Source organism: Halalkalibacter suaedae (assembly GCF_017939705.1).
Lineage (GTDB): Bacteria > Bacillota > Bacilli > Bacillales > Bacillaceae_D > Halalkalibacter > Halalkalibacter suaedae.
On the sequence record NZ_JAGKSQ010000002.1, the window covers coordinates 112,331 to 170,001 of the forward strand.

The window sequence follows — 57,671 nt, forward strand, 5'->3', positions numbered from 1 at the left end:
TTATACGCAGGTATTGTTTCACTCCATTCGCTCAATCAAACGGTTGAAGTATTTATGCTGCCTAATACAAGAAGATGGATTGTGAGTCTCGTCTTTCTTTTGCCAACGACCTTAGCTCTATATTACGGAATTAGGACCATTACTCGATTTATTGTCATTTTAATTACATTAGAATTTGTAACGTTTGCAATCATTTTCTCTTTAGGTTTTTCTGATTATTTCCGATGGATTTATATTCCACCAATTCATGCGGTAGATCCAAGTATTTATCTCCATTCCTCTGTTGCAGATTTAGCAAGGTATGGTGGTTTAGTTAGTCTACTTGGTTTCTTACCGTTTGTAGGAAAGGGAGTTGCGAGATCCAAGTCAATGCATTTTGGCTTACTATTTGTTGTTGCACAGTATGTCGTTTTAAGCATTGTTGTGTTAGGTACATTCGGGTATGAAGAATCATTAACGTTAATTTCACCGCTCATCTCAATTACACAGTTATTTTTAGCGGGCAATGCATTATTCGAACGATTAGATTTGCTATTTTTAATGATTTGGATCTTAGTTATGTTCAAAATGTTCGTCATTCAACTCTGGTTTATCGGATACTTAGCTAACATTCTTCTACCTAAAGTGAAAAAAATGACTATTTACTTTTTTTATATCTTTATTCTCTTCTTTGGTATGATAAGTACTGCTGGTCACACCTATAATGGCTGGGGATACCATAACTATAATGCGTTTATTTACTCATGTCTTATTCCGAGTATTTTTCTTCTCTATTTACTAAAGAGGAGGTCAACTTGATGAGGAAATTGCTGTTACTGCTATGTTTCATCATTTTATTTGGATGTGCTCCAGATTCAAAAGAACTAGATCAACGTTCGACTATCTTAGGATTAGCGATCGATAAAGGAGAAGAAAAGCTTTTTTCGATTTCTATTCAATTACCTATCTTAACTGAAAGCGGGGGAGAAGGAAGTTCGAGTCCACAAGGAGGAAATTTTGAAACTTTTACAACAGAGGCAGATAGTGTGTGGGAAGGGTTAAGTAAGCTAGAAGCAATGACCCCATCTGTTTTGTTTTTCGGGCATTTGAAAGCAATATTAATTTCTGAATCAGTTGCCAAAACGCATTTAAAAAAAATATTTGATAGTTTGGAAAGAGAAGCGGCGATTGGGAATCAAATTTTTCTATTAATTGTTGAAGATCAAGCAGGTGAGTTCATGAAAAAGGAATCTCCTCTAGTGAGTTTGCCTTCACTTTATCTTGATCGTTTTTTTCAGGCTGACCAAAAGCTTTCACGTACCTCTGACGTTAAATTATTTGAATATCGTAGAGATAGTAACATGATTTCAGAAACAGCTTCGCTTCCAATCGCCAAACTAAGTAACGAACAAATATTAATAGAAGGTATGGCAATCATTAAGGATGACAAACTAGTCTCTAAATTAGATCCAAGAGAAGTCGGTTTTTCTGAACTATTAAAGAAAAATAAGCTTGATTTCATGAATTACGATGTTGTACTTGAAAATGATGTCAAAGTAACCTACTCACGAATTAGACTGAAACAAGTTGTCGATTATAAGCAAACGAATCCAGTTCAAATTTCATTGGAAATTAGTGGGACTGGTGAGATTGTTGAAGTAAATGATGTTGATCAAAGGGTTGATGCCTCATTTGTAAAAGAAGCTGATGAAGCGGTTGGTAAGAAAATGGAGGAGAATCTTCAAGATATCATTGTGAAAATGCAGGAAATAAATGCTGAGCCATGGCTTTTTGGTCACCGAATTTGGGCATTGTCACCTAAATATTATGAGACGCTCGACTGGGAGAGCGGTGGCTGGAGTAATGCGAAGGTTGATATTTCAGTTGATTTTAGAACAAGTAATACAGGTGAAAAGGGAGCAATGAATAAAACGAAAATAGGGCGTTAAATCCTCAAAAAAAATATTTTTGAGAGATTAGCCTGTTGATAAAGTTCCTATACCTAGAAAATCCGAACCTGAAAACGCCTTTGAGTCAATCTCAAGGCGTTTTTTGGTTTTGATTATTGGGCAGATCTTTTAACTGGAAGGGTGCAGCAGCGGAAAGACCCTCCAGATTTAATAATTTCTGTAATATCAACTTCAATAACTGTATAGCCACGTTTAGTCAGCTCTTTATTCACATTATTATTGACCGGTAAGCTAAATATTTTTTTATCGCCAATCGACAGTACATTTGTACCAAGAGTAAACTGTTCTTCTTCACTTACTTCGATTAAATCATAATGAGTGCGTAAAACGTCGAGCTCTTTTTTGGTAAATGCACCTGGAAAATACAATGCTTCTGTTGGTGAAATGATATTGAAGACACAGTCTAAATGTAAGTATTTTTCTGTGAATGGAATTGTAATGACTTCTTTTTCAGGCATGATCCTTTTTAGGTGGTCGATCGCATTTTGATTGGTACGGTTACTTAAACCAACGAATATTTTGTCACCGTCTATAACAACGTCTCCACCTTCAATCATGTCACCAATCAAATTGTAATAAGATAACTTTTCGTTTTTCAGCCAAGATTTTAATAAATCTTCCTCACCTTGACGGATCTTATGTGCCATTTCTGCAACAAAGATCGTATGACCAATCGTAAAACCAATATCTCTCGTAAATACCTGTTCTGGGAAAAGCTTCACTGGTGATAGTAGAACAACATCAACACCGTGTTTCTTTAACTGTTTAACAAATTCTTTATGCTGCCTCATTGCTAATTCAATATGAATGCCTTCATCCTTGAATTTCTTTTGTGTTTCATTAATAACATCACGTATCGTCATAAACTTAGGTTCACATAGGACTACTTGTTCAAGTGTTGCATATTCAGTTTGACTAAATGGTTTGAAACTAGACATTTGGATTATCCCCACCTTTTCATTCATCTTTTAAAGTATACCCATTATCAGAAATCAATAACAAAATGTTAGTAAATGTGTACAAAGAAAAAAAAGGATCCAAGAGAATTTCTCACAAATATTCAGAAAATTCGGTATAAAACCTTACAATATCCATATAAAACCATTTCGGAATGAGGTATAACTAATTTAGAGCAACAAACAAGATAAAAGGGGGAAAAGAAATGCGAAGAAAATGGATGTTGATGTTAGGACTTATTACGATTTGTACGTTTGGTTTTGTAGGGTGCTCTAATGAAGATGCTGGCACAACTGAAACAGATGGAACAGAGGTAGCGGAAGGGACCGGTGAAGAAGCCCCGCCAGCTTCAGCGGGAGCTAAGTTAGCTGAAGTCCTTGAAAGAGGCCATCTCGTTCTCGGAACAAATAATCAGTTACCTGGATTTGGTTATATGAATTCTGATGGTGAATATGAAGGATTTGATGTTGAGTTCGGTCAAGTTGTAGCTGCAGCAATCTTTGGTGATAAGGATGCAATTGAGTATCGTCCGTTATCTGCACAGGAACGCTTCACCGCTGTTCAAACCGGTGAAGTCGATATTCTCGTTCGTAACACAACTTGGACATTGACTCGTGATGTTGAAGTAGGGTTAGCATTTGGTCCGACAACCTTTTATGATGGCCAAGGGATGATGGTTCCGAAAGAAAGCGGAATTACTGATTTAGAAGGTCTTGCTGGTGCACGTATTGGTGTTGAACAAGGAACTACTACAGAATTGAATCTAGAAGATCAAATGAGAAAACGTGGAATTGAATTTGAACCAGTTCTCTATCCTGACCAAGATAGTCTTGTTGCCGCATACGAGTCTGGAACGATTGATGCATGGACAACTGATCAATCTGCACTTGCTTCAAGATTAACATTGATGCAAGATCCTTCTGCCCATATGGTTCTATCAGAAACAATGTCAAAGGAGCCTCTAGGACCAGCAGTACTTGATGGTGATTCTAATTTCTTTGATATTATGCAGTGGGCAACGTTTGCGACAATGCAAGCAGAAGAATATGGAATGACTTCCGCAAATGTGGATGAATTTCTAGATAGTGAGGATCCAGATATTATGAGATTCCTGGGTGTTGATGGTGGTTTAGGCTCACAACTAGGTATTCCAGATGACTTTGCTTATCAAATTATTAAACAAGTTGGTAACTATTCTGAGATCTTTGAAAGAAATTTAGGTAAAGATAGTGCATTTGGATTAGACCGTGGAATTAATGCTCTTTATACAGACGGAGGAATCATCTATTCACCGCCATTTAGATAATGGTAGAGAATTTCATAGAGGCTGGGACAAAAGTGTTTGAACTAACTAAAAACCGAACGAAGGGGTATGGCTTAAGACGCCGCTCCTGAAATATACTTCGCTTTCCGCGGGAAGCCGGTGAGCCTCCTCGGCTTCGCCTGCGGGGTCTCATCTTTGGCTTATAAATCCCGCAGGAGTCTACGTATATTTCATCCGCTAAAGGATTAATTTGTTCGAATTTTTAGTCAGGCACTTTAGTTATGTCCTAGTCTCTTTATTTTTAAAAAATGGGGTGATCACAATGGAAAAAAATCTGTCGGTGCCAAAAGTGCCATTCTGGAGAAATATTAAATTCATTCATTTGTTTCTACAAGTTACTTTTCTACTATGTATTATTGGTGTCTTCTATTATATGATTCAAAATGCAATTGCCGGACTTGAACGGGCTGGAATTAAATTTGGATTTGATTTTTTAACTAATAAAGCATCGTTCTCAATTGGAGAGAAGTTTCTAGCGTATTCCTCAACAGATAGCTATGGTCGAGCGATCATCATCGGAATTGCTAATACTTTAAAAGTAACCGTAATCGGTATTTTCTTTGCAACGATTATTGGTGTCATTATGGGCGTTCTAAGACTTTCTAAAAACTGGCTGGCACGTTCTGTTTCTGGTCTCTATGTTGAAATTTTTAGGAATACGCCTGTGCTTGTACAAATTTTCATTTGGTATTTTGCAGTTCTTTTACCGTTGCCGCGTATTCAAGAGGCTGTTCAATTCTTCGGGACTGTCATTAGTAATCGTGGCATTGTCTTTCCGTGGTTTGACCTAACAGCATCCTCATTCATTTGGTTTGGTGTCATGCTCGTTGCTTTTATTGTCTCATTTGCAGTAAGGAAGCTATTACTCAAAAAACAGCTGGAGACAGGGAAAAGAAAGTATCCTCTTGCAGTTGGACTACTACTTTTTGGTGGAATCGGAATCGTCTCTTTTTTGGTTCTAACCGAAATGCCTTTGTTAGTAAGCTTCCCTATAGTTGATGGGACTCAGGTAGTAGGAGGTTATCGTTTTACTCCTGAATTTTCGGCAATATTATTTGGCTTAGTGTTCTATACGGCTTCATATATTACTGAGATTGTTCGAGGTGGGATCCTAGCTGTGTCAAAAGGACAAATCGAGGCAGCACATGCATTAGGATTGAACGGTGGTAAAACATTACGTTTCGTTACATTCCCACAGGCGATTCGTTCGATTGTTCCACCAATTACTAGTCAGTATTTAAACTTAGCAAAGAATTCTAGTTTGGCGATTGCTGCTGGTTATCCTGACCTATGGAGCATTGGTAATACAATCATGAATCAAGCCGGCCGAGCAATTGAGATGATTTTGGTCATGTTATTGATCTATTTATGCATCAGTTTACTAACAGCACTATTTATGAATATCTATAATAATGCCACGAAATTAGTAGAGAGGTGATGAGAAGATGTCAAATACGAATAGTCACTTAGAGAATATTAAGTTAAAACCCACACCGATTATTCAATCATCGCCTTTAGTGTGGCTTCATAAGAATTTATTTAGTAGTTGGTTTAACACATTATTTACGATAGTGATTTCAATTGTACTCGTACTGGTAATTACATCGAGCTTGAGATGGGTTTTTGTTTCCGCAAATTGGTCTGTTGTTAGTGAAAATTATAAATTGTTTATTGTCGGACAATACCCAATAGAAGAATTATGGCGTGCTTGGTCTAGTCTAACTTTGGTCAGTATTCTTGTCGGATTATCAGCAGGATTATATAAAGGGTTAGCACGGGTAATGATGTTTGGCTTTCTCCTTTTGTATGGAGTCTCTCTTGTTCTCCCATTTATTGCGATGGATAGTCGCTTCTGGCTTTCTGCTAATATCACGATAATCATTGCCTTATACTTCCTAGTTATTAAGATGCCCTTCCTAAAAAAGTTCACATGGGTACTATGGATTCTTGCATTTCCAATAGCTGTCTTTCTATTGCATGGTTTTAATGTATTGCCAACAGTTAAAACAAATATTTGGGGAGGATTTTTACTCACAATTATTATTGCTTTATTTGCAATCGTTGTTTCCTTTCCGATAGGGGTTTTGTTAGCACTTGGAAGAACAAGTAAATTACCGATCATTAAATGGTTAAGTGTAATCTACATTGAGGTTATTCGTGGGGTACCGTTAATAACGGTTTTGTTCATGGCACAGATTATGATTCCGTTATTTCTACCTTCTGGAATCTCAGTCGATAATCTCATTCGAGTTATGATTGGGTTAACATTATTCAATGCAGCATATGTCGCTGAGAACATTCGTGGTGGGTTGCAATCTATTCCAAATAGTCAATATGAAGCATCTAAAGCACTTGGTCTGAGTACAGTTAAGATGACTTTTTTTATTATCCTACCACAGGCACTTAGAGTAACGGTTCCCTCGATGGTTGGGCAATCAATTTCTATTTTAAAAGACACGACATTAATTGCAATTGTTGGTCTTGTTGAACTGCTCGGAATTGCTCGTTCAATTATTGCGAATCCACAATTTCTAGGAACTCAAATGGAAGTGTTTCTATTTATCGCTTTTGTTTTTTGGGTGATCTGCTACTTTATGTCGTATATGAGTAGACAGATAGAAAAGCAGATTAGCATTGGTAGTAACTAAAATAGGGAGGTCGTTCAAATGGATCAAGCTTTTAATGCAGAAGTACCGCTAGAGGATCGAGAAATTCTGATTAAGTGTAGGGGAATTAATAAATGGTATAACAAAGACCTTCATGTCTTGAAGAATGTTGATATCGATATTAAACAAGGCGAAATTGTTGTTATTTTAGGACCATCTGGTTCCGGGAAATCGACGTTTATTCGGACAATTAATGCACTTGAAGACATTCAAGAAGGTGAGATTATTGTCGACGGTATCCCTATTTCCAACGATATTAAAAATATTGAGAGAATTCGAATGGAAACAGGGATGGTGTTTCAATCGTTTAATTTGTTTCCGCATCTATCAATTTTGAAAAATATTACCCTATCACCAATATGGGTAAGAAAATGGCCGAAGAAAAAAGCTGAGCAAATTGCAATGGAGTTGCTTGAACGGGTGGGTATTCCAGAACAAGCGGATAAATTTCCTGGACAGTTATCAGGAGGGCAGCAGCAGCGTGTAGCTATTGCAAGGGCACTTGCAATGCAACCTAAGATCATGCTCTTTGATGAACCGACTTCAGCCCTTGATCCAGAAATGGTTAAGGAAGTATTAGATGTCATGAAGGAGCTATGTCATACAGGTATGACGATGCTTGTTGTGACACATGAAATGAATTTTGCTAGAGAAGTTGCTGATCGGATTATTTTATTTGATCAAGGTGAAATTATTGAAATGGGAACACCAGAGCAGTTGTTTGATCATCCTAAACATGAACGTACAAAAATGTTTTTATCGAAGATTATTTAAACGAAAAGGGTGATGGAAAAGCAATAAATATGAAATACCCTTGTGAAATAACTAGAGAAAAGAGGTGTCTCTTAAGTCAAACTGACTTGAGGACACTTTTTCTTTTACATTCGTATGTTTAAAGAATAGATAGACGACAATAATAAAATTTACTATCTATATATTTTAGGAGGAATTGTGAACGAATTTTATACTATTCTCGGTGAACAACAGTGGATCGCTTTAATTGGCTTAGTTTTTGCTGGTTTTCTAATTATATCTGTTTTGAAAACAACAGTGAAAGTTGTGTTTATTAGTTTTGTCATCCTGATCGCGGCAAATCTCTTTTTTGATTTATCGATTACTGAGCTTATCGATTCCAGTGCAGAATCGATAAGTGAGGGTCAAGAGCTTCTGGAACATCCTCTTGTAAAAAAAGTGGGAGAAATAGACTTTCTAGAATGGTTTCAAAATAGACTTTCTGAATTGGATTTAGATGATTTTGAAAACGGCCCAAAGGTTGATGAGAAAATAATTGAGTGAACGTAAGGATTATACATGAGTCAGCCCCACCTCACATATATATGAATATCATATTAATTGTGAAAAAGGAGTGGCATTATGCAAATCCATGTTATACAGGCTGGAGAGTCGCTTTGGGGAATTGCTCAAGCCTATAGCACGTCGGTTGAGGATATCGTTGAAGCAAATCAAATACCCGAACCCTCGCGTTTAGTCGTTGGGCAAGCAGTCGTAATCCCGATTATCGGTCGTTTTTATTGGGTCCAACCTGGTGATAGTTTGTGGTCTATTGCAGAACGCTTTGGACTAAATTATTTAACCCTTGCAGAGATAAATCAGATTAATCCAAATCAACCACTAAGAATAGGGTTACGGGTGTATATACCTGAGCAACCAGAACGGCCTGCAGAAATCAATGCGTATATTGAACCAAGAGGAACTGTTAATCCTGCACTACTAACTGAAGCTAGAAATGTCGGAAGATTTTTAACGTACTTAGCTCCATTTAGCTATGAGGCTAGAAGAGATGGGACATTAGATCCTCAACCATTAGACGGTATCCCTGAGGTAGCTAACACAACTGGAGCCTCTTTGATGATGGTTGTGACTAATCTTGAGGAAGGGCAATTTAGTGGGGAACTTGGTAAGGATATTTTACAGAGCACTGCTGTTCAAGATCTACTTCTCGACAATATCCTTGCAGAAGCTGCAAGGGTTGGTTATACCGATATCCACTTTGATTTTGAATTTCTGCCTGCGGATCAAAAAGAGCCTTATAATCAATTTTTGAGAAAAGCGGCAGAACGCATTCGTGGCGAAGGATTATTGATTTCAAGTGCCCTTGCCCCTAAAACAAGAGCAGATCAACCAGGGCAATGGTATGCAGCCCATGATTATAGAGCACATGGAGAGATCGTTGATTTTGTTGTATTAATGACATATGAATGGGGTTATTCTGGTGGCCCGGCAATGGCTGTATCACCAATTGGTCCGGTCGAGGATGTTATTCAATATGCACTAACAGAAATGCCAGCATCTAAAATTATGATGGGGCAGAACTTATATGGATATGATTGGACATTGCCTTATGTAGCAGGTGGACAATATGCTGAAGCCCTTAGTCCGCAAGCGGCAATAGAGCGTGCAAAGCAATACAATGTTCCAATACAATATGATACAGAAGTGCAGGCCCCTCATTTTGACTATGTCGATGAAGAGGGAGCTAGACATAAAGTCTGGTTTGAGGATGCTCGTTCAATTCAAGCCAAGTTTGATCTAATAAAACAACTTAACTTACGTGGAATTAGCTATTGGAAGCTAGGGCTACCATTCCCACAAAATTGGTTGTTAATAAATGAAAATTTTGATGTTGTAAAACGTTAAGCCAAAGACATCTCCGATTGAATGACAATCGGAGGTGTCTTTTTTAAAAGTATGATAAAATTTTAGAATCTCTTGTTTGGAAAGGTGAATTAATAATGAAATATGTTTCTTGGAATGTAAATGGTTTAAGGGCTTGCTTGAAAAAAGGTTTTCTTTCGTTTTTTGAGAGAATGGATGCTGATGTTTTTTGTGTGCAGGAAACAAAATTACAACCTGGACAACTTGATTTAACATTGGAGGGCTATTATGACTTTTGGAACTTTTCAAAAATAAAAAAAGGATATTCTGGTACGGCTATCTTTACAAAGCAGAAGCCAATTTCGGTAAGCTATGGTTTGGACGAGACAGATGAAGACTTAGAAGGCCGACTCATTACACTAGAATTCGATTCCTATTATTTTGTCTGTGCATATGTTCCTAATTCTCAGAGAGACCTAGCACGTCTTACATATAGATTAGAATGGGAAGATCGTCTTAGAGACTATTTAGCTCGTTTGAAGATGGAAAAAGAAGTTATTTACTGTGGTGATTTGAACGTAGCACATGAAGCAATTGATTTAAGAAACCCAAAGAGTAACAAAGGAAATTCAGGCTTTACTGAAGAAGAGCGAGAGAAAATGTCAATTCTTTTAGGGGAAGGTTTTATCGATAGTTATCGTTTTCTGTATCCAGACAAGGAGTTTGCTTATACATGGTGGTCCTATATGAATACGGTAAGGGAGCGAAACATCGGCTGGCGTATTGATTATTTCATCGTTTCTAATGGACTTTCTGAAAATATTGCAGATTCCTATATGGAATGCGATGTGTTAGGTAGTGACCATTGTCCAATTGTCTTAGAGTTAAAATAGAGTGGAGGAAAACCGATGTCTAATATTAAGTCTTTAAATATTGGGACTATAAGCAATATTGCTAACAATAAAGATAAGGAAATCATGTCTGGCATTTTTAAATCATCTGTACAGATGCCAGTCTTTTTAACGTTTACTAATTTAAAGGGAGATCAGCAGGCAGATCTAGTTAATCATGGTGGTGTTGATAAGGCTGTTTGTTTGTACTCGGTCGAACATCTTTTATATTGGGAGCAACGATACAACCAACCGTTTGGCTACGGGGCATTTGGAGAAAATATTTCGATTCAAGGATTAACAGAGAAGGATGTCTGCATTGGAGATGTATTCAAATGGGGTGAGGCAATAGTACAAGTGAGTCAGCCTAGAAAACCTTGTTATAAACTAGCAGAAAGACATCAACTTAAACACCTTCCATTACATATAGTAGAAACGGGGTTTTCTGGATACTATGTTCGGGTGTTAGAAGAAGGACAAGTATCAGTTGAAGATTCTTTTAGTCGACTCGAGCGAGGGAGCGATTATTCGATTGCTGATGTGAATCGATTGACCTTTTCTGACGATGTTAAGCAAAGCGAGCTTGAGGACTTACTTTTACTGAATAGTCTATCAAGTGCTTGGAAGGAATCTCTCACAAAGAAAATCAGCAAACTTTCGAATTAAAGAATAAACAACAACCAATTACAAATGCTATAACATACACACGGTGAGAGAAAGGAACGGCTGATTATGAGCGAAATTCTACCGGTCTTGTTACGAACTGTTATTGTGTTTGTTATTGTACTTTTCTTTTTCCGAATCACTGGAAAGAAGGAAATTGGTGAATTAAGCGTTCTTGATGTAATCGTATCATTAATGATTGCTGAGCTAGCGGTTCTAGCTATTGAAGACCCAAAGGTATCTATGATAAGAGGGTTGTCGCCGATTTTCTTATTAATGTTTATTCAGATTGGTTTTTCTTTTGTTTCATTGAAAAGCCAACGTTTTAGAGATCTTATTGAAGGACGACCTGTTATGATTATTAATAACGGTGTCATCGATCAAAAGAATATGAGAAAGCAAGGATATCATCTCGATGATATTCTTCTTCAATTACGAGAAAAAGATATCCCCGATATTCGTGATGTTCGTTATGCGATGTTAGAACGCTCAGGAACGCTTTCGGTTTTTCCAAAACACGCACCCACAACATTTACCTTGCCATTCATTCAGGATGGTGTGATTCAAGAAGAACACCTGGCATTAATGGAAAAGTCGAGGAATTGGTTAGAAGAAGAATTAAAAAAACGTGGATATAATGAAATAGCTTCTATTTTTTATTGCAGTTACTGTAATTCAGAGTTTTATATCGTTTTGAAGGACTAAAGGTAAGTTTGTGGATTCGATTTATTTTTACAAATGATGCTAATATTTGTACAATTCTGTATAAAAGTGTGATAACATAAAAACAACAAAGCTTGTCTTTTTAGTGATTTGCATAATCAAGTGAAAAATGCTTCTCTAGGAGGATCTTTTACTATGGAAAATCATTCGAAATCAACATTCTGGGAAATTTCAAACGATGATTTGCTAGGGATTTATGAAAAAGCGATTTGTGTAGAAGAGATTAGTCCTCACTTTATTGATTTGCTTGTTGATGAACTAGAAAGAAGAAAGATAGCTATCCAAGTTAGCAAAAGCTCAATGCCCTGAAGTCTAAAGGCATTGAGCTTTTTTATTAAAAATATGTGGAAACTTTATTGCATTTTATACATTGTTCATAAAGTTGGTTGTTCTTGAAAACATGATCACACTCCTTTTGTTTCTGTTGAAGATAGGATTGCAAGGAAGCAATACGTGATTTCAAATGCTGTAGTTCTTTTTCAATTTCAGCTACTTCCATATAAATTCCTCCATTTCTCCTTTAGTTATATAGATTTCCTCCATTTTTCTTAAACTCTGCTGCCTTTGCACTTAAGCCTTGCTGAATCGCCTCAGCAGATTCAAGATTATGTTCTTTTGCATAACTGCGAATATCGTGTGAAATTCTCATACTACAGAATTTAGGACCACACATTGAGCAAAAATGTGCTGTTTTTGCTCCTTCTGCAGGTAGGGTTTCATCATGGTATTCAATGGCCCGTTCTGGGTCTAATGCTAAATTAAATTGATCTCTCCATCGAAATTCAAAGCGTGCCTTTGATAGAGCATTATCTCGTATTTGAGCTGCTGGATGTCCTTTAGCTAGATCAGCTGCATGGGCTGCAATTTTATATGTGATGACACCTTCACGAACATCATCTTTATTAGGTAACCCAAGATGTTCTTTTGGTGTCACGTAACAGAGCATTGCAGTACCGAACCAACCAATCATTGCGGCACCAATAGCAGAGGTAATATGGTCGTAACCTGGTGCGATATCAGTTGTTAAAGGTCCCAATGTATAAAAAGGAGCTTCTTTACAAATTTCTAATTGTTTCTCCATATTTTCTTTAATTAAATGCATTGGAACATGTCCTGGTCCTTCTACCATCACTTGCACATCATGCTTCCATGCGATTTCTGTTAATTCGCCAAGTGTTTCGAGTTCAGCAAATTGAGCTTCATCGTTTGCATCCGCTATAGATCCTGGACGAAGACCGTCACCAAGCGAGAAGGAGATATCGTACGTCTTCATAATTTCGCAAATCTCCTCAAAATGTGTATACAGAAAGTTCTCTTGATGATGATATAAACACCACTGAGCCATTATCGAACCACCCCGTGAAACAATACCTGTTAAACGCTTAGCGGTCATTGGTACATATCGCAGCAACACTCCTGCATGAATCGTAAAATAGTCAACACCTTGCTCAGCTTGCTCAATTAAAGTATCGCGGTAAATGTCCCATGTAAGATTTTCAGCAATGCCATTTACTTTTTCTAGTGCTTGATAGAGAGGAACTGTACCAACTGGAACAGGTGAATTACGAATAATCCATTCACGCGTTGTGTGGATCTGCTTTCCTGTAGATAAATCCATAATTGTATCAGCACCCCAGCGGGTAGCCCATGTCATTTTTTCCACTTCTTGTTCTATCGAAGAGGAAACAGCCGAATTACCAATATTCGCATTAATTTTAACATGAAAATTCCTACCGATAATCATTGGTTCACACTCTGGATGATTAATATTTGAAGGTATGATGGCTCGCCCGCAAGCTACTTCCTCACGTACGAATTCAGGAGTAAGCTGCTCTCTAATTGCGATAAATTCCATTTCAGGAGTGATGACCCCTTTTCTAGCATAATGGAGCTGTGTGACATTCATTCCTTTCTTTGCCCTTATTATAGGTCTTTTTGACGAAGGGAATGATTCATAAACGGCAGACTCTTTTAAACCATTATCTTCAGGTTTTATTTTACGACCTTCGTATTCCTCGACATCACTACGTTCTTTAATCCATTGTGATTTGATTGGTGATATTCCTTCGTGAATGTTAATGGTAGAGTCTGGATCGGTATAGGGTCCGCTCGTATCATAGACCCGAACTGGAGCATTTTCTTCTTTGCCGATTGTACCGGTTGTTGGTGTTAATTCAATTTCCCGCATCGGTACACGGATATCAGCCCTCGATCCTTTTATATAGATTTTTTTACTGCCTGAAAAACTGGACATAATGGAAATGTTCTTGTCATTTACTGATGTAGTCATCTAATCTCTCCCTTTAATTTAGTTTGTCGGGACCAGATTATAGACATACTGGTAGAGGAGTGTTTGCATAATAAAAACCGGAACCCAAATAAGGTTGGACCCCGGTTATCAATGCAGAAGTATGCTTACATTTATGTATAATCTAACTTCCCCACGCTGGTATGATCCAGATCAGGTCCCAAGGGTCAAAGAACTTCAAAGCGTTCCCCTCTCAGCCCAACTCATTGGACTCCCCTAGTTAAATGCTATTCAACTAATTAAAATTCTACCTTATTAGGATTAAAATGGAAACAGTAAATTTGAAAAAAGAAATAATTTTAGAAAGAAATTTGAAAAAAATGATTTAAAGCTGATTTTTTTTGGGAGAATAGGTAATGTGTTGCAATTAGGATAGGGAGGTTTGATGACCATGTCATTAGAATGGTTTGATCGAGTAAGTGCAGAGCTTCAGGATAGTTTGGAATCAATATGTGAAGAGTATGATCAAGTTGGACATTTGTCTATTGATAAGGCTGCGAAACACCCAAGAATAGAATTTTTTGTTGAAACGGAAGAAGAAAGAGAATATTTCTGTAGCTTGTTCTTTGACCCTCACAACAACGAATTCTATATTGAATCCTTTGATTTAGACCTTGATCTAACGTCAAGAACGATTCTAGAAGATATTGAAGATATTATTGATGTTGTTCATGAAAGCTTTCATGATTTCTTAGATGATGAAGATGAATACGACTATGAATTTGAAGATGAAGATGCGATTGAATATGATTTAGCAGATGATGAGGATGACATTGAAACATATGATGTAGAATGGGAAACTCCAGAGGTAACTGCATATATAGACGAAGATGAGGATATTGAGATATCTTATAAATTCGGAATTATTCAAGAAACTGGTGATGGAATACTACAACGGATTAACCGAATTAAAACAATCGACAATGAATTAATTAAGGATGAATTTAACTTTATTTTTAGTAAGGACGAGGCGAGTACAATCATTGCAATGATTGCCAGTCATATGGAGTCATTAAATAGTCTAGAGTAATCGAAAAAGAATTCCTCTCCTTGTCTTTGGTAGGGGGATTCTTTTTACTACCTGTTTCGATAGTACGAATGAAAAAACTAGATGAAACATATGGTAAAATGGTTTTTATAGCTTCACGAAAGGAGGACGATCGTGAGTACATTGCCTATGGTTCATGCACAAGCCATCGAACAAACGAAAAAGAAACTATTGGAAGATATTGATCGCTTTGTTGAGGTCAAACCGTCCTTGCCCTCACTTGAACATTATAAAGAAGAAAGACAGCATTATTATGAACAGCTATGGTTAAATGTTTGGTTAAATAAAGCGACAAATAGCATCCCTAGAAAAGAAAAAAAGGGGTTTCTAAAAGATAGAGGCTACGTTGTTGAGGGAATCGATCGTAAGATAATCAACAAACTATTTCGAAATGAATTGAGAACATATAAACCCTTTCATGTTGAGCGTTGGCTTAACCATGTTAATACGAACAATCAATGGACTCATATCTATGAGAAAGCCAAAGCTGCATATCAAATTCGTCAAAAGGAAGAACAAGAGGCGAATCGAAAAAGGATAATTCTTCATGAAATACAAAAGGCATATGATCAAGTTATTGAGAATGATGATGCGCTATTTTTCGTAGTTCGGCACGAAGTAAGCAAAAAAGTAGAAGTGGATTTAGCAAAGAGACAAAATCAATTGTCTTCACATACATATCAAAAAGATGAACAGATTGAGGAGCTATCTCAATCTATAAATTTTTCAACTTTTTTACAGAATTTAGCGAACGACACAACAGAGTATAAAAAAGCGTGGCAGTATGAGACGATGTTTGATCAGTATAATCAATTTATTGATCGATTATTAGAACGGAGATTATTAAACGATGTCCTGACACAATTACCGATTTATGTTAGTGAACAATATTTCAGCCTTTTTGGAAAAGAGTTAACTGATTTACGAGTTAGAGACATCCTTAAAGAGCCGATGGTAGCACTTCGAACTAAATATGTACAACAATTTCAGAAGGAACTGCTCCCGCATCTAGTCCGATTGGCTAAATTGCCATTTGATTTATATCAACACCAACAAATTTTTGAACATGACAAAAAAGAGCAAGAGCTGTTCAAGCTTGAAGAGAAAAAGCATAGAGAGAAAGAAATAGAAAAAGAAGCAAGGATGATTGATGATATTTTTGGAAGAGAGTATCGACTTCATGCTGGTCGGAATATTCGTTACGTTCTTCACATAGGTGAAACGAATACTGGAAAAACTCATTACGCCTTAGAAAAAATGAAGAAATCTGCAAGTGGAATTTATCTTGCGCCGCTTCGTTTACTAGCACTAGAAGTCTATGATAAGTTAAATAAAGAAGGTGTAAGCTGTTCATTAAAGACAGGTGAAGAAGAGAAAATAATTGAAGGTGCAACTCATTTCTCTAGCACTGTTGAAATGTTTTATGAAAAGGAATTTTTTGAAGTGATCGTCATTGATGAATCACAAATGATTGCTGATAAAGACCGTGGATTTTCCTGGTACAAGGCAATTACAAAAGCGAATGCTAATGAAGTGCACATAATTGGTAGCCGAAATGCCCAGTCGATGATCCTAGAATTATTAGGTGACTCAGATATTGAGATACGTGAATATAGGAGAGATATCCCTTTACAAGTAGAATCAAAGGAATTTTCGTTAAAGCAATCTAAAAAGGGAGATGCACTCGTTTGTTTTTCTCGTAAAAGGGTTTTGGAAACAGCTTCGCAGCTTCAAAAGAATGGCCATCAAGTAAGCATGATCTATGGCAGCATGCCACCAGAGACAAGGAAAAAACAGATGCAACGATTCATTGATGGAGAGACGACAATGATTGTAGCCACAGATGCAATCGGAATGGGATTGAATTTACCTATTAGGCGAATTGTCTTTCTTGAAAATGAGAAATTCGATGGGATGAGAAGAAGACGCTTAACTTCTCAGGAAATTAAGCAAATAGCAGGGCGTGCCGGAAGAAAAGGGATTTATAATATTGGAAAAGTTGCTTTTGTATCTGAGATTAATCTCATGCGTCGGCTATTAGAGCAAGAGGATGAACCGATTTATACATTTGCAATCGCACCGACAAATTCTGTGTTCGAAAGATTCCAAAAATACTATAGAGATTTAGGCACCTTTTTTGATCTGTGGGATCGTTTTGAAAGCCCCAAAGGAACAAAGAAGGCTTCACTAACTGAGGAAAAAGAACTGTATGAATCGATAAGAGATACTGAAATTGAAGGTCGTCTGCCAATGATGGATCTGTACGGATTTCTTCATTTACCTTTTTCCACGAGAGAACCCGAGCTCATCAGACAGTGGCAAGAAAATTTAATGGCTGTCGTTAATGGTAAGGAATTACCTGAGCCGACTTTGAAACGCGGAACCCTTGAGGAATTAGAGTTATCTTACAAAGCAATAGGCTTGCATTTGTTGTTTTTGTACCGATTAGGACGAAGAACTGAAGCGATGTACTGGGAACGTTTACGAGGCGAGCTGAGCGACCGAGTACATGATTATTTAAGATATGATAGTAAGAATTTAAAGAAAACTTGCAAATTTTGCGGGAAATCATTGTCATGGGAATTTGCTTATACGATGTGTAACTCCTGTCATAAAAAGAAGTATGTGAGAAATTCTCGTTTTAGTTAGTTATACGGGTAAATATAAAAAAGGCCACTGAAAAAGGTATAGTATATATCACCAATTTCAGTGGCCTTTATAGTACTGAGTCCTTACTTCTTCTTTTTATTAGCTTTTCTTCATTATAATAATAAATGCGTTAATAAATTCAACTACCTGGTAGAAGAAAATACTAAGTGCACTCATTGTCAAAAAGCTTACGAAAATATAGAGCCAGTACATATTCGTTTCCTCCTCTCCACGTATTGTTAGTGGGGTGAGTGGACACGAATCGAGCTGAAATTATTAGATTGATAGAACACGGCTAGTAGAAAAAAGGGCAATATACTGTTTTTTTCGATAAAGGAAGTAGGAGCTATCTGATACGTTCGCTCGCTACTAACACCGAATATTGACCAAGATTCAATCAAGGCCCATTTGTCATTGTTTGAATTAGGGTGAGGTGTAGGTATTGTTTCTAGGACCCTTTCATCTGTGATCATTGTTTGTTGATCAATGCTCTGTTCTGTCAAAAAACTAAAGGATGAAAGTATAATCAACAAAGATATGATGAGTTTCAATTGTTTCCTTCACTTCCTTCCTTTCGAAAATATATCGGAAGAAATACAAAAATAGAACATAAATACAAGTCCTAAATGGTTTGAAGGCTTTTGAAAATTTACCTCTTATGCAGAAAATACTGCAGTTTTGTAAAAAAAATGTCGAAAGATGTAGAGTAATCTCTAATTATAGTAGCAAAATATTAATTTATTAGGTATGATTAGACGAGAATAATAAGAGGAGGAATTACTTTGCAACAATCGAAACAACTTAGGATCATTATATGGATTACAGGGATTGTTGTAACTGTCTTTTTAATCATTCTTTTCTTTAGTGTTAGCGGTATTATGAAAGATGCAAAGGTAACTTCAGAGATTGAAGAAACAAATGTTGTTATTATTACGTCTGATGTTATTGCTGATCAAAGCTGGGGGAGCTTAGCATATAAAGGCCAACTGAAGATACAAGAACAATTTCCGATAGCTGTCGAGTTATTCAGTGAAATTGATACCACAAACAAAACACAATTAGAAAAGATTGTTGACGATGCGGTTAATTCTGGAACAGATGTTATTATAGGACATGGACGTGAATTTTCAGATTTATTTATTGAAATTGCTCCAAGTTACCAAGAAGTTCATTTTGTCACTGTTCATGGTTGGTTAAAACATTCCAATCAAGCTGTATATACTTTTGATCATGCCGAACTTGAGTATTTTGCTTCACTTGCAGCGAGTTTAAAAACAAAAACAAACAAAATTGGAATCATTGATGTTCACGAAAGTAACGAAAATCCGGAATTCGAACAAGCTTTAAAGTACTATTCAGAGGAATCGGAAATTTATTATCGTTATGTGGAAGATAGAGACGATAGTCAAGGGGCTTTAAAGCAATTGGATGAGTTAATTGAATTAGGTGTAGATGTCGTATATCCAAAAGGCAATGCCTTTAATCGTGATGTCATTGATGCAGCAAAAAAAGAAGGCATTTATGTTATTGGTTATGTCGATGATCAATCTTATATGGCTCCGAATTATGTATTGACAAGTGTACTGAACGATGTAACGGAGATATATGTATCGATTATTGAAGATTATTTCAGTGAAGAGGGAATTCCTTCAGGCAAGGTGATGCTAACTGAGGAAGATGGCGTCTACATGCTCGCACCGTTTGGTCCAATGTTTTCAGATTCAGAAGTGGAATTCATTGAAAATGAAATACTGAAGTTTGAAAAGGGCGAATTACGTTTTTAAAAAAGAAAGGGGAAGGTCTGGAGTGATTTCATTTCTTAAGCAATTGTCTATTCGAAGTAAAATCCTTTCCGTCCTTCTCCTTATTACTCTTTTATTGAGTGGTTTTTCTCTCATCCTTGTCCAATCAATTAGTGATGTTAATCAAGTTAGTCTAACAATAAGAGATGAACATGTCCCTTCAATTGTTTGGTTAACCCATACAGAAACTGAGTTAATAGAAAAAGAGCAATTTGTTCGAAATGGAATTGTAAGCGATTTTTGTTGTCAATTTATTGATGGGTATAATGAGCTCGAGGAACAAATCGATATATCGGTTCCTTCGAGTTTAAATGCGATTACACGCGAAGTTGAACTTTTGGATTTCTTTATAAATAATGAAGTACAAGGGTTTCTTAGCCTTGGAGATATTGAAGCAGCGAAACGAATCCTAGATAAATATTACTTGCCTAGATTATTGTCTCTTAAAGAAGACCTTAATAACGAAAAGCAACTCGCATATACCTCTATTCAGGAAAACACCCATGAATTTACGAATATTATTGAAAGCTCATTATCTTTACTCGTGATCTTAACGATTGGTGCAATAATCTTATCTATTTATTTTTCTTATCGAACTAGTGCGGGATTAACATTGCCAATTGAAAATCTTATTCACAAAGTAAACCGAATAGCAAAAGGCGAATATGGCCTAACCATTTCTGACTCAGAAAAGCAGTTTGAGCTTAAGCAGCTTACGACGTCAATTAATCAAATGTCTCTTCGTTTAAAGGAATCCTTTGAGACAATCTTAATTGACAAAACCTATCGTGAACAAATCCTAAATTCACTCCCTGTTGGTATTATAACGATTGATGATAAGACGGATGAATTATTCTTAAATCATTCGGCTAAATACTTATTGCATGGGTCAGAGGAACAAATACGATCGATTGATACGATACCTGTCCCTTGTGTCAATAAAGATTTCTGGTCCATTCTTTCCTCAAAGAAAATTTGTGAAAATGTCAGGGTTACCTATCAATCTGATCTCGAAAACCATAAACTACTAGTTTCGCAGTCTAAGCTACGTGATCAACATAATGAAGTTATTGGTAGAACCTTTTATTTTGTTGATATTACAGAAACTGAAAAGTTAGAAAATCGGATACACCAAACTGAAAAGTTGGCATTGGTAGGAGAAATGGCTGCTGGTGCTGCTCACGAAATAAGAAATCCGTTAGCGGTCATTCAAGGGTTTCTTATGCTAATGAATCAAAATATTGATTCTGATCAGCAGGAGATGTACCGCATGCCGTTATTAATGAAGGAATTGGAGCGAATTAATTTCATTATTGAGGAAATGCTTCTTCTCGCCAAACCTGGTGCACCATTGCTGAAATTGACGTATTTGGAAGACGTTATGAAGGATATTCTTCCATTAATACGGGAATCCTCAGAAGGGGAAAATGTTAATATCACTGTTGATCTAAAAAGGGTTCCTCTTTTACTTGATGCTAAGCAAATGAAACAGGTGCTATATAATCTTGTACGAAATAGTAGTGAATCAATGAATTTTCAAGGTGATATTCAGATTTATGCTAAAGTAGGGACTGATTATGAAATTTATATTGAGGACCAAGGAAGCGGAATTTCAGCTGACAAACAAGCAACGATATTTGAACCATTTTCAACAACGAAGGAATCAGGGACTGGCTTAGGTTTAACGATCGTAAAGCGAATTATAGAAAACCATAATGGTCAGATAGACCTAATATCAAGCTCGAATAAAGGAACTGTATTTTGTATTAAATTACCGATCGCAAACGAAAAAAAGTGAGTATTTCCTCACTTTTTTTCGTTTTTTAATAGTTGAATTTGTTCAATGAAGCTGTCGTTATATGAAGTGATTTTATGAACTCGTGCTTTGTTTAGTGGAATAGCTTCTTGACACTTTTTTTGCAAACAGCCAATCATCTCTTGATTTGTATGAATTAGATATTTATTTCTTTTTTTACACGTTGGGCATGTTGCACTTATTAAATGGATATCGGCTTCCTTCGAAAAAGATCCTCCAGTTAGATCCTTGGTTTCTTTAGATAATTCTTGAAATAGAACGGCATTGGTAGCAGCCTGAGCACTTCGCTTTACTAATGTTTCAAGTTTTAGCTGCGGCTTGTGATTTCTTGTCGGCTTCTTCTTGACAGTAATTGTATCAAATTCATCAATTTCAAGCAGTCCATAACCAGCAGGTACCTCTTCTACACTAAGTAAATTGCTTGGGGTCATAATATAAGCATAATCAGCGAGATTGTGGTACCCGTAATTCGCATGTAGGACCTCGTCACGGAGGAAGTCAGTTCTTGTTGCTTTGACTTCAATAATCCGTGACTCTTTTCTTTTTAAATTTATCCCAACCGCATCTGCTTTTAATCGTTTTCTACGGACAAATAATTTGACTTCATTTGCACATAAGTCAGTCATTTTCTTTTTTAGCCAATAAAGTGCTTGTTTTTTTATATGTTTATGAACGTTGCTTTCCATTTTCGGTCCTTTCTAGACTTTTCACTTACATCAAACCTAATTTATAGAAGAGATAGAGAGTAGTCGTTAAAAAAAGAGATAGGGTACAAACAAATGAAAGATTTTGACGAACAAGAATTCGCGGTGACTTGTTTGTTAAGCGGGATGCCATTAATACTTGACCTGAAAAAGGTGAAAGTAATGTTGCCATTGTCCAGGCTACTAGTAGTAAGAGTGCGAGATATACTGGTGACACTCCAAATTGTTCTGGCGACAAAGCACTTCCAATTCCAATGACAATGATGACAGGGTGAATTGCAATTTGTGCTAAAAGAATTGCAAAAAGCACAAGAAGTAAACTCAACAGAAAAACAGATCCCAATGAAATTGTAAATAAAAAAGAAGAGAAGTGATGTCCAAATTCGGTCAGAGAAAGTGCAAACCCAAAATAACCTGCACTGACAAATATGGCTAGTTCATTTTTAAGACGATAAAAAGCTGATTGTACTTGGGCAAAGACATCATGGCTGTAGCTTTTTACCTGCTTAGACATTAAGGCCCACACAAAAGGCAGAAAAATAGCAAGCATCGAAACGACTGTTAGCATATTGACCGCTAATAGACTATCGAGCAAGAAAGAAAGGGTTACTAAAGTGAATCCGAATAAAAATAACGGCTTTAGTGATGGCTCGGACGTCTGGATTTCTGTTTGGTAATGGTCGATGACTGGATCATTTTCAAACTCTATCTGATTTGTCATTAAGACTGAAATTCCAACATAAATGATTGCTAGCATCATTCCATATAACCCGACATCGGTCCATGAAAGATCAAATAACACTAGCACCAATCCAACATTAACAAAATAAGGAGACCAAAGCATACAAAATGCGAAGCCTCTCATAATAATTAATGTAAGTTTTTGCTCTCGATAAGAGGAAAAGCTTTCTTCAGCAATTTTTTTAACAATCGCCATTGAGCCGAAATTTAATAAAATACCAATTGTAGCGGTAAGTAGGAAACTTAATCGATAAGGATGCCCCTGTTTTCGTTGCTCTTGATACTGTATTTTCTGTTTTAATAATGTTAAATAACCGGCTGTTGACATAAACGTTCCTATTAATGGTATAAGCAGAAAAAGAGATAGCAAATTCAGATTTTTACCGAATCCTAGGATTACTTCTGTTGGGCTTGCTTGAACTAGGTAAAAACATATGGAACCAATTAATACAAGAACAGTAACAACTAATCGATTGATCGCTGAAATATATAATGTCGTAAAGACAAGTAAGGTTGCAGCTAGAATACTAGAAGATAAAAGAAGTAATTCGTTAGGGAAAAAAAGTTCAGTTAAGTATAGGAGTACCGTCACATAAGAAATGACTCCTAATACCCTTAATAATTGATTCGTTTCCTTCACCTCCTAGGAATGACGTAACAGTAAGGCTGTCTTTTTATTTAGTTCGCTGTTCAATTTCTTTTGTGACGATAAAGGCGAGCTCTTCGTTACCAAATAATGATAAAACTCCGAGTACAGTATCGTCTGCAATTGGGCCGGCTTCTTCTTTCGAAACCGTTAGTGCCATTGCCTCTTGAAGCGACTTGTTTTCTATTTGGTTTGGATACGCTTGTTTATATAATTCCTCAGGAAGAAGGTCATTGTTAATGCACCACTGTGCGAAGACGAGGATCATCATATGCTCATCTTGTTTAAATTGTTGTATGACTTGATTTTCAATTTCTTTTTTATCCATCTTAAAAACTCCTTCTATTTTGAGCTTTACTCATTATAACGAAAATTCGCTGAGAAGTAACGAAAATTGAGCAAATGAAACCACTAGGAATCTCAGTTAACATTGTAAATGAGAGATAGTATCAATAGGCTGTAGACGAATTGGTACTTTCTGTTATAAAGTAAGAGAATAGTAGAATTGTAAGCGTAGTCATATATTAATCTAAAAAGGAGGTTTATTAATGGATGTAACGATTATTCAAGAGTTAGCAAAAAAGCTAAAAGATAATATTCAACAGGTTATGGTGGGAAAGGATGACATTATTGACTACTTACTAGTGGCACTGATTTCTTCAGGGCATGTACTTCTTGAGGATGTGCCTGGTACCGGTAAAACACTTTTGGCAAAATCCTTTGCAAAATCTCTTTCATGTTCTTTTAATAGAATTCAATTCACACCAGATTTATTACCAACAGATGTAACAGGTCTGAACTTTTATAACCAAAAAGAAGGTGAATTCGTTTTTAGGGAGGGCCCAATTTTCTCCAATATTATTCTAGCAGATGAGGTTAATCGAGCGACGCCAAGAACTCAATCGAGTTTATTGGAATGTATGGAAGAAAAACAAGTAACGATCGATGGGGAAACGAGGCTATTACAATTGCCGTTTATGATCATTGCTACACAAAATCCTGTTGAAAATCAGGGGACTTTTCCCTTACCTGAAGCTCAGTTAGACCGTTTTCTAGTAAAATTAGAATTAGGCTATCCTACGAAAGAAGAAGGCATTGAGATCCTTAAACGTTTTAAGGAAACTAGTCCGATTGAAGAAATCTTTGCTGTTGCAAATACAAATGATGTACTCAGAGCAAAGGATCTATTCTCTGATGTTTTTGTTAGCGACGATATCTATAAATATATTATCGATATTGTTGAGATGACAAGAAATCATCCTAATATTGAATTAGGGATAAGTCCTAGAGGGAGTCAAGCGTTACTTAAGGCAGTTCAAGTATATGCAGCCATTCATGGACGTAACTTTGTATTACCTGATGACGTCAAGACAATGCTAAAACCTGTCGCTGGTCATAGGCTTGTCGTTAGTCACAACTTCCGATTAAAAGACAATCCAGCCTCAGTTATTCTCGACCAAATTCTTTCTGAAATTACTGTACCAGCTGAAGAATATAGTACAAAGGGACACTATAACTAATGAATATTCCTTTTTTACTTTTTGTTGCACTCATTCTACTTTTCTTGCAAGGAATGATAGTGGTGAAATGGGGACTTTCAAAAATAGAATATTCTCGTAAATTTAGTCAGTCGGTCGCCTTTGAGGGTGAAATGATTGAGATGATTGATGAGATTGCTAACCGAAAGTTATTACCAGTTCCTTGGCTTCGTTTAGAATCGAAAATTGATGAAAATCTGGTATTTGATCAAATTGAGGGGACAAACCGTGGCGACATGCACTTAACACTTTTTAGTTTAATGCCATTTCAAAAGATAAAAAGAAGACAGAAAGTTACTTGTGCGAAACGTGGTTATTATGGGTTTGAAACTGTTTCAATATCGACGGGAGATTCAGTTGGCTTTGGTGAAACATTTCAAACGTCTTCTTCCTCTACTAACCTAACTGTTTATCCTAAGATCATTGATATGGATGAAATCCCATTACCATCACAAAGTTGGCTTGGAGACATTATTACTAAAAGATGGATTATTGAAGATCCTTTTGTTATGTCTGGAATAAGAGAATATACCACTGGAGATCCAATGCATACGGTTAATTGGAAGGCGACTGCGAGAACGGGTTCATTGCAAGTGAGCAAGAAGGATTTCACTGCTGATCATCATTTAATGATCTATTTAAATTTTGATCAAACCGAAGATAAATGGTTGCCTATTATCAATGAAGAAATACTTGAGCGTGGATTATCCTATGCTGCTTCAATTGCTCATCATACTCTTTCTCAAGGAATCCCAACTGGATTTGGGTGTAATTCATATTTAGTAACATCTGAAGATAAAAAAAAGTCTGTCAAACTTTATCCTGCAACCGGAAAAGTACAATTGAATGTTCTTTTAGAACATATGGGAAAGGCTGCAATGGCTAATAGTTCTAGCTTCTATGAATTTTTGGAGGAGGAAGTTGAGAACCGATTGGAACAAACAGATATTCTTTTAATAACGTCAGCTGTTACGGAAAAAATGCAAGATCAGATCAATCTGTTGGAGCGGCGAGGAAATAAGATAGAAGTACTTTGGCTTGAGGATTATACTCCTGAGAAAAGAAGGTGAGCAGCATATTACATAAATGGAAACTTCATCGTCCTATTTTCTTTCAAGCATTTCTTGAGTTACTCATGTGCCTACCAATTCTTTTGTTTATCGGTTTAAGTGTGCTCTCTAAATCTTTTCTAACGTGGTGGATGTTAAGTTTACCATTAGTGTTCTTAATCGGTTATGTGTTTCGGTTATCGGTGAAAGGTGCGAGATGGAAGTCAGTAGTTTTTGCTATAGTCTTTGGACTATCACTATCTCTCATTCCGATGTCAAATTTAGTTTCGTTCTGTATTTTGTTTATCCTTTACATTTGCATTACCTATCGCGGTTCTTTATATGCAGAAAGAGATTATGATGAACTTTTTAAAATACAGTTTCTATGGGCGGGTGCTTTACCTGTTTATTTTGTCGGTGCTTTTTTTTATCAGTATTTCGACCGTTTAAAGCCGTTCTCGTTTTTAGTAACAAGTGCAGGGATAGCGATATTGATCATCACGTTATTTTTATCTAATAGTGAAATGCTTAAAAAAGCATCTTACTCTAAAGAAACAAGACCTACTATTAATAAAATGCTGAAAAGGCAAAATCGTCTCTATATCAGTCTTACGATTTTACTTATAATGATATTAACGAATCTTTCTATGATTAAAGAAGGGCTTTGGCTTCTTACAAAAATGATCGTTAAAGGAATCGTCCTTTTTGTTTCAATTTTCAAAAGTGAGAAAGTGGAAGAAGAAAAAGTCCCTGAGATCAATCAACCAGTCATGCCTCCTGCCGAAGAAGAATCAAGATCTATGTTTGCTACTACATTACTTCAAATTATCGACTATGCACTATATGGATTGGTCATTTTATTTCTAGTTTTTATCGGTTATCTTTTAATAAAAAAAGTGAAATTGTTTGTTCGAGATCTTTATGATAAATTCATAAGACTACTCAAGCGGATTGTCACACGCTCTGAAGGTACCGACGGGTTGAATCTATACACTGATGAAAAGGAAAACCTTGTGGATTTGAAAGAATGGAAGCAGCAATGGAGATCCCAACTTGAAAAATATATGTCTTCTTTTCTGAAAACGCGTGTAAATTGGGAGAAACTTACGAATAATGAAAAGGTGCGCTATGTTTATCGTCAAAAGCTAAAGAATCATCGTATTCAATCCGCAGTAACAAAGCTAAGTGATACTCCCCATGAAAAGATAACTAAATTAAGAGAGCAGTACCCAGAGGAGGATATAGGGTTAGACAAATTAGATAGACTCTATGGACAGGCGAGATATGGAAATGTTGAGCTTACAGAGCAAGAACTGAAAGCAATTTCCAGCTATTTTCATGAAAAAAACAATGAATAATCAAATTTTTTTAATAAATTCAAGCATCGTATAATTAATTTATTGCAAAAGTATGATAAAATAAAAAAATGCTAACAGAAAGAGGAGTGGTAGAGATGAGCAAGCAACAAGTTGGTGTGATCGGATTAGCTGTTATGGGTCGCAACCTTGCCTTGAATATTGAAAGTAGAGGGTATACTGTTTCTGTATTTAACAGATCTCCTGAAAAGACGGAGGAAATGTTAAAAGAATCAGAAGGTAAAAATGTAGTTGGTACATATAGTGTCGAAGAGTTTGTTAATTCACTTGAAACACCTAGAAAGATCTTACTAATGGTTCAAGCTGGTTTTGCAACAGATGCAACAATTGAGCAATTATTACCACATCTTGAAAAAGGAGATATCCTAATTGATGGTGGAAATACGTTCTTCGAGGATACTCGTCGTCGTAATAAAGATCTAGCTGAATCAGGTATTCACTTTATTGGAACAGGTGTTTCTGGTGGTGAAGAGGGTGCTCTTAAAGGGCCTTCTATTATGCCTGGTGGACAGAAAGAAGCGTATGAGCTAGTTGCACCAATCTTCAAAGATATTGCTGCTAAAGTTGGCGATGACGCGTGTACAACATACATCGGTCCAGACGGTGCTGGTCATTATGTTAAAATGGTTCATAATGGAATTGAATATGGAGATATGCAATTAATTTGTGAGGCTTACCATTTGATGAAGGATGTTCTTGGATTAAGTGCTGAAGAACTTCATGAAACATTTAGCGAATGGAACGAGGGTGAGCTTGATAGCTACCTAATCGAAATTACAAAGGATATCTTCACGAAGAAGGATGATGAAACGGGTAAGCCGTTAGTTGACCTTATTCTAGATACTGCTGGTCAAAAAGGAACAGGTAAATGGACAAGTCAAAGTGCACTTGATTTAGGTGTGCCACTTTCTATTATTACTGAATCAGTATTCTCACGCTTCATTTCAGCAATGAAGGATGAGCGTGTGAAAGCAAGTAAGATTCTTAATGGTCCAAATCAAACATTTGATGGTGACAAAAAAGAATTTGTTGAAAAAATCCGTAAAGCCCTTTACTTAAGCAAAATTTGTTCATATGCACAAGGATTTGCACAAATGAAGGTTGCTTCTGAAGAGTATGGCTGGGATTTAAATCTTGGTGAAATCTCTATGATTTTCAGAGGTGGTTGTATCATCCGAGCTCGCTTCCTACAAAATATTAAGGAAGCATATGATCGTGATACGAACTTAACGAATCTCCTTCTTGATCCTTATTTCAAGGATATCGTTGAGAATTATCAAGAAGCTGCTCGTGATGTTGTTGCTACTGCAGTTAAGCTTGGAATCCCTGTACCAGGTCTTTCAAGTGCACTTGCATATTACGATAGCTACCGTACAGCTGTACTTCCAGCAAATTTACTTCAAGCACAACGTGATTATTTCGGTGCACATACGTACAAACGTGTTGATAAAGAAGGGACTTTCCACACAAATTGGATGGAATAGTTTTAGAAAGAGGATTCCGGTGTACAAACTGGAATCCTCTTCTCATTTTAGAAGGAAATCAGCTCGATTTGTGGAATTAATGGTTGAGGTTAACGATGAAAGGAACGATGATCATATGGGATTTTATAAAGAAGTTTTTGATTTTTCAAATAGAAATGTGTTGGAAAGCCAGTTTGTCGAGCTATTAAATGAAGAAATTATATCTGTTGAACAGCTTGAAACATGGCTGAAAAAACAATCTGCTCTTTATGATGGTATAGAAGAAGGGATCTCTGGTCATTATATTGATTTCCAGTGCCATAGTAATTCAAAAGAGGCAAAGGAAAAATTCGAATACGATCAACAACAGGTTGAGCCACTCGTAAAAAAATACGTATCGCTACTTGATGAGAAATTCTTGAGTACCGAAGCACGTCATCAATTGAATGAAGAATATTATCAATTATTTATTAAAAGTAAGCAAAACTCAAAGGAGTTATTCCGAGAGGAGAACATCAATCTTGAAGTGAAAGAGGATGAACTGGCAACAAGTTATTTTGAAATCACCGGCTCACAGACTGTTCAATGGAATGGGGAGGAGTTAACACTTTCACAATTGTCACCATACCTACAGGATTCAAATCGTGACATCAGGAAACAAGCGTTAACATTAATGGCAGAATCATTTATAGAAAAAGAAAATGAGCTTCAAGACATCATGGATCAGCTTATTGCTATTCGTCAGCAAAAGGCGGAGAATGCTGGTTTAGATAATTATCGTGATTATATGTTTAAGAAGTATGAGAGATTTGATTATACACCTGCTGACTGCAAAAGACTGGCTGAAGCGATTCAAACGCATGTGAAACCATTAAAGGAAAAGCTACAAAGAAAGCATCAAAGTGAATTAGCTGTAGATACATATCGACCTTGGGACAGAGCAGGAGTACGAGTAGGCCAAACACCTCTGAAACCATTTGAGAACACAGATGAATTAGTAGAGAAATCTGCTACGATTTTTAATAATCTTGATCCTCGTTTTGCAGAGTTATTAACTACAATGAATAATAAGCAAATGCTAGACTTAAATAGCCGAAAAGGAAAAGCACCAGGGGGATTTTGTTCACCACTACCTGTTTCTGAGCTATCTTTTATATTTATGAATGCTTCAAGAACTCATGATGATATGATTACATTATTGCATGAGATGGGACACTGCATACATAATGACTTGAAGAAAGAGTTGCCATTAAATGATTACCGCGAAACCCCAATGGAATCTTCAGAACTTGCTAGTATGTCAATGGAATTGTTAACGATGGATCAGTGGCAAATATTCTATCAAAATGAACAGGATCTCAAGCGAGCAAAAATTGAGCAACTAAAAGGAATCATTGAATTTCTTCCACAAGGTATGGTGATTGACCAATTCCAGCACTGGTTATACGAAAACCCTACTCATACAGCAGAGCAAAGAAATGAAAAATACCGTGAACTCATGCATTCAATTGATTCAGAAACGGTTGATTGGACTGGATATGAAAAATGGGCTAAAACCAACTGGTTAAAGGTCCTTCATATTTTTGAAGTACCTTTCTATTATATTGAATACGTTATTGCACAGCTTGGGGCTGTTCAATTGTATAAACAATACCGTGAAAATCCAGATGAAGCATTAACTAACTATAAACATGCACTAAGCCTAGGAGCATCTAAATCATTACCAGAAATTTACGAAGCTGCAGGAATAAAATTCGATTTTTCTGAGGAAATGATTAAGGAATTAATGATATTCCTTGAGGGAGAATTAGATAAATTAGTTTAGTGTTATGACAAATGAAAGGATCAGACTAGGACATTACTAACGTGGCTGAGTGGAACTCCGAATAAAGCAATCATGTAGCGGATGAAATATACGTAGACTCCTGCGGGATTGTAAAAGCCAAAGGTGAGGCCCCACAGGCGAAGCCGAGGAGGCTCACCGGCTTCCCGCGGAAAGCGAAGTATATTTCAGTAGCGGTGTCACATACACTCTATCTTTTGTTTCGTTCGGGGTTTTGGTTTGGTTCAAAAACTTTTTTCCCGGTTTGTTTTTTCTTTTGCCTTGATGTATGTAAAAAACTTAGTGTAAAAGCTTTGGAGGATCCTGTTGGTCATCTTCATTTCTTGTTGTGCCAATACCTTCTTCTGCAACTTTTAATTTGAACGACTCATACAAATAAAGGGCGAACATTTCATACCGTTCATGTGTCGATAAACTGTCGATAAGTGTGTTCACATCTGAAACACTAAAATCCTCTAAAATTCCTTCGACGATAATAATCGCATCTTCTTCAAAACCGGTTAAGTGATTTTTATACATCTCATATAGCTCGTCAGCAAATTTCATTCTTTTCACCTCTCTCTTTGTATTTTAGATTTAGTAAGATTCATGTTTTTTATTCAGTTTTTTAACCTAATAGACCATTACTTACCATTGAAAAGGATCAGACGATGATGTAATATCATTTATACGAGCTACATTGTACGTGATGAATACACGTTTCAACCTTTATTTGTACTAAAGGAGTTTATTATAGAAATAGCCAAATCAGGCCTTCACTATGTAGAGGAAGATTGACCTATTTCTGCAAACACCGACTTAAGAAGTGGTGGTTTGAAACTCTATTTAAGTAACGGCAAAAGTGGCTTAAAACAAAACAAAGTCAGGTCCAATCGGATCTGACTTTGTTTTTGGTTAGTTTCTTAAAAGTAACTGTGTTGAACCTATTAGCAAGTAAGTATATTAACTAGGATCGTGTTCATCAAATACAAGTCTTGTCACTGTTGTTGAGTCTCCTTCTCGAATTTCTTCTTCTGTTGCGTCTTGACCATAAGAATCTTCTTCATCGATCGTTGGGGCAACTTTTTGATTCGGCTCTGTTTTTTTAGTCATCTTTACATCCCTCCTGTCTTTATTATGTCTAAAGAATGCGTAATTAAAAATTTTTACGCAAAATTACTAGTAGAAATCGGATTATTTGAAAAATAAGACTTAATACTTGAAAAGTCAAAGAAGGTCAAATATAATAGGAAAACATAGAGGGAATATACTTCTATCGTAAATAAAAATCTTTTAAAACTATACAAATCTATAGAATCTAACGTTATAAGCCAAATAGGCTTTTTCTTTTAATTGATTGATCAAATATAGTCAAAGTCAAACAGAGAGGATTGAAGGTAAATGTTATGTCAAAAATGTCAAAAAAACGATGCGAATGTAAAAATGAATATAATGATAAATTCTTCAAGGAAACAAGTTTTACTATGTTCGGAGTGCTACGATCAGACGACGAATCAACATTCAATGGGATCATTTAATTTCGACGAATTTTTCAAAGGATTTGTACATTCAAAAACAAATCACTCGATAAATGGTATGAACCAGCAAGTAAAAGAAGCTCCTACTAATGTTGCTGGAGGAGGATTCCTTGATCAGCATGGACGTAACTTATCAGAAGAAGCAAGACAAGGTAGGATCGATGCTGTTATTGGTCGAGACAAAGAAATTGAGCGTGTAATTGAAGTGTTAAATCGACGTACAAAAAACAATCCTGTCTTAATAGGTGAGGCTGGTGTTGGGAAAACCGCTATTGCTGAAGGATTTGCACGTAAAATCGTTGAAGGTGAAGTACCAGCTAAACTTTTAAATAAAGAAGTCTATGTTCTTGATATTAGTTCACTTGTTGCTGGGACGAGCTACCGGGGACAGTTTGAAGAAAAAGTGCAGCAATTAGTCAATGAGCTTAAACAACGCGAGAACGTTATTCTTTTTATTGATGAGCTTCATATGGTAGTCGGTGCTGGCGGTTCGTCTGAAGGATCAATGGATGCTGGGAATATTCTTAAACCAGCATTAGCAAGGGGGGAATTCCAGCTTGTTGGTGCAACGACATTGAAGGAGTATCGTCTAATTGAAAAAGACCCTGCACTTGAGCGTCGTTTTCAGCCAGTTATTGTGAAAGAGCCAACAACAACAGAAGCATATGAAATTCTTAAAGGCATTCGACCAATATATGAAAGTTATCACAATGTAACATACTCTGATGATGTATTAAGAGCGTGCGTCACTTTGTCTGATCGCTATATTCAAGATCGCTACCTACCAGATAAAGCAATTGACTTATTAGATGAAGCTGGTTCCAAGCTCAATTTAACCCAAGTTGAAGCAGATAAAGGCAAACTTCAAAAGCGTTATGAACAGATACGTCTTGAAAAGGAACAAGCGACAGCAATTGAAGATTATGAGAAGGCGGCTACTCTTCGTAATGAGGAGATGACAATACTAAAACAAATTGAAGCAGACAGAATTGAACCTGCTACTGAAGTGACAGTTGAACATATTCAAGACATTATCGAACAAAGCACAGGGGTTCCTGTTAAAAAACTTCAAAAATCTGAACAATTAAAGATGAAAGATCTACAAAATCAACTAGCAAATAGGGTAATTGGGCAACCAAAAGCAATTGAAAAAGTAGCTAAAGCGATTCTACGAGCACGTGTAGGATTGAAACCTAAAAAGCGACCAACAGCGTCATTCCTCTTCATAGGACCAACCGGGACTGGTAAGACAGAATTGACCAAAACACTCGCTACTGAATTATTTGGAAGCAAGGACTCAATGATTCGTCTAGATATGAGTGAGTATATGGAAAAGCATTCTGTTTCGAAGTTAATCGGATCACCTCCTGGATATGTTGGTCATGAGGAGGCTGGGCAATTAACTGAACAGGTAAGAAGAAATCCGTATTCAATTATTTTGTTAGATGAAATTGAAAAGGCCCATCCAGACGTCTTAAATATGTTTTTGCAGATTATGGATGATGGTCGTTTAACGGATAGTCGAGGTAGAGTCGTTCATTTTCATGAGACAGTTATCATTATGACGTCAAATGCTGGAGTGACTGACAAGAAGATAGCAGCAATTGGCTTCAATGACAAAGGGAAAACGGTTCTTGCAACGGAGAGTATTTTAGATGGCTTAAGAGATTATTTCAAACCGGAGTTCTTAAATCGTATTGACTCAATCATTGAATTCGATCATTTAGAAAGAGACGATTTAGTTAAAATTATCGACATTATGCTTGAGGACTTAAAAGTTGCATTAGAAGAGCAGGAATTAACAATTGAAATCACGGATTCTGCAAAAGAAAAAATTGCTGAATTAGGCTATCATCAGGCATTTGGAGCACGTCCGTTAAGACGAGCTATACAAGAATACGTTGAAGATCAGATTACAGAGCACTTAATTAATAGTGATCAAAAAATCAATCATTTCACCGTAAGTGTTGTAAATGATCAAATTACAGTAAATCATAGCTAGAAAAAGCGGAGCCTCGGTTCTGCTTTTTCTTTTTAGAATGATATGATGATAATTGCTCATTTACTGTTTATAGTGTACCCTTTTTAAGTGACAAACTAATGGAATCATTTGCTGGAGGAATACATGCGTATTTTTAGAATTTTAAATAATAATGCAGTTGTCGTGATTGATGGACCGCAAGAAAAGATTGTGATGGGCAATGGGATTGCCTTTCAAAAAAGAAAAAATGATATCATACCAAAAGATAAAATAGAAAAAATCTTTCTATTACACGAACAATCATCTGAAAAGTTCCAACAATTACTGACAACTCTACCAGAAAAACATATTGAACTTGCTGAGAAGATCATTAGCTATGCAGAAGGGTACTTAGAGGAACCGTTACACGATCATATCCACATTGCTTTAACAGACCATCTCTCCTTTGCAATAGAGCGTATTGAGCAAGGTATACCAATTCAAAATAAGCTAACAAATGAAATTAAACTCCTATATAAAAAGGAATTTGAAGTAGGGCTTTGGGCAAGAGAGGCTATCAAGAAAGAACTAGCTGTTGATATTCCTTTTGATGAAGTCGCACATATTGCTCTGCATATTCATACTGCAAAATTAGGCGGGCACTCAATGGGGGAATCGTTAGAAAAGGCGACAATTTTAAGAGATTTCATTGAACAGATTGAAAAGATAATGAATATCAAGATTGAAGAAACAAGTATTAATTATCAAAGATTAGTGACTCATTTACGCTTTGCACTTAATAGGATGGAGCAAGGTAACGATTTCGAGCCAATTGATCCGGATATGTATGAATTAATTAAGAATAAGTATGAGTTAGCTTATAATTGTGCGAGTGAGGTTGCTTCTTACTTAAGGGAAGAGTATGGTCTTACATTTCCGCCCTCTGAAATAGCCTATATCTCACTTCATATTCAAAGATTAGTTAAGGAAAAATAGATTATTTCTATTGACGATACCGTTTTCATTGTGTAATATACAAATTAACAAATTTAATATTGTAGGATTGTAACTGGTAATGCAGGCAAGACCTAAAATGTATAAGGCGACATAGGTAGTTCGTTTTGAACTACCTATGTGTACTTTATATATTTTAGGTCTTTTTTTATATTTTTAAATAGGGGGATATACGATGAATCATCAAGAAATAGCGGAAAGGCTTGTCGAACTATTAGGTGGAAAAGATAATATTGTAAGTGCAACACATTGTGCAACTCGGCTTCGTCTCGTTATTGAGGACGAAGGGCAGATTAACAAAGAGGAAATAGAAGAGTTGGATGGAGTAAAAGGAGCCTTTTCTAGCTCTGGACAATTCCAGGTTATTTTCGGTACAGGTACAGTAAATAAGGTGTTCGCTAAATTCGGACCACTTGTTGGAGTGACATCTGACGAGGAACCGAAATCAACTACCTCCCATAATGAGGTAGCGAAAAGAAAGATGAACCCATTTGCTAGATTTGCTAGAACTCTTTCAAATATATTTGTTCCAATTATTCCAGCGATTGTTGCAGCTGGTATGCTAATGGGACTACTCGGAATGATGAAAACGTATAATTGGGTTGATGCAGATAGTGGGTTATTTATTCTGTTAGACATGTTTTCTTCAGCTTCCTTTATCATTCTGCCAATCTTAATTGGCTTTAGTGCAGCAAAAGAATTTGGCGGGAATTCCTACCTAGGAGCTGTAATTGGTGGGATCATGACACATCCAGCCTTGTTAAATCCGTGGGGTCTGAGCGATGCTCAACCTGAGACTCTTGATTTTCTTGGGTTTGGTGTAGAGATGCTAGGATATCAGGGAACAGTTATCCCAGTATTATTAACGGTTTACCTTATGGCGAAGATTGAAAAGGGATTACGTAAAATCGTACCAAATGTCGTTGATTTATTATTAACTCCTTTTTTAACGGTGATTTTTACAGGGTTTATCGCAATGCTTGTTGTCGGTCCATTAGGTCGCATTCTTGGTAATGGAATTACAACCGTTTTAGATGTAGTTTATAGTACTGCCGGACCTGTTGCTGGTCTATTATTTGGAGGGCTCTATTCAACGATCGTATTAACAGGTGTTCATCATAGTTTCCATGCAATAGAAGCAGAGGTTCTCCTTGCTGCTGGTGGAAACTACTTACTTCCAATATGGGCAATGGCGAATGTCGCACAAGGTGGTGCCACTCTAGCTGTATTTTTCAAAACGAAAAATAAGAAAATTAAGGGAATTGCCCTTCCTGCGTCAGTTTCTGCATTCTTAGGAATTACAGAACCAGCGATTTTCGGTGTAAACTTAAGATATCGTCGTCCTTTCATTGGGGCTGCCATTGGTGGGGCTCTTGGTGGAGCATATGTTGTCTTTACACAAGTGATGGCGAACGGGATTGGTTTAACGGGAATTCCTATGTTTGCGATCGCTCAAGATCCGCTTAACTATGGGATTGGATTCTTGATTGCCTTAGCGGGTGCTTTTGTTGCAACATTGTTACTTGGATGGAAAGAAGAAACGAAATAGTATTTTAAAAAAGCAATCCTTATTAGTGTATTAATTGCTAATAAGGATTTGTTCGTTATTTTCAGCAGGAAGTATCCTTGTATTTAAGAGAGTTAGGGAGGAATATATATGAAAAATGGAATTATTTCTTTAGGTGAAGCACTGATCGATTTTATCCCAATGGATGAAACAAATCAAACCTATCAAAAAAGTCCAGGCGGAGCCCCAGCAAATGTGGCAGTTGGCGTTTCACGCTTAGGAGTGAATTCATCATTTATCGGTAAAGTTGGGGATGATTTGCTTGGGAAATTCTTGAAAGAAACGCTCAATCAGTATCAGGTTAAAACGAAGCAGATGAGCTTTTCAAAAGACATTCGTACAGGCGTGGTTTTTGTTACTAACGGAGAAGAAGGGGAACGAAGCTTTGACTTTTACATTAATCCGAGTGCTGATCGTTTTTTCGAAGCAAATGAGATTGATGTTGATCATCTAACGGGCCATAAAATATTACATTTTGGGTCTATTTCATTAATTAGTAGTCCAACAAAAGAGGCTACTCAATTTGCTGTAAAATTAGCTAAAGAAAATGGAATGCTAATATCGTATGATCCTAACCTGCGTTTAAGTCTATGGGAATCGGAAGAACATGCTCGCCAGACAATTAAATCTATGCTTAGCGAAGCTGATATTCTAAAAATTTCTGAAGAAGAGCTTGAGTTTATTACAGGAGAAAAAGATATACAAAAAGGAATGGATCAATTAGCTGATTATCAGATTTCACTAGTTCTAGTCACACTTGGTGCAGATGGGAGCTATGTAGTTACAGATAATGGTCATCATCATGTTTCAGCGATGAAGGTAAACGCAGTTGACACGACTGGGGCAGGAGATGCCTTTGTTTCTGGAATATTGTATTCAGTTCATCAGTATGAAGGTGACATCAAAACACTACCTCTTGAAAAGGCTGTAGAGATGGCTCAATTTGCTTCGGTGTCAGGTGCTCTTGCGGCATCTACAAAAGGAGCGATGACAGCTCTTCCTACACTAGATGAAGTAAAGCAGCTTCAGAAAAAGGGTGAAGATCATGTCAACTGATGGCCACTTACGCAGTGAGGTATATAAGATTGTTACTAAGACAAATGACGTAATAAGTGAAGATCCTTATCGCCTTAGCTACCATCTGATGCCACCTGTAGGATTATTAAATGATCCGAATGGATTTATTCAATATAAAGGTGTCTATCATCTTTTTTATCAATGGATGCCATTTAAAACCGGACATGGTGCTAAATTTTGGGGACATTACTCTTCAACTGATCTTGTACATTGGAAACATGAAGAGATCGCTTTAACTCCTTCTGAATGGTATGAAAAAAATGGGTGCTATTCAGGTAGTGCAATTGAAAGCAATGGGGAGATGTACGTTTTTTACACTGGAAATGTCAAGGATGAGCAAGGAAACCGTGAAACCTACCAATGCTTGGCGGTATCAAAGGACGGATTCCATTTTGAAAAAAAAGGTCCTGTCGTTGAATTACCAGCTGAATATACAGCACATTTTCGAGATCCAAAGGTATGGAAACAAGATGATCATTACTTTATGGTCGTTGGTGCACAAACTACTGATATCAAGGGTGCAGTTGCACTTCTGAGGTCAAATGATATGTTGACATGGAATCATCTTGGTGTGATAGCAGGTGGTGGAGAGGGACTATTAGCTGATTTTGGTTATATGTTTGAATGCCCAGACTTGTTTCATCTACAAGGGAAAGACGTCTTGATTTTCTCGCCGCAGGGACTAGAAGCCACAGGGCTAAACTATCAAAATGTGTATCAGTCAGGTTACGTAATGGGTCACTTTAATTCTCAAGAAGGCTCATATAATCATGGTCCGTTTCAAGAGTTAGACCGTGGTTTCGACTTTTATGCACCACAGACAACCACTGATGAGAAAGGTCGGCGAATTCTATTTGCGTGGATGAGTGTGCCAGATCAAAATGAACAAGAACACCCGACCATTAAGTATCATTGGTTGCATAATATGACGCTTCCACGAGAGCTAAAAGTGATAAATAATAAGGTGTTTCAAGTTCCAGTTAAAGAACTCGAGCAGCTTCGAGTAGGAGAGGTCTTCGAACATGATGTCAAGTTAAATGCTGAGAATCGAGAGTTTGAAGAGGTGAACGGAAAGACAATTGAAATCGTCCTAGAAAAGATAGATGTGAGCTCTGGATTTTTTAGTATGTCAGTTGGTGAGGCTGCAAAGATAATCTATTCTCCAAAGCAAGGACTGTTTACATTAGAACGTCAAAGCTATGTTGACGGCGTCACGGAGATCCGTCAATGTTTGTTAAACCATCTAGATTCGATGAGGATTTATCTAGATACTTCTTCTATTGAAATCTTTATAAACGGCGGAGAAGAAACATTTACGGCACGTTTTTATCCTGTTCCTTCAAATAACTCCGTTCGATTTTCTTCATCTGAGAAAAGCACTTTTATGATAAAGAAATGGAAATTAGCCGATAATTTAGTTTGTTAGTAATTCAAGCCAGTTGATCTTAAACGATTAACTGGCTTTTTGAAATTATTTAGGGGAAAATGGTTAAAACCTCCATTCCTGATTAGAAAATAATGATAATATAGACTTAGATGAAAGGAGCTAAAAAGATGAAAAAGATTACACTTGGAACAAGTAATGTAGAAGCTGGAGAAATAGCACTTGGTTGCATGAGAATGGACAAGCTTTCAAAAACAGAGGCAGCTAAAGTGATAGAAAATGCATTAGAAGTTGGAGTCGATTTATTCGATCATGCAGATATTTACGGGAAAGGCATGTCTGAAGAAGTATTTGCAGATGCATTAGAGTTCGTTTCTGCAAGTCGTGATCAATTGATTCTGCAAACAAAATGCGGAATACGTAATGGTTTTTTTGATTTCTCGAAAGAACATATTATTGATTCTGTTGAGGGAAGTTTACGACGTCTTAAAACGGACTATATAGATATTCTGTTATTACATCGTCCGGATGCTTTAATGGAGCCAGAAGAGGTTGCTGAAGCATTTACTAAATTAAAGAAAAGTGGCAAGGTTCAATATTTTGGTGTGAGCAATCAGAATCCGATGCAAATAGAACGGTTGAAAAAGTATCTAGATCAAGATCTTATTATTAATCAATTACAATTAAGTCTAATGCATACACCGATGATAGATGCTGGTTTCAATGTAAATATGGCGAATGCTCCTGCAATTGTTCGTGATAGTAATATTCTCGATTATAGCCAATTACATCAAATGACGGTTCAAGCATGGTCACCATTTCAGTACGGCATGATAGAGGGCGTCTTTATCGGAAACGAGCAATATCCTGAAGTGAACGTGAAATTAACGGAGATTGCTGAAAAGAAAGGTGTAAGTGAGTCTGCCATTGCAATTGCTTGGATCTTACGCCACCCTGCAAGAATGCAACCGGTCGTCGGTTCAATGAACCCAGATCGCCTCAAAGAAATCGCAAAGGCATCAAATGTTAAATTAACAAGAGAAGAGTGGTATGAGCTGTATCGTGCTGCTGGCAATAAATTACCGTAAAGTAGGGGATGGCGAATGGACGATCGGTTAATGAAGCAAATTGAATTCATTGTTGAAATTGATAAATTAAAGAGCATTTATCGGCAATCCTTCATCATGGATGGTAGTAGACAGGAAAATGATGCTGAGCATACATGGCATTTGTCGATGATGGCAATCATTTTGCTTGAACATGCGAATGAAAGTTTGAGTATAGTTCGTGTATTAAAAATGTTGTTCATTCATGATATTGTCGAAATTGATGCTGGTGATACCTTCGCGTATGATACTACCGGGTATCTAGATAAATTTGAACGTGAGAAAGCAGCTGCAGAACGGATATATGGTTTGTTACCGATAGATCAAAGAGATGAATTGTTTGCTTTATGGATCGAGTTTGAAGAGGGAAATACTGCAGAAGCTCAATTTGCTGCGGCAGTTGATCGCTTACAACCATTACTACATAATTTCTATACTGAAGGTAAATCCTGGAGAAAGCATGGGATTACAAGAGAAATGGTGCTTGATAGAAATAAGCATATTGCACTGGGTTCTAAGAAACTTTGGAATTATGCTCAAAAGCTGATTGATGAAGCTGTTGAGAAGGGGTACTTAGCTAAATAATAAAAAAAGATGCTGTAAAGGGCTCACCTTTGCAGCATCTTTTTTTATGTCTTTGGTACATACTAATGTTTAAAGTTAGAGTGAAAAGAGGTGAGAGCATGAAGAGCAAGCAGAAAGATCCTCAATTTCAAAGCGGGGAAGACGTAAAAAAAGAAAGAAAAGGACTGTATGGTCTTGATGATGATCAGAGCCTTCTTTCCGTAAATTTTGCAACAACTGAAAATATATATTTAAATGAACATTACCAAGAAGATTCGAATGAGGAATAGCTGATAATTACTCGTTGGATATAGTCGGAATTTTTGTGAATTAATAAACTATTAAAGCCAGAGGAGTTCAAGATAATTTTCGAACTCTTCTGGCTTTTTAGTGAAAAATACTCTGAAAAAGCTATACGAAAGGAGTATTATCTGATATCATAGTTAATAATGATAATTATTCTCATTGTCATCGAGAACTACATAGGGGTGATGAAGTGATGCAGAAAATATACTTTTGTAAAGATAATGATAATACGAAGAAATTATATAAATTATTAAAAGAAAAATACCCCGATATGAAGATAAAAAGAAAAGATTGTTTAGGAAAATGTAAAACCTGTAAGCATTGTCCATTTTCCGTTTTAGATGGGAAGTTGTTGAAATGCGAAACAATTAAAGAATTAAACAAGGAAATAATTGATCGAATCGCAAATTAATTAATATAGGGATGAAAACAAAACCTCATGCTAAAGCTAAGTTGAGGTGATTGAAATGAAGGAAAAACAACAAACATTTAAGATGCCAAATCAAGCAAATGTCGGTGGAGAGATAGGTGTGCGAACGGATCTAGATCCACTACATCCATCTGCAACTATTGATCGATATGCCGGAGACTCCGTCGACGAGCATAAGGAACTAGAAAAAGCTAATGAACATTTTGCAGACGAGGAATTGTCACAGCAAAATAATAATTTATAAGAGGCTAGGACAAGAGTGATTTGAATCCGCTACCGGGATGGGGGCACGCTTTCCGCAGGCGGGCGTGGAACTAACCGGCTCCGCCGGTGGATTTCCACCTGCCCTCCCCTCCTGCAGGAGTCGGCCCCCATCCCGTCCGCTTTTTTAGAGGAGACATGGGGATTTACTTCCTCTTTAACGATCCTTATATGAATTAAATTGGCGACATAGATGAATGGGTTATGATGTCAAAAATGTTGGAAGATAAGCGGATGAGAGGTGTGGATTGACTAATACAAAAAAGACAGCTGTTGCTGTCTTTTTTGTATTAGGGCGTGTTGGCATTATAAGCCGTTTTGAATGTATAACTTATTCAGATACTCAACTGATCTCTATTCTATTTTTATTATACAAAAAGCTTATAAGGAGAATTCTCGGTTTTGATAAACTATTCTTGAAAAGCACAAAGACGGCCGTAGCCGTCTTTTGTTTAATGTTCAATTAAATTATCTAAATTTACTTCAAGTTCATTTTGCGGTTCATCTAGTGGGAAGATTCGAGCTGTCTCACTATGTTCAATGACATGTTGTATATATACTTGTTTATCTAAATATGTGACATTAGCCATAACAGGTGATTGTGCAATTTCTTGAGCACGTAACAGGTTCAAGACCTTTCACTTCCTTTCATTATTGGTTCTTTGTTATTTTGTGCTTCGGAAACTGTTCTATACAGTACTTAGTTTCTCAGAATAATGTAAATAAGATAAAGGATGTAAGCAAGTGTTAATATAAGACCTTCAATCTTACCAATTGTGTATTTAGTTCTGGAAAAAATAAACAAAATAATCGTTAATCCGAGTAATAAGATGACATCAATAAACATTTTATTATTTACTGCTAATGGGGAAATAACAGATGAAATTCCAATAACAAATAGTATGTTGAAAATCGAGCTACCGACAATATTACCAAGAGCCATTTCACTTTGTTTTTTCATTGCAGCTGTTATTGATGTTATTAGTTCAGGCAAGGATGAACCGATAGCCACGATCGTTAAACCAACCAATGTTTCACTCATTCCAAAGCGATAGGCGATAACGGTACTATTTTCTACGACAAAGTAACCACCTAGAATAATCGCTGCCAAACCACCAATCGTCAACAAAGTACTTTTGCCTATGGGTTGTTTTTCAATGTTTTCTTCAATAGAGGTATTTTGTTCTCGGCTATTTCTAGCTGCTTCAATAACGTAGTACATGAAAATTGAAAAGAAAAGTAAAAAGATGATGCCATCACTTCTTGTAATCGTATTTCCTACAATATTTTGCATTATATCATTCATTAGTACATATAGAACGATTGTCGCTAAAAAAGCAAAGGGAATTTCTTTTCGAATCGTTGTGCTTTCAACCTTTAATGGAAAGATAATTGCGGTAAGTCCAACAACTAAAGACATATTTAACAAGTTACTACCAACAATATTTCCTATCGTTACGTCAGCATTTCCTTCCAGTGCTGCGATAATACTAATTGTTGCTTCAGGAGCACCTGTACCAAATGCGACGACTGTCAAACCTATAATGAGAGGAGAGATACGAAAGCTTGTCGCAATCGCAGAAGAGCCATCAATAAAATAATCCGCTCCCTTAATTAATAATACAAACCCGAGCAATAATAGAAGATATACCATTTTATGCACCTTCCTTCTATAGTTACTTTATACTTTGCCCACAAAAAGAATGATTAACCTAAAATGAACCATTTTATATATTGTGTGAATGTAGTGAATTTAAAAAGAAAAATAGTGAATTAGTGAATGAATAATGGAATTCAACATATAGTTCAGTATCATTTAGTTGACACATTTAACAAATCTGATATAGTTAATCTCATTAATAGTTCAACTGTTGAACAGTTTGAGGGGTGAATTAATTGCGGGAAGAGCAAGTACGGGAGTTAATTGATCGTTACATAGCGGTTACCTTTTCAGTTACGAGAAAAGCGGATAGTTTGGTTAAAGCTGAAATTGGCTCTGACTTAACGAATGATCAACAATATACGTTACGGTATATTAATCGAGTAAAAGAGTGTACCTCGAGTGAACTTGCAGATATCTTTGATGTCAAGAAAAGTGCAATCACTGCTAATATCAATCGATTATGGAAAAAAGGTCTAATTAAACGCACGCGTGATGAACAAGATCGGAGAGTGGTGTACTTAACCTTAACAGATGAAGGACAAAGATTATTTTTACAAACAGAGGAGCGTGTTCAGGCACTAGTTGGATCAATCATAAATCAGTTAGATATCAAGGAGATCGAATCATTTATTGAAACTTATGAGAAGTTGAATCAAGTGTTAGACAACGTTAATGGAGGAGTAAAAAGTGAATTTTATTATTAAACATAAGTATTTTGTCTTGGTAGCTTGGCTTATTGTTGCTATTGGCTTATTTATCACGGCCCCAAATATGGCGGACCTTGTTCGTGAAAAGGGGCAACTAAACGTTCCAACTGAATATTCTTCAGCTTTAGCCGGGGATCTCCTAAAGGAAATGAGAGAAAACGAAGGAACCGGCGATCAATCTCAAGTGGTCGTAGTCTTTCATAATGAAAAAGGTTTAACGCAAGAGGATATCGCTGATGCTGAAAGCGGAATTGCCATTCTTGAGGACCGGCGAGATAAACTAGGAATCTCTGAAATTATGACTCACTTTTCACAGGAAGAATTAAGGGAGAGCCTTGTTTCAGAGGATGGAAAGACGATTATGGCACCAATAACTCTTGATTGGAATAATCGTGAAAAAGCAGATGTAACTGATGATTTGTATGGTGCACTTGATTCAATTGAAGTGGAACATTACTACACAGGTGAATGGATGATTGATGAGGACTTAGTGAATAGTTCTCAAGAAGGCCTAAAGAAAACAGAGGGAATTACTGTTGTCTTCATATTAATCGTTTTATTTTTAGTATTTAAATCCGCGATTGCTCCAATTATCCCATTAGTAACGGTTGGATTTACTTATATTGCTTCTCAATCAATTGTTTCTTTTTTAGTGGATAGATTTGATTTCCCTATCTCAAGTTATACGCAAATGTTTTTAGTCGCAATACTATTCGGTATTGGGACAGATTATTGCATTCTATTATTAAGTCGTTTTAAAGAAGAAATGTCACATCGTGAATCGGTTACTGAATCGATTGTGGAAACGTATAGAAATGCAGGAAGAACGGTATTCTTTAGTGGTCTTGCTGTGTTAGTTGGTTTTAGTGTCATTGGTTTTTCTCAATTTAAACTATTTCAATCTGCGGTAGGTGTAGCAGTAGGTGTAGCTATGCTACTAGTAGCATTATTTACAATTGTACCGTTTTTTATGGCTGTACTCGGACCAAAGCTCTTCTGGCCATCAAAAGGATCTGCAGAACATGGTGAGAATAAACTTTGGGGTCTTGCAGGTAAGTTCTCAATGGGTCGACCATTAATATCACTACTTGTTGTCGCTGCCATTTGTGTACCTTTTTTACTTACTTATGATGGAGATCTTTCCTTTAATTCATTAGAAGAAGTCAGTGGAGATGTGAAGTCGGTTAAAGCATTTAATATTATCGCTGATAGCTTTGGCCCAGGGGAATCGATGTCTACACAAATAGTGTTGAAAAATGATGAGGAATTGGATTCTGCTGAATATATTCAATTAGCTGAATCCATTTCAGATGAAGTTAAAAAAGTCGATTTAGTAAAAACGGTTCGTTCTGTTACTAGACCGACTGGTGAGCCGATCGAGGATTTTACCGTAGCAAAGCAAACTGAAATGCTCGGAGAAGGTCTTGGTGAAGGAAACGATGGAATTAATGAGATAAGCTCTGGCTTACAGGAAGCGAGTAATCAGTTAGCTAATTCCCAACCTGAACTTGAAAGTGCAACTGGAGGCATTAACGAACTAATTTCTGGTACAAATGAGGTCAAAACTGGCGTCACTCAAATCCAAACGAATCTAGCAAGAATTGAAGATGGAATTCGCCAAGGATCTGCTGGCTCTACAGAAATTAAAGACGGATTGCAACAATTAAAAGCAGGTGCAGAAACACTGGCCGCAGGACAACGTGAATTATTAGCGGGCTATACAGAAATTCAAACAACTCTTGCTACATTAAATAATGAATACTCAACTGTTGGTACTGGGTTAACGGAATTAAATAAGGCCATTTCACAAATTACTGAGGAGGATTTTGGTAATCTTGAAAATGAGTATCAAGGATTACCAGAAGATCCAATCTATCAAAAAGTCAAAGGATCAGTTCAGGCGGCCCAACAACAATTACCTCTGTTAGCTGGCGGTCTTGAAGAGCTCAATGCCGGATTATCTAGTGTAACGAGTGGAATGGGAGAAGCAAACCGCTCATTTAATGAGATTGTTTCTGGACAGCAGGAATTAGTTACTGGACTAACGGAAATTATTAGTGGAATTGAAAAGCAACAAGTTGGGTTAGAGCAGTTAGCAGATGGTCAAGGACAAATTAATGCCAATTTACCATCAATCACCAATGGTTTGACAGGTATAAATGCAGGGCAACAACAGATGTTGGATGGTTTTGGTGATCTTGGGGGACAATTATCTGAGTTAACAGAAGGGTTGACCTTAAGTGCGGATGGACTTCTGCAAGTCCATGATGGATTAACCGATGCAGAGGTATTCTTATCGGAATTATCAAACGAGGCTGATGGCTTTTATTTACCAGATGAAGTGGTTAAAAGCGAGGAATTTGCTAAAGTATTAGACACATATATGTCAGCCGATCGTAAAGTTATGACAATGGATGTTATTTTCGAAGCAAATCCTTATTCAAATGAAGCAATTAGTCAGATTGATGAAATAGAGGATGCGATTTCTAGAGCAACTACGGAAACAAAGCTTGAGAATGCTGTTGTGGCAATTGGTGGAATTACGAGTACTAATGCTGATCTAAAGGCGATGTCTTCAAAGGATTATTCAAGAACAGTCGTTTTGATGTTAGTAGGAATATCGATTATTTTAGTCTTTTTATTCCGCTCAATTATTATGTCACTTTATTTAATCGGTTCTCTCATTTTAACCTTCTATACAGCGATGGCTATTAATGAAGCAATCTATGTGAACTTGCTTGGTTATACAGGGATAAGCTGGGCTGTACCATTCTTTGCGTTCGTTATTCTTATTGCATTAGGTGTTGATTACAGTATCTTCCTTATGGACCGATTTAATGAATTTAAAAAGGTTTCCGTGGAAGAAGCCTTGTTACTCGCTATGCGTAAAATGGGAACAGTAATTCTTTCTGCGGCAGTGATCCTTGGTGGCACATTTGCAGCAATGATGCCGTCGGGTATGTTGTCACTATTACAAATAGCATCAATTGTTATTACAGGTCTTGCCTTGTATGCAATGATCATTTTACCGTTATTTGTACCGGTAATGGTTAAGCTTTTTGGCCAGGCAAATTGGTGGCCATTCAAACGAGTTTAATGACTGAAAGGAGTCTCTTAATTTTACCAGAGACTCCTTTCTTTTCATTCTGCCGGATTTGCTTGAACCGCAATTTCATAAGCAACAAGTACAGATTCTTTCTCCTCTTCTGTAATTCCAACAAGATATTGCTCGCTTTCTTCGTTTTCAACCTTCATTAATACTGTCTCTTCACCGTCTCTTAAAAGAGCAAACGTATCGTCATTCATATCAAAAAGAGCCTCAACTGAAAAGTCAGTTTCATTACCGCTTTCATCAGAAATTGTAATAACATCTCTTATTGGTTCCATTTTTTCTCCCCCATGTTTCTGACTTCTCTCTATTTTCCCCTCACTTAAAAGTAATTATTTTTATTATTTGAGGAAACGTATTAGGTAACTTGTCAAAAGGAGGATAACTATGAAAAGATGGCTATTTATTTGTTGGCTTATGGTTGTTTTTAGTGGATCAACCACCGCTTTGGCAGAGCAAACGAATGTAACATGGGCCAGGCAAATTGATAAATTAACGCAGCATAAATACTTAGAACATGCACAAGTTGGTATTAGTATCAGATCTGCAGAAAATGGAAAGATCCTCTATCAGAATAATGGGGATAACAGATTACATCCTGCCTCAAATTTGAAATTAATCACTTCTGCAATGGCCCTAGAACTTCTCGGCGTGGAACATAGGTTCGAAACTGAATTTAGAACAGATGGAGAACAACATTGGAGTATATTGGATGGTGACCTATATATCAAAGGAGGTGGGGATCCGAGTCTGACAATGACAGACATTGAAGACATGGTTCTAGCATTAAAATCTCAAGGGATTAAGGTTTTAAAAGGGGACTTGATTGCTGATGATTCAAGGTACGACTCGATCAGACATTCAAAAGATTTACCTTGGTCAGATGAAGAAACGTATTATGGTAGTGCAATTTCTGCTTTAACTGTGGCTGCTGAGGAAGGTAGTGACACTGGTACAGTGGCTGTCGAAGTAAATTCTTCTGAACATGTTGGTGGAAAGGCAAATATACGATTAGTGCCAGCTTACGGAACGATGTCTATCGTTAATAATACTAAAATGGTTTCAGAAGATAATATCGAGACGATCGCAATAACTAGAGAACATGGGGAAGAGACATTATATATTTCTGGGGAGTTCCCTAAAAACCATGAAGCCATTCAACAAATAATTAGTGTATGGAACCCAACCGATTATGTAATAAGGCTTGTAGATCAAGCATTAAAAAAACATAACATCATACATTTAGGACATTCACTAAGAAAAAAGACTCCTTCTCAATCTGATGTTTTGATTTCTCATCAATCAGAACCCTTAGGGAAACTAATCGTTCCATTGATGAAGTACAGTAACAATTCTTATGCGGAGATTTTTGTTAAAGAGATCGGAAAGGTTTGCGGTCGCAACGGTAGTTGGCAGAAAGGAATAGAGCTTGAAAAAGAAAAGCTACAACAATTAGGAATAGATACAGATAAGATAGTTATCCGTGATGGTTCTGGTCTTTCTCATATCAATTTAGTAACAGCTAATACTGTAACAAACCTCCTATTTGAGATTCAAAAGTATCCTTGGTTTCATACTTATTTGGAAGCTCTGCCCATTGCGGGTGTTCAAAGAAAAGAGATAGGGGGCACATTACGTCATCGCCTAGGTAAAACGAAAGGTAGGGTCCAAGCGAAAACAGGAACCATCTCCACGGTTACAGCCTTATCCGGCTATCTTAAAACTGATCATGAAGATGACTTGGTCTTTTCCATTATATTTAATAATGTATTAGATGAGGAAAAAGCCAAAAAGATTGAGGATGAAATTGTTTCTATACTTGTTCATTCATAAATTAAATAATAACCTGCTTCCCAATTGCTTTAATTTAATAATAAACTTTTTATATACACGAAAAAACGGTTATGCGATAATTAGAAATGCTCTGACTAGTCAGTTATTTAAGGGCGATTAATTCTAGGTGAAAGAGGGAGACATATGTCTGAATTTCAACAAGCAACAATCGTGAAGAAAGCAAATATTTATTTTGAAGGTAAGGTGACAAGTCGAACGGTAATATTAGAAAATGGAACAAAAGTGACGTTGGGTATTATGCTACCTGGTGAATATGAATTTTCAACTAGTGTGAAAGAGGAAATGGAAATTCAGGCTGGAAGACTACAATATAAATTAGCCAACGAACAATGGCAAACAATAGATGGTAGTGGCGTTTTTTATGTTCCTGCTAATGAGACATTCCAACTAAAGGTTGAGGAAGTTGTTGATTATTGTTGCTCGTATTTTAATGAATAATTTCGGTTTTTCGTTTGTTTTCCCGATAGATTGGGTACGATAAAGAGGATATAGTATATCTTTGAATGGTAGCAATCGTTTGTGGAGGATGATTAATATGAAATTAACACCAGAACAGCGTATACAATTACATGAGTTTAATAATTTAACGAAAACGCTGAGCTTTAATATGTACGATGTTTGCTATACAAAAACAAAAGAAGAGCGTGAAGCCTACATTGGATATATTGATGAGCAATATAATGCGGATCGATTAACACATATTTTAAAAAATGTGACTGAAATTATTGGAGCACATGTGCTAAATGTTGCAAAGCAAGATTATGTACCACAAGGTGCAAGTGTAACAATTCTTGTTTCAGAGGGTCCTGTGGTTGAGGTTCCGACTGAATCATATGAAGAATCTCCTGGACCATTACCTGATTCAGTTGTGATGCAACTAGATAAAAGTCATATTACAGTACATACTTATCCAGAATATCATCCAGTAGAAGGAATTAGTACATTTCGTGCAGATATTGATGTTTCTACTTGTGGAGAAATCTCTCCATTAAAAGCACTTAATTACCTTATTCATTCATTTGAAACAGATATAATGACGATGGACTATCGTGTTCGAGGATTTACTAGGGATGTGAAAGGCCATAAATTATTCATTGACCATGAAATTAACTCCATTCAAAATTATATTCCTGATGAAGTTAAAGAATACTATGATATGATTGATGTGAATATTTACCAGGAAAATATCTTTCATACGAAATGTAAATTAAAAAACTTTGATTTAGATAATTACCTATTTGGCTATAAAAAAAATACCCTTGATCAAAAAGAAATTGATGAGATTACCGAGAAGTTAACAATAGAAATGGATGAGATTTTCTATGGCAAAAACATTAATACTACTAATCAGTAACAGCTTTGCTTAAGAAAAAACAGTTTGGAGTCTATTTTTACGAGAACTCCAAACTGTTTTTTATTTTAATTAAAATTGTTTTTCTGCCATTTGTACAAGACGTTTAGTAATCTCTCCGCCTACAGATCCATTTGCACGTGAGGTAGCATCAGCGCCAAGTTGAACACCAAACTCTTGTGCAATTTCGTATTTCATTTGCTCTAAGGCACTTTCTACTCCAGGTACTAATAATTGATTTGAATTGTTGTTGCTTGCCATGATGTATCACCTCTTTCCTTTGTTATAATTGTAGTATGTGAGGGTATAAGAATACTATGCGAATATAAGCGAAGAACTTTTTACCAAATGTACGAGACTTTATATTGAACAAAAAGAAAAGATCGCTTAAAATTCAAATAAGTAAATTTCTCTTTGAACTTAATTTGTCTAAACAAGATAGGGGGACATATATGTACAATAATAAGACATTACATATGATCATAAGGTTATTAATTGTCTCCATTCTTGCTATTGTAGGATGGTTTGTTTTTTATTCCTTTATTAAACTTACCTTTCCTTTTTTAATTGCAGCTCTACTAGCGATCTTCATTAATCCTATTGTTTCATTTCTCGAAAAGAAAGCACGAATTCCTAGACCACTTGCCGTCTTAATTGGGATCATTTTCATGTTTGGGATTGTGGGGGGGATTCTCACCCTAGTTATTTGGAAAGTTATAGACGGTATTCGTTACCTGTCACAATTAATACCTGCTCAAATTGAGAGTACATCAAGTGCAGTCCAAACATACTTTAACGAAGAAATCCTTCCTTTATGGTATCAAGGAATGGGGTTTATAGATAACCTTAACACAACACAGCGGACAGCGTTGGAAGATGGAATTGAACAGATTGGTGTTCAATTTGCGGCTATTCTAGGAGCAATCGGTCAAACGCTAGCCAATAGTCTTTCAAATGTTGTCAGTGTCCTGCCTTTAACATTAACTGTATTAATTTTTATTTTATTAGCTCTGTATTTTATCAGCAAAGATTGGAACAGATTTAGAGCAAGCCTTAGAAAAAAGCTACCACCAAGTTTATTGAAAAGCACATCTCATGTTGTTTCAGATTTGAAGACGAAAGTGGTTGGGTTTGCTTATGCACAATTAATACTAATTAGCATTACAGCTGGTGTTAACTTGATTGGATTTATCATCCTCAAAGTAGAACACCCACTAACAATAGCATTGATTGTCGGCTTGGTTGATCTCTTGCCATACTTGGGGACTGGAATCATCTTAGTTCCTTGGGCGATATTTAGTTTACTAACAGGTGAAGCATTTTTTGGAATTGGGCTCCTTATTCTTTATGGAATAACGATCCTGCTTAGACAATTAGTTGAGCCAAAAGTTCTTTCATCTAATTTAGGGTTAAATCCTCTTGCAACACTTATTTCATTATTTGTTGGATTACAGCTCTTTGGTATCATTGGATTAATCATTGGACCGGTTGGCCTCGTTGTTTTTCAATCGTTATACAAAGCAAAAGCGTTAGACGGTATATGGCGATTTATAAAAGGTGAGATTTAGAGAGGTGAAAATGTAATGGTGAATGTTTAATAACCAACTAGTTGTGAAATAACAATGAGTATAGCTGATTTTCAAGGAGGACATCATGAAAAGGATCTTATGTCTATTTTTAATGTTCTTATTGGTTGGGTGTGCTCAGGAAGAAACAGAACCGGTACAGACAGAAGAACAAGATACGGAACAAGAGGAACAGGAAACTCAAAGTGAAAGAGAAAACGAAGAAGACAATGGAGTAAGTGAAGAAGATAATCAAGAGGCATCTGGGTCGACGAACCAACAGGAAGATGAAGGAGAAGCGGCATTAAGTTTTGATTCAGCAGAGGAATTAGCCGCTGCTGCTGTAAATTGGTTGGATAGTAGAGATTTTGAAACGCTTAGTCATCATATTCATCCGGAAGAAGGGGTACGATTTTCTCCTTACGCATATGTTGACGTTGACAATGATGTAGTTTTTACTCAAGAAGAACTAAGAAATATTAAAAATGATTCTTCTACGTATTTGTGGGGGCACTGGGACGGTAGCGGTGAACCGATTGAAATGACTTTTGATGAATACTACGAACGCTTTATTTACGATGAAGAATACGTAAATGCAGAAGAAGTTGGAATTGATACAAGACTTGGACAAGGGACAACAGTTGATAATAGCAAAGAGGTGTATCCTGATTCGAAAATTATTGAATATCATTTTCCTGGATTTGAGCAGGAATATGAAGGATTGGATTGGAGAAGTTTGCGTATCGTTATGGAAACAATTGATAATCAGTGGTATATTAAAGGATTCATTCATGATGAGTGGACAATCTAAATGAAAAAGTGCTGTTAAAGGTTGTAACCTTTAACAGCACTTTTTTATACGATTAAGACGGATTATGTTGACTTTCTTCGTATGCGATAAGAATAACGTCTTTTTCAGTTTCGTTCTTGATCTCAGCTTCTAAGCCTTTGACTCGTTCGACCAATTCAGAGCTTAACTGAGCTGTTGTAAAACGGTCATTATCAAGTGGTTCTAGTTCTTTCATTAGTGAACGCCCCCTTGTTTATAGGGTTACATTAAAAACAATCTTCTATTCCAGGAGTGCTTCTTGATAATCCATGGTCATCTTCGTAATCTCTTTTAACTCACGTAGCTCCGTCAGTAAAGGAAGCTGGTTACTAACATCTGCCCCTCTTAAAAGGAAAGTATAATGCATTTTAGTATCAAGTGATTCTATATTTGATTTTATTACAGTTATTTTCTGATCGCTTAGTATATTTATAATTGAATTAAATGTAGTTTCCTGCTCAACTACGTAAATCGATAGGAGAGAAGTTTTTTTGGATTCTTTCCATTTCAATTTATGTTCCAATGAGTTTAATGTTAGCAAAGTTAAAAAAACAATAAACGTCGTAATTATTGCTTCATAATACATACCTACTCCGACAACGAGTCCGATTGCGGCTACTAGCCAAATTGAGGCAGCTGTTGTCAAACCCTGAACACCACGTCTACCTTGAACAAGAATTGTTCCCGCACCTAAAAAGCCAATTCCGCTAACGACATATGACGGAATACGTGCAGGGTCTATCATTGAAACACCTTCATTTTCGGCTATGAATTCACTAAAACCATTTAAAGATAATAACATTAACAAGCAAGAACCTAAACCAACAAGGATGTGAGTTCGTAAACCAGCTGGTCTATTTTTAATTTCACGTTCTAACCCAATAAGTCCACTTAAGAAAATAATTGTGACAAGCCTTATAGCAGTTTCAAGCATTTCTTCGTTGAAAAAAGTATCCATTTTAGACCTCCATAAAAAATTAGTTCTCTCTAGAATATTTGATTACGACGGATATGTATACATCTAATAGATGATTTGATACCTTTTATAACAAAGAAATTTCCTTGTGTTGTTGCAAAAACTAATTAAATTAGTTTAAAGTTAATCTAAGAAGATAAGAGTGATGGATTAAAAATTGAGAACTATACAATTAAAATCAATTACCATTTAGGTAGGGGTGGAATAAATAAATGTCACCAAGAGTTGGACTTGAGATGAGTCAAATTTTAAAGACAGCGGCCGAAATGATTGATAGTGAAGGTAATCATGAGTTAACTTTGACGAAACTTGCTCAAAAGTTGGCAATCAAGCCACCTTCCTTATATAATCATATAACTAATTTACAGGATCTAAGAAATCGTCTTTCATTATATGGGTTACGGATGTTGTATGATGACATGCTAATGGCTACTACTGAAACAGAACCTGATCAATTAAGAGCACTCGCAAGAGCATATATCACTTTTGCACGAAACCATCCTGGATTATACGAAGTGACATTAAAGGCTCCTGAAAAGTTAAATGATATAAAAAATGAAGAAATCGGAAAGCAAATTATTGATTTAGTTATAAAATGCCTCAAACCATATAAGTTATCCTATGAAGAGTCTATTCATGCAGTGAGAGTATTTCGGAGCACACTTCACGGATTTGCATCACTTGAACGGCAAGGTGGATTTGGGATAGAGCTTAGCATTGACGAGAGTATTGAATTTTTCTTGAAAACGTATGTAACCGGTATTAAGGTGATTTTTAGAAGTGAACCAAGTGTCTGATCACTTTTTTCTGGGAATTTACATGATCCAAAGAGGCTGAGACAGGTGAGGCCACTACAAGAGTACCTTTTTCAGTGGCCTCTTTTGAATTGTATCAATACAGTCTTCATATATTATAAGCTATGTAAACAGTCATGGTTAATACCAGCTTTTTAAGAGAGCTATTTCCTCAGGATGTGATGCTGTTTCATTCTTGGGTGTTTCTAAAATAAGAGGAATTTGATTACAAACCTTAGAACGCAAGATGGTTTGTAATTGAGTTGTTGCGATATGACCAGTAGAAAGATTAGCATGTCTGTCTTTTCTCGAAGAAACTGGATACTTAGAATTATTAAAATGAATCAAATCCAAATGGGAGAAAAAGTCGAGTTCAATTCCTTTCGTCTCCAATTCAAGCCAATTATCACCTGTCCATATGCCACTAGCAAAGGCATGACATGTATCGAAACAAAATCCTATTTGATGGGGATAATCAGATAGTTCTCTAATTTGTACCATCTCTTCAATCGTAATTCCCATATCAGAGCTCACGCCAGCATTGTTTTCGATTAGCAATCTAGCCGAGCCTTGCCAATGGGTGAGGACATTATTTATCATTGCTATCATTTTTGTATAACCCTCCAGTGGTTCCAGCTGTTTCGATGATCCGAAATGGACAACTACCCCGATCGACCCACATGATTCTGCTATTTCAAGATCATTTAAGAGTGATTGTATAACTTGTTGTTGGGCTACATTATTCTCAGGGATTAAATTGGTTGGATACGAGCTATGTGCAACAGAGACGATGTCGTTTTCAATACAAAAATCCCTACATTGTTTAGTGTCCAATGGATTAAACTCTTTAATTGATAAACTTCTTGGATTTTTAGGGAAGTACTGAAACGCGTTACCCCCCATTTTGCTTATTGTTTTTGCTGCGCCAAAATAACCATTAGCAATACTCACATGACTTCCAATAAACATTTCTGTTCCTCCCTTCATACGTGTAGTATGGAGCAAGAAGAACAGAGGTACTCGATAAATATTATTTCTTCTCAAAAAACACATGTTCCGTTGTGATTGTTTTGTTAATCGTTAACTTTCCATAAGAATAATATGGTTGTCTCCTTTTATCTGTTAGAGAGCCTGGATTAAAAAGCACTATACCATCGATATTCTTAATTAAGGGGATATGAGAATGACCGAAAATAATGAGGTCGACTTCCGTACCTTGAAAAGCTTTCAGTGCTCTTTTTTCTGTTGTTGTCCCTTTTCCATGACCATGAACCACTCCAATTTTAAATCCATTGATAGCTAATAGTAATTTATCTGGTAGAAAGGTTAGTAATTCATCATTATCGACATTACCAATTACTCCTTTCACTTCGGAATATTGTGAGAGCTCCTTATATACTTCAATGGACTGCCAATCACCTGCATGGACAATCAAATCTGCTTTTAACAGTTCTGATTTTAATATTGGTGGTAATAGCTTAGCTTTATTAGGAATATGAGTATCGGAAATAACAATAACATTCATTAAATCACCCTTTTTAACTATTTTCTTGAACAATTTTTTTGGGAAAAGGCGAAGTTTAATAATATAAGTTTGGCTGTTACAAAATAGTGGAATGTTATTAATAGATATTAGCTTAACTCGAAATACAAATCAATGGAGGTTATCATGTCTAGCCAAACAGGAGCAATTGTTCAAAAGTCGTTAGAAGCATTACTTGAGGACACATCTTTTTTGCCGGATTTAGTTGGTGCTACTCGTAACCAAGCCTTTACTTCTCTCGCGGCGATTCTTTCCACCCCTAATAAAGTGTATAAATCATTTCTTCGAGTACCATTAGATAATGGTGAGGTTGTTCGTATACCTTCTTTTCGTGTTCAACACAATAATGCACTTGGTCCTTATAAAGGTGGTATTCGCTTTCACGAATCAGTTAATGAAGAGGAAGTTATTAATTTAGCTGCATTAATGACGTTAAAAAATGCACTGCATGATGTTCCTTATGGAGGTGGGAAAGGCGGTGTCATTATTAATCCAAGAGAACTATCGTCTAAGGAGCTTCATCTTGTTTGTAGAAAATATGTACAATATTTCAGTGACAGTATAGGACCAGATAAAGATATCCCAGCCCCTGATGTAGGTTCAGGAGAACGGGAAATGGATTGGATGATGGCGGAATATAAAAACATCAGACCTGGACAACCTTATCGAGGGAGTTTCACAGGGAAAAGTATTGAAAACGGAGGCTCATTGGGGAGAAGAGAAGCTACTGGAAAAGGTGTCTATTTTACTTTTCGTTATATGCTGCACGATTTTCTAAAAGAACAAAGAGCGTTTTTAGCAAACACATCAAATGTATTTGCAGAAACCCTTTTGGGATATGAAGAGCAACCATTATCGGTTGCCGTCCAAGGATTCGGAAATGTAGGTTCAGTTGCCGCACTAGAAGCATACCATTGTGCGTACTTGCAAAACAAAGTAGTTAGTGTCAGTGACCGCAATGTTATGCTTTACAACTCGGAAGGATTGGATATCCCCTCTTTAATCCAATATACAAGTCAACATCATGGTGATTTACCAGAAACAGAGCAAGCGTTAGATGAGATAGGAGTAAAAGCAACTATTCATAAAAATACTGATATCTTAACAATGGATGTGGATGTTTTAATTTTAGCTGCACTTGAAGATCAAATCCATCAAGGGAATATGGAGCAAATAAAAGCCAAAATTCTTGTAGAGGGTGCCAATGCTCCCGTTACAGGCGAAGCAGATCACTATTTAAATGAAAAAGGAGTCATTATTATCCCAGACATTCTAGCCAATGCTGGTGGTGTGATTGTGTCATACTTCGAATGGCTACAAGGG

Annotated in this window: 56 protein-coding genes and 1 riboswitch (2 of these 57 running past the window's edge); of the genes, 40 read left to right on the forward strand and 16 right to left on the reverse strand. The window is 36.5% G+C overall.

The window, feature by feature from the left end:
* Together J7W16_RS04610 and J7W16_RS04615 are read left to right on the forward strand one after the other, a co-directional pair.
* Positions 1-798, forward strand: the 3' portion of a protein-coding gene (locus tag J7W16_RS04610; protein ID WP_210596051.1) for a GerAB/ArcD/ProY family transporter. 282 nt of this gene lie to the left of the window's left edge; only the last 798 of its 1,080 coding nucleotides appear in the window; its start codon lies beyond the left edge, outside the window; its stop codon occupies positions 796-798.
* Positions 798-1,928 carry a Ger(x)C family spore germination protein gene (locus J7W16_RS04615; protein ID WP_210596052.1) on the forward strand — a complete coding sequence of 377 codons (1,131 nt, stop codon included), beginning with the start codon at positions 798-800 and terminating at the stop codon, positions 1,926-1,928. Before J7W16_RS04610 ends, J7W16_RS04615 begins: the two co-directional genes overlap by 1 nt.
* A gap of 113 nt (positions 1,929-2,041) precedes the next feature.
* Here the strand turns inward: J7W16_RS04615 and J7W16_RS04620 are convergent, their stop codons facing one another.
* Positions 2,042-2,887, reverse strand: a complete 846-nt coding sequence (locus J7W16_RS04620; protein ID WP_210596053.1) for a dimethylarginine dimethylaminohydrolase family protein — start codon at positions 2,885-2,887, stop codon at positions 2,042-2,044.
* A 224-nt stretch (positions 2,888-3,111) separates the two neighbouring features.
* On the opposite strand from J7W16_RS04620, the gene J7W16_RS04625 reads away from it, so the two are divergent.
* From J7W16_RS04625 to sda, 10 genes are all read left to right on the forward strand, one after another.
* A complete protein-coding gene (locus tag J7W16_RS04625; RefSeq protein ID WP_210596054.1) occupies positions 3,112-4,212 on the forward strand; it encodes an amino acid ABC transporter substrate-binding protein in 1,101 nt (366 codons plus the stop codon).
* A 280-nt stretch (positions 4,213-4,492) separates the two neighbouring features.
* Entirely contained in the window at positions 4,493-5,668 is a 1,176-nt protein-coding gene (locus J7W16_RS04630; protein ID WP_210596055.1) for an amino acid ABC transporter permease, read from the forward strand.
* A 7-nt stretch (positions 5,669-5,675) separates the two neighbouring features.
* The gene (locus J7W16_RS04635) at positions 5,676-6,878 is read left to right on the forward strand and encodes an amino acid ABC transporter permease (protein WP_210596056.1); all 1,203 of its coding nucleotides are present in this window, start codon (positions 5,676-5,678) and stop codon (positions 6,876-6,878) included.
* A gap of 18 nt (positions 6,879-6,896) precedes the next feature.
* Positions 6,897-7,670, forward strand: coding sequence for an amino acid ABC transporter ATP-binding protein (locus J7W16_RS04640; RefSeq protein ID WP_283246021.1), 774 nt, complete (start codon positions 6,897-6,899; stop codon positions 7,668-7,670).
* A gap of 177 nt (positions 7,671-7,847) precedes the next feature.
* Positions 7,848-8,192: a hypothetical protein gene (locus J7W16_RS04645; protein ID WP_210596057.1), complete on the forward strand. Its 345-nt coding sequence runs from the start codon at positions 7,848-7,850 to the stop codon at positions 8,190-8,192.
* A gap of 78 nt (positions 8,193-8,270) precedes the next feature.
* Positions 8,271-9,554: a LysM peptidoglycan-binding domain-containing protein gene (locus J7W16_RS04650; protein ID WP_210596058.1), complete on the forward strand. Its 1,284-nt coding sequence runs from the start codon at positions 8,271-8,273 to the stop codon at positions 9,552-9,554.
* A 95-nt stretch (positions 9,555-9,649) separates the two neighbouring features.
* On the forward strand, positions 9,650-10,405 hold the full coding sequence (locus J7W16_RS04655; protein ID WP_210596059.1) for an exodeoxyribonuclease III: 756 nt from the start codon (positions 9,650-9,652) through the stop codon (positions 10,403-10,405).
* Positions 10,406-10,420: 15 nt separating this feature from the next.
* Complete coding sequence (locus J7W16_RS04660) at positions 10,421-11,068, forward strand: MOSC domain-containing protein (RefSeq protein WP_210596060.1); 648 nt, start codon at positions 10,421-10,423, stop codon at positions 11,066-11,068.
* A 66-nt stretch (positions 11,069-11,134) separates the two neighbouring features.
* Positions 11,135-11,770 carry a DUF421 domain-containing protein gene (locus J7W16_RS04665; protein WP_210596061.1) on the forward strand — a complete coding sequence of 212 codons (636 nt, stop codon included), beginning with the start codon at positions 11,135-11,137 and terminating at the stop codon, positions 11,768-11,770.
* A gap of 153 nt (positions 11,771-11,923) precedes the next feature.
* A complete protein-coding gene (gene sda, locus J7W16_RS04670) occupies positions 11,924-12,097 on the forward strand; it encodes a sporulation histidine kinase inhibitor Sda (protein WP_210596062.1) in 174 nt (57 codons plus the stop codon).
* A 25-nt stretch (positions 12,098-12,122) separates the two neighbouring features.
* On the opposite strand, the gene J7W16_RS04675 is transcribed toward sda, so the two are convergent.
* Positions 12,123-12,287 (reverse strand): serine protease, encoded by a 165-nt coding sequence (locus J7W16_RS04675; protein WP_210596063.1) that lies wholly within the window; start codon positions 12,285-12,287, stop codon positions 12,123-12,125.
* 21 nt (positions 12,288-12,308) lie between these two features.
* A complete protein-coding gene (gene thiC, locus J7W16_RS04680) occupies positions 12,309-14,078 on the reverse strand; it encodes a phosphomethylpyrimidine synthase ThiC (protein ID WP_210596064.1) in 1,770 nt (589 codons plus the stop codon).
* Positions 14,079-14,209: 131 nt separating this feature from the next.
* Positions 14,210-14,324, reverse strand: a riboswitch (TPP riboswitch).
* A 163-nt stretch (positions 14,325-14,487) separates the two neighbouring features.
* Here thiC and J7W16_RS04685 point away from each other — a divergent pair.
* The 4 genes from J7W16_RS04685 to J7W16_RS04700 all read left to right on the forward strand — a co-directional run bounded on the left by J7W16_RS04685 (position 14,488) and on the right by J7W16_RS04700 (position 21,393).
* Positions 14,488-15,126 (forward strand): hypothetical protein, encoded by a 639-nt coding sequence (locus tag J7W16_RS04685; RefSeq protein WP_210596635.1) that lies wholly within the window; start codon positions 14,488-14,490, stop codon positions 15,124-15,126.
* 132 nt (positions 15,127-15,258) lie between these two features.
* Positions 15,259-17,793 (forward strand): DEAD/DEAH box helicase, encoded by a 2,535-nt coding sequence (locus J7W16_RS04690; protein ID WP_210596065.1) that lies wholly within the window; start codon positions 15,259-15,261, stop codon positions 17,791-17,793.
* 782 nt (positions 17,794-18,575) lie between these two features.
* Positions 18,576-19,577 (forward strand): BMP family ABC transporter substrate-binding protein, encoded by a 1,002-nt coding sequence (locus J7W16_RS04695; RefSeq protein WP_210596066.1) that lies wholly within the window; start codon positions 18,576-18,578, stop codon positions 19,575-19,577.
* Between the two features lie 22 nt (positions 19,578-19,599).
* Entirely contained in the window at positions 19,600-21,393 is a 1,794-nt protein-coding gene (locus tag J7W16_RS04700) for an ATP-binding protein (RefSeq protein WP_210596067.1), read from the forward strand.
* A gap of 8 nt (positions 21,394-21,401) precedes the next feature.
* Here the strand turns inward: J7W16_RS04700 and J7W16_RS04705 are convergent, their stop codons facing one another.
* From J7W16_RS04705 to J7W16_RS04715, 3 genes are all read right to left on the reverse strand, one after another.
* Entirely contained in the window at positions 21,402-22,097 is a 696-nt protein-coding gene (locus tag J7W16_RS04705) for a hypothetical protein (RefSeq protein ID WP_210596068.1), read from the reverse strand.
* Between the two features lie 25 nt (positions 22,098-22,122).
* Entirely contained in the window at positions 22,123-23,448 is a 1,326-nt protein-coding gene (locus J7W16_RS04710; RefSeq protein WP_210596069.1) for a TRAP transporter large permease subunit, read from the reverse strand.
* Between the two features lie 82 nt (positions 23,449-23,530).
* Positions 23,531-23,830: a hypothetical protein gene (locus J7W16_RS04715; protein ID WP_210596070.1), complete on the reverse strand. Its 300-nt coding sequence runs from the start codon at positions 23,828-23,830 to the stop codon at positions 23,531-23,533.
* 220 nt (positions 23,831-24,050) lie between these two features.
* Here J7W16_RS04715 and J7W16_RS04720 point away from each other — a divergent pair, with 220 nt between their 5' ends.
* The 5 genes from J7W16_RS04720 to J7W16_RS04740 all read left to right on the forward strand — a co-directional run bounded on the left by J7W16_RS04720 (position 24,051) and on the right by J7W16_RS04740 (position 30,753).
* A complete protein-coding gene (locus J7W16_RS04720) occupies positions 24,051-25,022 on the forward strand; it encodes an AAA family ATPase (protein ID WP_210596071.1) in 972 nt (323 codons plus the stop codon).
* Complete coding sequence (locus J7W16_RS04725) at positions 25,022-26,110, forward strand: DUF58 domain-containing protein (RefSeq protein WP_210596072.1); 1,089 nt, start codon at positions 25,022-25,024, stop codon at positions 26,108-26,110. The genes J7W16_RS04720 and J7W16_RS04725 overlap by 1 nt, the downstream gene beginning before the upstream one ends.
* Positions 26,107-27,447 (forward strand): hypothetical protein, encoded by a 1,341-nt coding sequence (locus J7W16_RS04730; protein ID WP_210596073.1) that lies wholly within the window; start codon positions 26,107-26,109, stop codon positions 27,445-27,447. The genes J7W16_RS04725 and J7W16_RS04730 overlap by 4 nt, the downstream gene beginning before the upstream one ends.
* A 95-nt stretch (positions 27,448-27,542) precedes the next feature.
* A complete protein-coding gene (gndA, locus tag J7W16_RS04735) occupies positions 27,543-28,949 on the forward strand; it encodes an NADP-dependent phosphogluconate dehydrogenase (protein ID WP_210596074.1) in 1,407 nt (468 codons plus the stop codon).
* Between the two features lie 115 nt (positions 28,950-29,064).
* Positions 29,065-30,753, forward strand: a complete 1,689-nt coding sequence (locus tag J7W16_RS04740) for a M3 family oligoendopeptidase (RefSeq protein WP_210596636.1) — start codon at positions 29,065-29,067, stop codon at positions 30,751-30,753.
* Positions 30,754-31,050: 297 nt separating this feature from the next.
* Here the strand turns inward: J7W16_RS04740 and J7W16_RS04745 are convergent, their stop codons facing one another.
* Together J7W16_RS04745 and J7W16_RS04750 are read right to left on the reverse strand one after the other, a co-directional pair.
* Positions 31,051-31,317, reverse strand: coding sequence for a DUF6154 family protein (locus tag J7W16_RS04745; protein ID WP_210596075.1), 267 nt, complete (start codon positions 31,315-31,317; stop codon positions 31,051-31,053).
* A 396-nt stretch (positions 31,318-31,713) separates the two neighbouring features.
* A complete protein-coding gene (locus tag J7W16_RS04750) occupies positions 31,714-31,863 on the reverse strand; it encodes a hypothetical protein (protein WP_210596076.1) in 150 nt (49 codons plus the stop codon).
* Between the two features lie 288 nt (positions 31,864-32,151).
* On the opposite strand from J7W16_RS04750, the gene J7W16_RS04755 reads away from it, so the two are divergent.
* The 10 genes from J7W16_RS04755 (at position 32,152) to J7W16_RS04800 (ending at position 41,940) form a co-directional block, all read left to right on the forward strand.
* Entirely contained in the window at positions 32,152-34,290 is a 2,139-nt protein-coding gene (locus J7W16_RS04755; RefSeq protein ID WP_210596077.1) for an ATP-dependent Clp protease ATP-binding subunit, read from the forward strand.
* A gap of 123 nt (positions 34,291-34,413) precedes the next feature.
* On the forward strand, positions 34,414-35,244 hold the full coding sequence (locus J7W16_RS04760; protein WP_210596078.1) for a PRD domain-containing protein: 831 nt from the start codon (positions 34,414-34,416) through the stop codon (positions 35,242-35,244).
* Between the two features lie 193 nt (positions 35,245-35,437).
* Positions 35,438-36,811: a sucrose-specific PTS transporter subunit IIBC gene (locus J7W16_RS04765; protein ID WP_210596079.1), complete on the forward strand. Its 1,374-nt coding sequence runs from the start codon at positions 35,438-35,440 to the stop codon at positions 36,809-36,811.
* A gap of 108 nt (positions 36,812-36,919) precedes the next feature.
* Positions 36,920-37,885 carry an aminoimidazole riboside kinase gene (locus J7W16_RS04770; RefSeq protein WP_210596080.1) on the forward strand — a complete coding sequence of 322 codons (966 nt, stop codon included), beginning with the start codon at positions 36,920-36,922 and terminating at the stop codon, positions 37,883-37,885.
* Positions 37,875-39,332 (forward strand): glycoside hydrolase family 32 protein, encoded by a 1,458-nt coding sequence (locus tag J7W16_RS04775; protein ID WP_210596081.1) that lies wholly within the window; start codon positions 37,875-37,877, stop codon positions 39,330-39,332. Before J7W16_RS04770 ends, J7W16_RS04775 begins: the two co-directional genes overlap by 11 nt.
* A 128-nt stretch (positions 39,333-39,460) precedes the next feature.
* A complete protein-coding gene (locus J7W16_RS04780; RefSeq protein ID WP_210596082.1) occupies positions 39,461-40,378 on the forward strand; it encodes an aldo/keto reductase in 918 nt (305 codons plus the stop codon).
* Positions 40,379-40,393: 15 nt separating this feature from the next.
* A complete protein-coding gene (locus J7W16_RS04785; protein ID WP_210596083.1) occupies positions 40,394-40,981 on the forward strand; it encodes an HD domain-containing protein in 588 nt (195 codons plus the stop codon).
* Positions 40,982-41,079: 98 nt separating this feature from the next.
* Positions 41,080-41,250, forward strand: coding sequence for a hypothetical protein (locus J7W16_RS04790; protein ID WP_210596084.1), 171 nt, complete (start codon positions 41,080-41,082; stop codon positions 41,248-41,250).
* A 209-nt stretch (positions 41,251-41,459) separates the two neighbouring features.
* Positions 41,460-41,678, forward strand: coding sequence for a DUF1450 domain-containing protein (locus tag J7W16_RS04795; RefSeq protein WP_210596637.1), 219 nt, complete (start codon positions 41,460-41,462; stop codon positions 41,676-41,678).
* Positions 41,679-41,733: 55 nt separating this feature from the next.
* Positions 41,734-41,940, forward strand: coding sequence for a hypothetical protein (locus J7W16_RS04800; protein ID WP_210596085.1), 207 nt, complete (start codon positions 41,734-41,736; stop codon positions 41,938-41,940).
* A gap of 469 nt (positions 41,941-42,409) precedes the next feature.
* On the opposite strand, the gene J7W16_RS04805 is transcribed toward J7W16_RS04800, so the two are convergent.
* Positions 42,410-42,589 carry an H-type small acid-soluble spore protein gene (locus tag J7W16_RS04805; RefSeq protein ID WP_210596086.1) on the reverse strand — a complete coding sequence of 60 codons (180 nt, stop codon included), beginning with the start codon at positions 42,587-42,589 and terminating at the stop codon, positions 42,410-42,412.
* A 68-nt stretch (positions 42,590-42,657) separates the two neighbouring features.
* On the reverse strand, positions 42,658-43,611 hold the full coding sequence (locus J7W16_RS04810) for a calcium/sodium antiporter (RefSeq protein WP_210596087.1): 954 nt from the start codon (positions 43,609-43,611) through the stop codon (positions 42,658-42,660).
* Between the two features lie 242 nt (positions 43,612-43,853).
* On the opposite strand from J7W16_RS04810, the gene J7W16_RS04815 reads away from it, so the two are divergent.
* Both J7W16_RS04815 and J7W16_RS04820 read left to right on the forward strand, forming a co-directional pair.
* Positions 43,854-44,324, forward strand: coding sequence for a MarR family winged helix-turn-helix transcriptional regulator (locus tag J7W16_RS04815; RefSeq protein WP_210596088.1), 471 nt, complete (start codon positions 43,854-43,856; stop codon positions 44,322-44,324).
* Positions 44,308-47,424: an MMPL family transporter gene (locus J7W16_RS04820; RefSeq protein ID WP_210596089.1), complete on the forward strand. Its 3,117-nt coding sequence runs from the start codon at positions 44,308-44,310 to the stop codon at positions 47,422-47,424. The genes J7W16_RS04815 and J7W16_RS04820 overlap by 17 nt, the downstream gene beginning before the upstream one ends.
* 44 nt (positions 47,425-47,468) lie before the next feature.
* Here J7W16_RS04820 and J7W16_RS04825 read toward each other — a convergent pair whose 3' ends face one another.
* Complete coding sequence (locus tag J7W16_RS04825; RefSeq protein WP_210596090.1) at positions 47,469-47,714, reverse strand: DUF1292 domain-containing protein; 246 nt, start codon at positions 47,712-47,714, stop codon at positions 47,469-47,471.
* Positions 47,715-47,823: 109 nt separating this feature from the next.
* On the opposite strand from J7W16_RS04825, the gene dacB reads away from it, so the two are divergent.
* From dacB to speD, 3 genes are all read left to right on the forward strand, one after another.
* Complete coding sequence (dacB, locus tag J7W16_RS04830; protein ID WP_210596091.1) at positions 47,824-49,269, forward strand: D-alanyl-D-alanine carboxypeptidase/D-alanyl-D-alanine endopeptidase; 1,446 nt, start codon at positions 47,824-47,826, stop codon at positions 49,267-49,269.
* A gap of 144 nt (positions 49,270-49,413) precedes the next feature.
* The gene (gene ppnP, locus J7W16_RS04835) at positions 49,414-49,728 is read left to right on the forward strand and encodes a pyrimidine/purine nucleoside phosphorylase (protein WP_210596092.1); all 315 of its coding nucleotides are present in this window, start codon (positions 49,414-49,416) and stop codon (positions 49,726-49,728) included.
* A 97-nt stretch (positions 49,729-49,825) separates the two neighbouring features.
* Positions 49,826-50,644, forward strand: coding sequence for an adenosylmethionine decarboxylase (gene speD / locus J7W16_RS04840; protein WP_210596093.1), 819 nt, complete (start codon positions 49,826-49,828; stop codon positions 50,642-50,644).
* Between the two features lie 69 nt (positions 50,645-50,713).
* Here the strand turns inward: speD and J7W16_RS04845 are convergent, their stop codons facing one another.
* Entirely contained in the window at positions 50,714-50,902 is a 189-nt protein-coding gene (locus tag J7W16_RS04845; RefSeq protein ID WP_210596094.1) for an alpha/beta-type small acid-soluble spore protein, read from the reverse strand.
* A gap of 191 nt (positions 50,903-51,093) precedes the next feature.
* On the opposite strand from J7W16_RS04845, the gene ytvI reads away from it, so the two are divergent.
* Positions 51,094-52,209 carry a sporulation integral membrane protein YtvI gene (gene ytvI, locus J7W16_RS04850; protein WP_210596095.1) on the forward strand — a complete coding sequence of 372 codons (1,116 nt, stop codon included), beginning with the start codon at positions 51,094-51,096 and terminating at the stop codon, positions 52,207-52,209.
* 85 nt (positions 52,210-52,294) lie between these two features.
* Positions 52,295-53,017, forward strand: a complete 723-nt coding sequence (locus J7W16_RS04855) for a hypothetical protein (protein ID WP_210596096.1) — start codon at positions 52,295-52,297, stop codon at positions 53,015-53,017.
* 52 nt (positions 53,018-53,069) lie between these two features.
* Here J7W16_RS04855 and J7W16_RS04860 read toward each other — a convergent pair whose 3' ends face one another.
* Both J7W16_RS04860 and J7W16_RS04865 read right to left on the reverse strand, forming a co-directional pair.
* Positions 53,070-53,231 carry a hypothetical protein gene (locus tag J7W16_RS04860; protein ID WP_210596097.1) on the reverse strand — a complete coding sequence of 54 codons (162 nt, stop codon included), beginning with the start codon at positions 53,229-53,231 and terminating at the stop codon, positions 53,070-53,072.
* A gap of 45 nt (positions 53,232-53,276) precedes the next feature.
* Complete coding sequence (locus tag J7W16_RS04865) at positions 53,277-53,993, reverse strand: MgtC/SapB family protein (protein ID WP_210596098.1); 717 nt, start codon at positions 53,991-53,993, stop codon at positions 53,277-53,279.
* Positions 53,994-54,223: 230 nt separating this feature from the next.
* On the opposite strand from J7W16_RS04865, the gene J7W16_RS04870 reads away from it, so the two are divergent.
* Positions 54,224-54,808, forward strand: coding sequence for a TetR/AcrR family transcriptional regulator (locus J7W16_RS04870; protein WP_210596099.1), 585 nt, complete (start codon positions 54,224-54,226; stop codon positions 54,806-54,808).
* A 138-nt stretch (positions 54,809-54,946) separates the two neighbouring features.
* Here the strand turns inward: J7W16_RS04870 and J7W16_RS04875 are convergent, their stop codons facing one another.
* The gene (locus J7W16_RS04875; RefSeq protein ID WP_210596100.1) at positions 54,947-55,774 is read right to left on the reverse strand and encodes a deoxyribonuclease IV; all 828 of its coding nucleotides are present in this window, start codon (positions 55,772-55,774) and stop codon (positions 54,947-54,949) included.
* A gap of 61 nt (positions 55,775-55,835) precedes the next feature.
* The gene (locus J7W16_RS04880) at positions 55,836-56,330 is read right to left on the reverse strand and encodes a metallophosphoesterase family protein (RefSeq protein ID WP_210596101.1); all 495 of its coding nucleotides are present in this window, start codon (positions 56,328-56,330) and stop codon (positions 55,836-55,838) included.
* 144 nt (positions 56,331-56,474) lie between these two features.
* On the opposite strand from J7W16_RS04880, the gene J7W16_RS04885 reads away from it, so the two are divergent.
* Positions 56,475-57,671, forward strand: partial view of a Glu/Leu/Phe/Val family dehydrogenase gene (locus J7W16_RS04885; protein WP_210596102.1) — the 5' portion only. It continues 183 nt past the right edge of the window; the window shows 1,197 of its 1,380 coding nt (coding positions 1-1,197); its start codon is at positions 56,475-56,477; its stop codon lies off the right edge, out of view.

Coding starts and splice junctions, on each gene's coding strand:
- J7W16_RS04845 (WP_210596094.1), bottom strand. CDS start 50,902: ATGGCAAGCAACAACAATTCAAATCAATTATTAGTACCTGGAGTAGAA.
- J7W16_RS04720 (WP_210596071.1), top strand. CDS start 24,051: ATGGATGTAACGATTATTCAAGAGTTAGCAAAAAAGCTAAAAGATAAT.
- J7W16_RS04760 (WP_210596078.1), top strand. CDS start 34,414: ATGCGTATTTTTAGAATTTTAAATAATAATGCAGTTGTCGTGATTGAT.
- J7W16_RS04740 (WP_210596636.1), top strand. CDS start 29,065: ATGGGATTTTATAAAGAAGTTTTTGATTTTTCAAATAGAAATGTGTTG.
- J7W16_RS04615 (WP_210596052.1), top strand. CDS start 798: ATGAGGAAATTGCTGTTACTGCTATGTTTCATCATTTTATTTGGATGT.
- J7W16_RS04810 (WP_210596087.1), bottom strand. CDS start 43,611: ATGGTATATCTTCTATTATTGCTCGGGTTTGTATTATTAATTAAGGGA.
- J7W16_RS04870 (WP_210596099.1), top strand. CDS start 54,224: ATGTCACCAAGAGTTGGACTTGAGATGAGTCAAATTTTAAAGACAGCG.
- J7W16_RS04655 (WP_210596059.1), top strand. CDS start 9,650: ATGAAATATGTTTCTTGGAATGTAAATGGTTTAAGGGCTTGCTTGAAA.
- J7W16_RS04750 (WP_210596076.1), bottom strand. CDS start 31,863: ATGACTAAAAAAACAGAGCCGAATCAAAAAGTTGCCCCAACGATCGAT.
- J7W16_RS04675 (WP_210596063.1), bottom strand. CDS start 12,287: ATGGAAGTAGCTGAAATTGAAAAAGAACTACAGCATTTGAAATCACGT.
- gndA (WP_210596074.1), top strand. CDS start 27,543: ATGAGCAAGCAACAAGTTGGTGTGATCGGATTAGCTGTTATGGGTCGC.
- ytvI (WP_210596095.1), top strand. CDS start 51,094: ATGTACAATAATAAGACATTACATATGATCATAAGGTTATTAATTGTC.
- sda (WP_210596062.1), top strand. CDS start 11,924: ATGGAAAATCATTCGAAATCAACATTCTGGGAAATTTCAAACGATGAT.
- J7W16_RS04775 (WP_210596081.1), top strand. CDS start 37,875: ATGTCAACTGATGGCCACTTACGCAGTGAGGTATATAAGATTGTTACT.
- J7W16_RS04800 (WP_210596085.1), top strand. CDS start 41,734: ATGAAGGAAAAACAACAAACATTTAAGATGCCAAATCAAGCAAATGTC.
- J7W16_RS04650 (WP_210596058.1), top strand. CDS start 8,271: ATGCAAATCCATGTTATACAGGCTGGAGAGTCGCTTTGGGGAATTGCT.
- J7W16_RS04625 (WP_210596054.1), top strand. CDS start 3,112: ATGCGAAGAAAATGGATGTTGATGTTAGGACTTATTACGATTTGTACG.
- J7W16_RS04755 (WP_210596077.1), top strand. CDS start 32,152: ATGTTATGTCAAAAATGTCAAAAAAACGATGCGAATGTAAAAATGAAT.
- J7W16_RS04860 (WP_210596097.1), bottom strand. CDS start 53,231: ATGAAAGAACTAGAACCACTTGATAATGACCGTTTTACAACAGCTCAG.
- J7W16_RS04770 (WP_210596080.1), top strand. CDS start 36,920: ATGAAAAATGGAATTATTTCTTTAGGTGAAGCACTGATCGATTTTATC.
- ppnP (WP_210596092.1), top strand. CDS start 49,414: ATGTCTGAATTTCAACAAGCAACAATCGTGAAGAAAGCAAATATTTAT.
- J7W16_RS04630 (WP_210596055.1), top strand. CDS start 4,493: ATGGAAAAAAATCTGTCGGTGCCAAAAGTGCCATTCTGGAGAAATATT.
- J7W16_RS04715 (WP_210596070.1), bottom strand. CDS start 23,830: ATGGATAAAAAAGAAATTGAAAATCAAGTCATACAACAATTTAAACAA.
- J7W16_RS04875 (WP_210596100.1), bottom strand. CDS start 55,774: ATGTTTATTGGAAGTCATGTGAGTATTGCTAATGGTTATTTTGGCGCA.
- thiC (WP_210596064.1), bottom strand. CDS start 14,078: ATGACTACATCAGTAAATGACAAGAACATTTCCATTATGTCCAGTTTT.
- J7W16_RS04865 (WP_210596098.1), bottom strand. CDS start 53,993: ATGGATACTTTTTTCAACGAAGAAATGCTTGAAACTGCTATAAGGCTT.
- J7W16_RS04795 (WP_210596637.1), top strand. CDS start 41,460: ATGCAGAAAATATACTTTTGTAAAGATAATGATAATACGAAGAAATTA.
- J7W16_RS04620 (WP_210596053.1), bottom strand. CDS start 2,887: ATGTCTAGTTTCAAACCATTTAGTCAAACTGAATATGCAACACTTGAA.
- J7W16_RS04765 (WP_210596079.1), top strand. CDS start 35,438: ATGAATCATCAAGAAATAGCGGAAAGGCTTGTCGAACTATTAGGTGGA.
- J7W16_RS04685 (WP_210596635.1), top strand. CDS start 14,488: ATGTCATTAGAATGGTTTGATCGAGTAAGTGCAGAGCTTCAGGATAGT.
- J7W16_RS04825 (WP_210596090.1), bottom strand. CDS start 47,714: ATGGAACCAATAAGAGATGTTATTACAATTTCTGATGAAAGCGGTAAT.
- J7W16_RS04640 (WP_283246021.1), top strand. CDS start 6,897: ATGGATCAAGCTTTTAATGCAGAAGTACCGCTAGAGGATCGAGAAATT.
- dacB (WP_210596091.1), top strand. CDS start 47,824: ATGAAAAGATGGCTATTTATTTGTTGGCTTATGGTTGTTTTTAGTGGA.
- J7W16_RS04780 (WP_210596082.1), top strand. CDS start 39,461: ATGAAAAAGATTACACTTGGAACAAGTAATGTAGAAGCTGGAGAAATA.
- speD (WP_210596093.1), top strand. CDS start 49,826: ATGAAATTAACACCAGAACAGCGTATACAATTACATGAGTTTAATAAT.
- J7W16_RS04725 (WP_210596072.1), top strand. CDS start 25,022: ATGAATATTCCTTTTTTACTTTTTGTTGCACTCATTCTACTTTTCTTG.
- J7W16_RS04660 (WP_210596060.1), top strand. CDS start 10,421: ATGTCTAATATTAAGTCTTTAAATATTGGGACTATAAGCAATATTGCT.
- J7W16_RS04635 (WP_210596056.1), top strand. CDS start 5,676: ATGTCAAATACGAATAGTCACTTAGAGAATATTAAGTTAAAACCCACA.
- J7W16_RS04745 (WP_210596075.1), bottom strand. CDS start 31,317: ATGAAATTTGCTGACGAGCTATATGAGATGTATAAAAATCACTTAACC.
- J7W16_RS04880 (WP_210596101.1), bottom strand. CDS start 56,330: ATGAATGTTATTGTTATTTCCGATACTCATATTCCTAATAAAGCTAAG.
- J7W16_RS04705 (WP_210596068.1), bottom strand. CDS start 22,097: ATGGAAAGCAACGTTCATAAACATATAAAAAAACAAGCACTTTATTGG.
- J7W16_RS04855 (WP_210596096.1), top strand. CDS start 52,295: ATGAAAAGGATCTTATGTCTATTTTTAATGTTCTTATTGGTTGGGTGT.
- J7W16_RS04665 (WP_210596061.1), top strand. CDS start 11,135: ATGAGCGAAATTCTACCGGTCTTGTTACGAACTGTTATTGTGTTTGTT.
- J7W16_RS04790 (WP_210596084.1), top strand. CDS start 41,080: ATGAAGAGCAAGCAGAAAGATCCTCAATTTCAAAGCGGGGAAGACGTA.
- J7W16_RS04785 (WP_210596083.1), top strand. CDS start 40,394: ATGGACGATCGGTTAATGAAGCAAATTGAATTCATTGTTGAAATTGAT.